A 57,671-nucleotide genomic window follows, 5' to 3' on the forward strand; every position below is an offset into this window, starting at 1 on the left:
AAAGGCCAAGCAAGGTTGTTTTTCCACTACCTGAAGGGCCTACTATAGCATTTGTTGAACCAATGGCTACTGAAAAATTTATCTGATCAAGCACGGTAAGCGTACGACCGGCGCTTTGGTATGTTTTACTTAAATTGGAGATATTGAGGATATTGTCCACAGGTGTTTTTTTATGGTATAGATACAAAAAAGCCGGGGTTGTTACCGTGCCCGGCTATCGAATATTCAAGTATTATGCCATCTTTACTTTTAGCTGACATTGGGGGCATCATAAAAAAAGAGTTATACCTTATCGGCCATTACCTGCTCATACATCTGGTCGAAAGGCTTATTTTTTAGTTCGATTGCGATGGAAGAATTTCGCTGTTCACAGTATTTGAGCATTTCATAACAATCAGTTAAAATTTCATCGTTGATACCTTTAAAGGTCATTTCAACTACTTTGCCTGATATTTTGTAATATTCATCAAGCGCAGCATGCCCTTTAGTGTTTACTTTAATAAGCTTAGCTCGTTTGTCATCCGGCGAAGCGCGCTCGTCGATTTTCTCTTCCCTGATAAGCCGGTTTATAACCTCCATGCCAGTAGTTGTCTCCGCAAACATATAGTTGATCAGATCACTTTTCCTAACTTCGCCAAGATGAAGTAAACCATTCAGGTAATAAAAGCTTTCGGCAGGAGGGATGCCAATATAATTTACTGCCGAACGGAAGTAGAGCGAGTAAGCACTTAAGATACGACCAATAGTTTTAAGAAGATAAGCACCGTTCATAATCCGTTCGCCTTTTTTACCAGCCTGTTTTGGCTTTGGGCGTTGCTTTTGCAGGTAGTACCGACAAAACGCTTCTACACTGGGTTGATCATTTACTTGTTCAAAAGCGGTCCATTCTTCAACTAATTGTACTATAGGCTTCATTTTATTCCCGTTTAGGTGTAAAATTATAAAATTATTTCTAAAGTGTTTTAATTATTCCCAAATAGAAATATATTTGTAAAACTATGTCGAAATGGAAGTATTTAAAAAATCGAGATGCCGCCTCATGTGTTCTTATTTATTTCGATAATTTTAAATGAAATAAAAAATGTTTTCAAAAGCCAATCGTCAACCCTAATACGGAGCAATTGATATCCACAAAAAGCGAATTATAAATCAAGATCATCATGCAACCTGATCATACAAAAAAAACAAATACTAAACCTCCCGGTGTGTTTAGTTTGCTAAAGCCATATAAAGGACTCGTGGCATTGTTGCTGCTATTTGCTTTATTGGGTAATGCAATGAACCTATGGTTGCCTAAAATTGTAGCAAATGGTATAGATGCTTATTCCAATCACCATTTTGTTATTAACGAGGTTATGGCCAAATTCCTTACTGCAACACTAATTGTGTTTTTGTTTGCAGGCTTACAGGCCATTGTACAGATATACGCGTCTGAAAAAGTGGCGCGTGACCTTCGGCAACAACTGGCAAATAAAATATCACGGCAAACGCATGCTTTTATAGAGCAGGCCAATCCTTCAAAACTGTTAACCAACTTAACTTCTGATATTGATTCAATTAAATTGTTTGTTTCACAGGCCCTGGTTTCTATTGTATCATCGCTTTTTATCATTATTGGTTGCAGCGTAATGTTGCTTACAATCAACTGGAAGCTTGCGCTGGTTGTAATTACCATTATCCCTATTATCGGGGGCACCTTTTTTTATGTTTTAAAAAATGTGCGTGCCCTTTTTATGAAAAGCCGTGGAGTTATCGATCAGCTTAATAAAGTAATTAATGAAAGTATTCTTGGGGCAGCGCTAATAAGGGTTATTAACTCACAGCAGTTGGAGTACAATAAGTTTTTAGTTGCAAACACCGAGGCGAAAGATTATGGCTTACGGATTCTTGGCTTTTTTGCAGGGCTCATTCCCATTGTAACGTTTACAGCCAACATGGCTGCATTTACTATTTTAGTAATGGGCGGCCATTTTGTTATCAGTGGCAGCATGACCTTAGGCAGCTTTGCTGCTTTTAACAGCTACCTGTCGCTACTGATATTCCCGATATTTATTTTAGGGTTTATGAGCAACTTGATTGCCCAGGCCACAGCCTCCTTTACGCGGATAAGTGTTGTTTTGAACGCACCGGATGTTACCGATGGCGGGCCACTTAAAGATACCCTGCGCGGCGATGTTGAGCTCAGAAATGTTACGATAACCTACGGGCAAAAATCGGCTTTAAAAAATGTTACGTTTGATGTTAAAGCAGGCTCAAAAATTGCTATCATCGGGCCAACATCTGCAGGTAAAACACAATTGTTGTATTTACTCACGGGCCTGATCAATGCTACAGAAGGTGAGGTGCTGTTTGACGGTAAGCCGCTTGCCGAATACGATAGTGAAACCTTTCACCGGCAGGTTGGCTTCGTTTTTCAGGATAGTATCATTTTTAACATGAGCATCCGTGAAAATATCGCGTTCAGCGATACGGTAACCGATGAGTCGCTTCAAAAAGCTATTGAAACGGCAGAGCTAAGCACGTTTATTGATAGCCTGCCCGATAAATTGAGTACCATAGTTTCCGAACGGGGATCAAGTCTTTCGGGCGGTCAAAAGCAGCGCATTATGCTGGCCCGGGCGCTCGCGGTTAATCCAAAAATTTTGTTGCTCGATGATTTCACGGCCAGGGTGGATAATAACACTGAACGGAAGATCTTAGCAAATATCCAAAAAAACTATCCTGGTTTAACCCTGATATCGGTAACCCAAAAAATCGCCTCGGTTGAACATTATGACCAGATCATTTTACTGATGCAGGGTGAAATTGTAGCCAGTGGCGTACATGATACACTAATGAAAACCAGCCCGGATTACGTGCAGATCTTCAATTCGCAGCAAAGTACCAGCAATTACGAACAGGGCGTTAACCATTAATCATTGCGTTAGCAAAGAAAAATATTCGTTACCATGAACTACGATCTAAATTATTTAGGTAAAAATCAGCACAAAAGTTCGACACTGGCCGGGTTAAAAAAGCTGCTCCAGCTTATAGCCCACGAAAAGCGTACGTTAACAATCGCTTTTTTTGCCATTCTCGTTAACTCAACGCTTAACCTGCTTGGGCCACTTATTATTGGTCATACCATTGATAAGTATGTGCAGCACAAGGACTTTAACGGCGTTTTACACAATGCGGCCATTTTGTTTTGCATGTACCTGGTGGCTTTATTTACCAGTTATAAGCAAACTACGTTGATGGGCGGGGTGGGACAAAGAATGTTGTTTACCCTGCGTAATTCTATCTTTAATAAATTACAGCAATTGCCGGTTGCTTTCTTTAACCAAAATAAAGCAGGCGACCTGATATCCAGGGTAAATAATGATACGGATAAGCTTAATCAGTTCTTCTCCCAGTCGCTGATGCAATTTATCGGCAATATCTCCATTATGATAGGGGCCGGTATTTTTTTGCTGGCTATTAATATTGAATTGGGAGCAGCTGCGTTGTGCCCGGCTTTGGTCATTCTGTTTTTAACGTTGGTATTGTCATCGTGGATAAAAAAGAAAAATGCTGCTAATTTGAAAAGTACCGGGGCATTGAGCGGTGAGATCCAGGAGAGCCTTAACAATTTTAAAGTAATTATTGCCTTTAACAGACGCGATTATTTTCGTAAGCGCTTTGATATCGCCAATAATCAAAACTATAAAACAGCCATTGGGTCGGGTATGGCCAATAACATATTTGTGCCGGTTTACGGTTTATTTGCGAGCGTTGCGCAGTTAATCGTGCTATGTTTTGGCATTTATCTGATCAGCAAAGGCATGTTCTCTGTGGGGTTGCTGGTGAGCTACCTGTCATATGCAACCAACTTTTATAACCCTTTAAGGCAACTGGCAGCGTTATGGACAAACTTTCAACTGGCAATGGCTGGCTGGGACAGGATCTCGCAGATCTTATCCCTTGAAACTGATTTGCCAGTACTTGAGGCGGGTATTAACGAACCTGACGCCGCTTTACTGGAGTTCAGGCATGTGCATTTCAGTTATGACGAAAGCCGGGAGATCCTCCATAATATTTGCTTTAAATTGGAGCGCGGTAAAACTTATGCATTAGTTGGCCCAACAGGCGGTGGCAAAACAACAACTGCTTCATTAATAGCTCGTTTATATGATCCAACTAAAGGTTTAGTGTTGTTAAACGGAATGGACATTCGTAGCCTGACAGCCGAAGAACGGAGCCAAAAAATAGGATTTATTTTGCAGGAGCCGTTCCTGTTTACGGGTACAGTAAAGGATAATATCCTGTACGGAAATGAACTGTTTAAAAATCATACTAATGAAGAAATGGAGCAGGTGATCAGGGACGCCAACCTGGGGAGCCTGCTGGCTATTTTTGAAGAAGGCTTGGAAACCAAAGTTTTGTCAGGTGGAGACAGCATCAGTTTAGGGCAAAAGCAATTAATTGCATTTATGAGGGCCGTATTGCGCAATCCCGAAATCCTTATACTTGACGAAGCCACAGCCAACATTGACACCATTACCGAAAAACTATTGAGCGACATTTTAGATAACCTACCAAAAACTACTACAAGAGTGATCATTGCGCACCGTTTAAATACAATTGAAAATGCTGATGAGATCTTTTTTGTGAACTCGGGAGAAGTGATCAGGGCAGGATCGTTTGATGATGCTATGGATTTATTGCTTCAGGGGAAAAGAGTTAGTTGATTTTTTTAACCGCGTATTCAATATATTATAAACTTGTCTTGCTTTTTATCACAACATGATAAATCATTTAATTTGGGTTAATAAATTGCTGAACCATAAAATAGTTGTCCGATTAACACTAAATAATTGCTAAATTATTTTTACCATTGCATATAAACTTAACCTAAGTTATGCATAAGTACAGCGGCGAAACGCGCATATTAGTAGCTACAGATTGTATCATATTCGGATTTGACGGAGCAAATATCAAGTTATTGCTCGTTCAGCGTGGCATTGAGCCCGAAATACATAAATGGAGCCTGATAGGTGGGTTTATAAAACCAACCGAATCGCCTGAAGATGCAGCAAACCGTGTACTTGAATTACGTACCGGGCTTAAGAATGTTTACATGGAGCAGTTTCAGGTATTTGGCAGGCCAGAGCGTGATCCGGTGGAAAGGACCCTTTCTGTGGCTTATTTTGCGCTTATCGATATTCACCAGTATGAGGCACAGTTAAGTGATGAATATCATCCCGAATGGTTTTTACTGGATGAAATGCCCGATCTAATATTTGATCACAATGAAATGGTGCGGCTGGCTAAAAGACAGCTGCGTTATAAAGCTGCGCTTCACCCGATATTATTCCAGCTGTTGCCCGAAAAATTTACCATCCCGCAGTTGCAGGCGCTTTATGAAGGTGTTTATCAAACCAAATTTGACGACAGAAACTTTAGCCGTAAACTGCTTTCAACAGGACTGCTTGTAAAGCTTCCGGAAAAAGATAAACTTTCATCCAAAAAAGGTGCGTTTTACTACAAGCTTGATCAGTCACATTACGAAGAAAACTTTGAAAAGTTCCTGAACCTGGTACCCAATCCAGATAAGTTTTTTTAGGCGGCTTGTTTGTTTTTGAACTGGCAGCCCAAACTAATTCTCGTACAATCAAGACCTCATAAACAGGATTTCGATAGTAATTTTATAGTAGGCAAAACAATTGCTAAGCCCGAGCACGCGGTGACCTGAAAACGTTGTTCAAACTGCTCCCGAACATGTGGCTAACGAAAACGCTACGTAGAGAGATAACATAAAATTGAGCGCAGCTAATTTTTATACAATTATCCTGTTTTATCAATTATGCTTTTTGTACTTTTAAGGGGGAGTTTAAATACTACAAAATCAAACCCAACTGAAAACCTTTGAGCAATATATTTTTTTGGCGGTGGATAAGTCTCGCATTTATTTTCTTATGCTTCACTATTTGCACTTTCGCTCAAGGTTCATCAAACCAAGGTACAGAGTTTTATACCGCATATATTGATCATGTAGACGGCGCTGCCGGTAACCCTGATGCCCTTGGTAATGGCAGCCAGATGGAACTTTATATAACAGCTGATATAAACACCTCCGTAACTGTTGAGGTTGCCGATGGCAGCTTTTCAAATAGTTACCAGGTTAAGGCAAAGGATATATTAACAGTTGATATCCCCTCGGGGGCTTTTGTAGGCAAACAAGGGCAATTTTTAAAGGGGATTCATATTACCTCGTTGAAACCCATCGCAGTTTACGCACATATTTTTGCGCAGAACGTATCCGGGGCAACACTTTTGCTGCCGGTGAATACATTGGGTAAAGATTATCTTTCCATCAATTATAAACAAATATCAAACTCAAACAACGGTACAAGAGGTAATGAAGGCGTACCATCATATTCAACCTTTGCGGTAATAGCTACCGAGGATAATACCACCGTCGAGATAACACCTTCGCAGCCATTATTGAACGGCATCCTCGCAAACCAGCCTTTTACACTGAATTTAAAAAAAGGCGAAGTATACCAGGGGTTATCAGCCACAGATCTTACCGGCACGCGCATAAGATCAATTGCAAGTACCGCCGGAACCTGCAAAAAAATAGCCGTTTTTTCAGGTAGTTCAAAGATAAGTATTGGGTGCCAGGGGGATAAAGGATCCTCAGATAACCTCTTTCAGCAGGTTTATCCTATGGCAGTTTGGGGTAAAAACTATATAACTGCGCCTTTAAAAGGACGTAATTACGATATTTTAAGAATAGTACTTAGTTCGTCAGATACAAAGGTTACGGTGAATGGGGCAGCGCCACAGGGAGGTTTAGTTAATGGTTTATATTACGAGTTTACCTCAACCACACCAAACGTTATCACTGCCGATAAGCCAATTCAGGTGGCACAATACGCGGTAACCCAGGGCGAAGGTTTAAATTGTCAGCTTATTGCTTCGGATATAGGTGATCCTGAAATGATATACCTGACACCTATTGAGCAAACCCTTGATCATGTTACGCTGAATTCAACCAGTAATTATCTGATACAGAATAATTCTATCAATGTTATTATTAAAACGGCCGCGGTTCCAACTTTTTCACTCGATGGGCTACCATATACCCAGTTTTCACAAGTGCCCAACAGCATTTATTCATATGCGCAAATAAGTGTAAACGCAGGTGTGCATAACATTAAGGCATCAGATGGTTTTAATGCAATAGCTTATGGATTTGGCGGAAAAGAGTCATATGGTTATGCTGCCGGCACTAACCTCAAAAACCTGAATGAGTTTATTTCACTGCTAAATCCGGCCGATAGATCTTTGCAGGCAAATGGCTGCGCAGGTACACATTACAAACTGCAGCTTACATTGCCGTTTCAAACAAACAAAATTACATGGAATTTTAAAGATGGCACAGCACCTGTTATTATGAACAACCCTGCGCCAACGGGTTCAATTATAAAAGATTCGAAAGTGCTTTACACTTACGAATATCCGGTGGCTGAGGTTTACAATGACGGCGATTATACCGTAGTGGCTACTGTATTTAACCCTATTGCGGATGAATGCGGGTCAAATGAGGATGTTCAGTTTGATTTCAATATTTCAGCGCCGCCAATTGTGAAATTTAATTATGCCCATGGCTGTTTGGGTGAAAACGTTCAATTTACCGATCAATCAACATCAGGTACCCGGCAGATTAAGACGTGGAAGTGGGATTTTGGCGATGGAGCAAGTGATATTATTCAAAACCCCGTACACGAATATTCCCAGCCGGGCGATTATCTGGTAACACTATTTGTGACCAATGAAAATGGATGCGGAGCTGCCACTGACCCATTAAAAATACATATTTCAAAACCACCTGTTGCATCATTTAATTATTCGTTGCCGGGCTGTGCCGGGCAGGATGTTACTTTTACTGATAACTCAACATCAGCAGAAGGAAATATAATTAGCTGGCAATGGGACTTTGGCGATGGGACACCTGTTGAAACCCTGACAAGCAAAAATCCGTTTAACCATACATATAGCAGCCCGGGAGATTATTTGGTTAAACTAACTGTGACGAATAGTAACGGTTGTACAAGCAAAATAGTACCGCTGCCTGTTAACGTTTATCCTGTGCCAGTAGTTGATTTTTTATTACCCGATGCCTGCGAGGATGACTTTGCTCAATTTACTGATCAAAGCACAATTGCTGATGCAACAGAAGCTGATTTTACCTATGAATGGAATTTTGGCGACCCTAATGCCACTGCGGGCAACCTCAATATTTCTCACGAAAAAAATCCCCGACACCATTTTCTGGCTGGCAACTACCAGGTTACACTTCAGGTTATTTCAAAAAACGGATGCTCATTTACATCAGCGTCAAAATTATTAACAGTTAACGGGAGCAAGCCAAAGGCTGTAGTATATGTTCAAAACCCCATGTCGTTGTGCAGCGCCCAGGAGGTTTTTTTTGAAAACAGATCGTCAGTTAATTTTGGCGAGATTACGCGGCTCGAGGTTACATATGACAACAGTGATCCATCCACTACAGTAGTTTATGACCATCCTGCACAGGGCTTGCAGTTAAGGCATAAATATCCTTCGTTTACTACAGGCACTCGCTCCGTTACGCTGCGGGCTATAGCATATTCAGGCACGTCATGTTCTGATATTGCAGAAATCCCTATCATTTTAAAAGCGTCGCCTAAGATTGCCTTTGATCAGACACCCGTTTTTTGCGTCGAATCGCCACCATATCAATTGCAGCCAAAACTTGATGGGCCTGCCGGCTTGGGTGTGTTTTCAGGAATAGGGGTCACTGCCGATGGCCTGTTCAATCCGGCCGTTTCAGGCCCCGGGGTATTTGACATCAGGTACATTTATACAACCGCCAATACATGCGCTGATACAGTTCTTCAACAGGTTAAAGTAGATGCATCGCCTATTGTTTCGCTTGGTCAGGATTTTACCATGCTTGAGGGAACAAAGCATGTTTTAAAACCCATTGTAAACGATAACAACCTAAGCTATAAGTGGACGCCTGCTACAGGCCTTGATCATGATGATATAGCTAATCCGGTTGCAAGTCCTGCACAGGATGTTACCTACCAGGTAGTTGTTACATCTCAACACGGATGCGAAGCAATGGCAACCGTATCGGTAAAGGTTTTGAAGTTTTTAGTTGTGCCTAATGTATTTACTCCTAACGGCGATGGAGTGAACGACATTTGGAATGTTAAATATTTAGAAAGTTATCCAAATAATAAAGTTGACGTATACAACCGATACGGAGAAAAGGTATATTCGTCGATTGGTTATAGTGTACCGTGGGATGGGAAATACAATGGTTCATATTTACCTCCCGGAACTTATTATTATATTATTGACCCCAAAAATGGCCGCGAGGTTATTGCAGGTAATGTGACCATTATCAGATAAAAATGAAGCGAATTTTATATACTCTAATCGTTATTGCTGTATCAACCCAATTGCTAAAAGCGCAGCAGCGACCGCAGTACACCCAATACGTGTTCAATAATTACCTCTTAAACCCTGCTTTAAGCGGTATTGAAAATTACACCGATGTAAAATTGGGTTATCGCAGCCAGTGGACCGGGCTTGATGGTGCACCGGTGACATCTTATCTTTCGGTAAATGCACCTATAGGCAACAGGTTTTTACAAGGAGATGCCACTGCTTTTCCTGCAGGTGGTGGTTTGAATCCGTCGAGCAGGTCATATACGCAAAACTATATGGCTGCAGAGCCTCACCATGGCATTGGTTTAATGGTGGTATCAGATAAAACCGGCCCGATAACACAAACAAATATTGATGCTACTTACGCTTATCACCTTGGGCTTACCGAAAAGCTAAATTTAGCGGTCGGGGTATCGGCCGGGGTTAGCCATAATGTTATTGATGTAAGTAAACTTACTTACGTTGATCAAAACGACCCAACCATCAATAACATCACAGGCTCACAGTGGAAACCTGATTTAGGGGTAGGTGTATGGGCATACTCATCTAATTATTTCCTCGGTGTGTCGGTACAGCAAATTCTTCCTCAAAATTTATATGTAACCACCTCAACAACCGCTGTGCAAAATAAAACGGTGCCGCATTATTTTGTTACAGGTGGCGTTAAGTTGTTTGTATCTGATGACATTACATTAATGCCTTCGGCCTTATTGAAATTTATAGCACCGGTTCCTGTTACTTTTGATGTGAATATGAAAATGTCGTTCAGAGATAAATTCTGGATAGGAGGCTCATATCGTCGAAATGACTCATACGCTGCATTGGTAGGGTTTAACCTGAGCTCGCTTATCAATGTTGGCTACTCTTACGATTTTACAACATCTGCATTAAACACTGTTAGTCATGGTTCGCATGAAATCGTGTTAGGTATCCTGCTTAATAATCGCTACAAAGTAACCTGTCCGCAACATACGTTTTAATCAAGGCGGGTTGGGTGCCGTGAAAGGCCATATGTCTTTTAAAGAGAGATACAGAATTACGATTGTGTATCTCTTTTTTATTTTCTCATCATTTTCTTAGTGATTATTTATTAGTCATAATAATTCATTGAATTGAAATTTAATTTCTTAAAAAGAAAAAAATTAAAACAATATAATTGTTTCATGGGTTTGTTTAATAACAACTAAAATAAAACCTATGAATACCAATAACGAAAACTGGGGAAACCAGGATAACAATCGCGATGATTTTGAAAACAATACCAATTCATTTTCTTTAAATGGGGATGAAGCTTATTCAAGTGGCGAGCTTGAAAGCGACGATGATGACCTTGATGAGACAGATGACATAACAAACTATGATGAAAAGCCTGAAGTAGAAAAAACTGAGGAAGAACATGTTGGAACCCATAGCCAACCGGAAATAAATCAGCCCGACAGGAGCGCCGATACTTCATTTAGTGAACAAACAGACGTAACCCCGCCGAATAAAAAAGAATTTCCTTCAGTTGGCCCCGCTAAAACCGACTTCGAGAGCCGTCCGCAAGGCCGTACTACAGGTAGAATGGTAGGTCATGAGCCAGGTACGGAAGGAATTTAATTAATGATAGGAGGAAAAGAATCATGAATGATTATAAAGATGATCATACAGCCTCGAGGCAGGAGAATATCAAAGAGGTAAAAAACAGTTCAATGTATTAAATGAAGATGGTAGCCTGGCCGATCTTCCGGATCAGGATGTTGAAGGAGCCGGTGCCGGAGATGGCACAATAGGGGCTCATTAATACCAAAATAAAGCCGCTTCATCAATAGATTATGGGGCGGCTTTATGTTAGATTGGGTAATGTTACAGGTATTGCTGGCTTTGCACGCTAAAAACAAAAAGCGCCGTAAGTAATTTACAGCGCTTTTGATTGATAATACTTAGCGGAGAGTTAGGGATTTGTTTACGTACCTATTTTTCGCTCTAAATTGATATTTTAAGGGTTTTCAATTTCGAACTCACCGATTTACTCACCACTTTTATTTTCGTGAAATTAGCTGCAAATGCTATATTCAAATTTACAATAATCGACGCTGAGTATCAAATCTAAATGGATTAAATGAATAGTAATAGGGTTAAAACAACAGGTGTTTTCAACAAAATGGTTTGCTTAAATAGTCATTGGTGCTGATTGGTGCAAAGTATATTGAGTTATATAATTTCCGCAGGGGGCATGAAAAATCATATAACCGGCTAACCTTCAATATCAATATTTGGGCTTTTGACACTGCTCACTGTGTACTTATCAAATTGGCACTAATTGACCTTATTATGCTATTAATATAATTATTAGGTTTTTTTAGATGTGTTAAGCAGCTATTCTAATGAGAATGTTAGACAAAGCAATGGTATGCTATCAGGTAGCAATGAGATATTTTAAATGCTGAGCTAGGTTAGTTAAAGAAGATAATCAGTTTAATCTCCGTTATAAATCAATGCTTTGTGTTTTCATTCTATTTAGAGGTTCCCAAATAGATCACCGCTATTTGTGTAGGTAATAGACTGGTGTAAAACAGGGTTGAGACATGAACAACACTAAAATCAAATATTATTGCTTTAATAAAAATTGCAGTGTTTCATTTATCAACACGATACTGCGCATACGAGGTAAATGTTTTGCAGGAGGACACCTTTGAAATCATGCAGGACCGCTCAAGTATGTGGGTTAGCTTTTATTTCATGGCTGGACCTGAAGTAAATGCCTTACTCTTTAAATCATCCTGTATATTGCCCGCTTCTTACTAGCAGAAATACCCGTGTAGTCCCCCAATTAGCGAACGAACTAAGCGTAAACGACAATTATCTTAAATGGAATTAGATTGTGCTTAAGAGATAGATAGTCTTTATAATCGATATTTTAATGCCTACAGAAGCTGTAATTAATTTTCGGGGCAAGGGTAAAAGGCTTAAAATGTATCCAAAATATCAAGAAAATCATAAATGGAAATCGGTGTAAAGTTAAGAACAGGTTAAAAGTGCTCATTTCTTTTTTATTTTAAGTTGAATGAAAAAAAAATAATTAGAAGTGAAACTATTTTTAAAAATAAACATTAACTACTTACAGCTCAAGCGATCTACCATATTTTCAAGCACTTCTCTTTACCAACATTGCTGTCATTACCTTAAGTGTGATTGCCATGGAAAAATTCCCTGAAGTGCCGACAATTAGTCAGCAGAGATTAACGAGGTCTGAAAAAACAGATTTATTTATTACTATTCTTTCCGACGTTCACAATTCAAAAGTCGCGTTGATCAATCATCTCCCTTTTTTCGTATCCAGAGCTTACGCTAAAGACGTTAAGTTGCTTCTTCTCGAATCCGCAACTATTATTAATGGCCAACTGATCAGGGTTTGTTTAACGAAGAATCTGTTAGGTTTAACTTTGACTACCCAAGCACCGATGTTAAACGGATGCCTTAATCTGGAACAATTCCTGAAAGAAAACATAAATAGCAAATCCCCCAAAACGGATGTCATTATCCTAACCCATCTCATCATAGCCGAAGGGATCGAGATAGACGCCTTCAGGGTACTTCTCAGTTTGGCAAAAAACATCAAGCCGAAAAGTATCGTCAAACTTATGTCTGTTTGTTGCAAGGAGGCTCATCAAAGTAAAAAAGCGCTGAAAGCCATGCTTGCTTTACACTAATCATACAACAAATTAAAATAAATTAATCTACATGGTTCCTATCTATTTTACCTTAAGTCCTCAGCTGTCTTTAATAATAATACCGGACACGCAGGCTCATCTCGACGGGCACACGATCATTACGCGTACCTACCACATCCATAAAAAGGACGAATCTCTCTCGAGAGAATTTTACCGTAACCTGGAGATACTGGGGATAAATCATAATGACGAACCAAGTTACATGGGCTATCTAACTTCGATGTACCAGGACGTATATACAGCTACACAAGAGATGGTGATTTGACCCTATCCTCTGACGAAATAGAGGAACTGATCGAACAATTAAACGAGGTCAGGGAAAACCCAGGCATGTGGCCGCGTCAGGAAGAATAACCTTACCTGCCGTAAGCGTAACCTGATTATGCCCGCCAATATCATAAACGCTTATCCAGCATTTTTAGAAATTACAAAAAGCTGGAAAGATCTTGCTCGAAAAATACCAAATTTTGGTTTAACAATGCGAAAGATATTCCTTCGCATTTGCATTTTGGGATTTATACCAGCGGCGGTGCGATAGACCCACTTTTATTTGTTAAGCCTCAAAATGAAACTCCGCCAGCTGTTACTGCACCCGTAGTAAAGCTGGCGACTATGGCAAGTTACAGTGCTATCCCGGTCACCATCAGCGCCGCAACAAAAAATTACTATATAGTAATCTATCCTGATAACACATCAGCAATTGTTAAGGCCTCGCAGATAAAGCCGCTTCCTGAGCGTACTGAAACTATCCGGTACCGGCGATCAATATATGACGCACCCGACAGCAATGCAGAAGAGATCACTGTGCTTAATGCTAAAGATAACGTTAAAATTAGAGGAATATTCAAAAGCTACCAGCTTATAGTTTTAGGAGATAAAACGGGCTGGACGAAAATATCCTCATCAAAAAAAACAGCGTCGAAATAAGTTCCGGCGCTGTGTTGAAATGCTTTTTCGAAAGTGCAATAACTATTGCGTACTTTTTAACGCCCAGGTGATAAGAACCGGTTGAAAAAATAACCGCGCTAACCTTTTGTTGGATGTGTTAAGCCCGAAAGCGTCCCGGTTATGCGTGTATTGCGCTATATTTCCTGGAAAAACAGCGGTGAAGAAACCCGCGGCAATTTTTCCCATAGTTTTTTCAGTATGTTTAGGACTGAGCGCCAAAGCCGCACCTAGTGCAATTTCAGCGAAGCCGGAGTAAATAACGGTATCATCTTTTTTCAATGGAACCCATTTGGGAACCTGTGCCCTGAAATCTTTTCGTGCAAAAGTAAGATGGCTGATACCGGCCAATACCAGGCTTGCACCTAACAACACACGCGCGGCGGTTTTAATATTTTCGTCTTTCATAATCATTTACTTTGCTACCTGATCCTTTATTCTTCCATCGAGCACCTTTATGGCAGACAGGTGCGCTTTAAGCGCAGGGAGTTGCTGTTGCGCAAACGCCTTGACCGCCGGATCTTTACCATTCACGGCATAATTTTCAAAAGTTTGTACCGTATTATTATGCCCTGCTAACATCCCGTGTACATACAACCTGTCAAAATCCGGACCTGCATTTTTCAGGTTGAGATCGGGTTGAATACTTCCTGTTGCCGCTGCGGGCAAGTTGTAACCCCTGCTTTTAGCGAGCTGTAACAATTGCTGCTCGGCCTGGGTATGATCTTTAACCATCATCTGGCCAAAAGAACGAACGTCGGCGAGGTTTGCTTTTTGTACAGCAAGTTGGCCTGCACTTGCTTCCTGCAGATTACCGATGCTGGCAACGATCAGAAAATGCCGGGCCGTGGTATCGGGATCGGGCTGCGGGATCTGTGCATGGACGGTGAAACCGCCAATGCACAGGAGTGAAATAAAAATCGCTTTTTTCATGCTCATCTGGATTAAGGTTGACCAACACCACCCGATGCACCATAAATCTGCCCGGAAGCAAAGCTGGCATCGGATGCTGCTAATTGTACATAAATAGAAGCCAGCTCTGCAGGTTGCCCCGGCCGGCCCAGCATGGTCCAGCTCCCAAACATTTGTTGTTTTTCGGGCTGCGCGCCACCACTGATCTGCAGGGCGGTCCAGATTGGCCCTGGCGCGACGCCATTAACCCTGATACCTTTCGGGCCTAATTGTTTGGCAAGGGATTTCACATAATTCATGGTAGCAGCCTTGGTTTGCGCGTAAGCATATAGGTCTGGCGACGGATCATATGCCTGCTCTGAAGTAGTGCCGATAATAGCTGAACCCGGCGGCAAATGAGGTAAAGCCTCACGGATGATCCAAAATGGCGCATAAATGTTGGTTTTCATGGTAGAATCAAACTCCTCGGTGGTCACATCTGCAATAGAATTGATAGACTGCTGCCTGCCGGCATTGTTAACTATAATGTCCAGACCGCCGAGGCCGCTGATGGCTTTTTGCACCAGTTGCTTACAGAAATCTTCGCTGCGCAGATCGCCGGGGATAGCGATAGCTTTACGCCCTTCTTTTTTAATCAGGGTGATCACCTCCTGTGCGTCCTGTTCTTCGGTAGGATAGTAATTGATCGCTACATCCGCACCCTCACGGGCGTAAGCAATAGCTGCCGCACGGCCCATGCCCGAGTCTCCACCAGTAATGAGGGCTTTTCGTCCCATTAACCTGCCCGACCCTTTATAGCTGGTTTCACCACAATCAGGTACCGGGTCCATTTTGCTTTGCAGGCCCGGCCATGGCTGGGGCTGACTCTTATATGGTGGTTTGGGATAAAGTTTAGTTGGATCGCTTATCTTTGCAGGGCCATCAACCGGTTTATTTAATGTTCCTGTGGCTGCCAATGCAGGCGAAACAGTGGCCGCTGCAATTGCAGCTCCCAAGCCGGCAACTACCTGTCGCCGGCTCATTTTATTTTCTTCGTTCATGTTAGTTTTCGGTTTATCTGTTATTTTTCCAGGCCTGCAGGTGTATTATCCATGATTAGGCCTGATGGCTAATTTTTATTTGCTGTTCCTGATCAACCGGCTGCTGCTGCTCATACATGGTATGTGCAACCGAACTGTCGGGCATTAGGTTACTCATGTTGACCTGAACTTTATTTTTAAAACCCGAGATCACGCGGTCATCGCCGGCCATCAATGCGTCGTAGCCATCCTTAGCTACACCCGCCGGATCGGCCAGGGCTTCTTTATCCTGTGCTATTTTGCTATCGAGCATGCCTGCTTTGTTAAAGAAGTCGGTATCAGTAGCACCTGGCATCAGGGCTGTTAACGTAATGCCTGAGTCTTTTAATTCCTCGCGAATTGCTGTAGTGAACGAAAGCACAAAAGCCTTAGTGGCGTGATAAACCGCCTGCCATGGTCCAGGCAGTTTGCCGGCAACAGACCCAAGGTTCAGGATTTTGCCCTCGCCGCGCCCAAGCATTTGTTTTACAAAATGTTTGGTCAGGATCACAGTTGCACAAACGTTCAGGTGGATGATATCCAGCTCACGTTCGATGTCATTATCCTGAAATAAGCCATATACGCCCTGGCCAGCATCATTAACCAGCACATCAACGGGCTGATCAATTTCCAGACATAAAGCTTTCGCTTCTTCCATTTTGGACAGGTCTTTAGATATGATCCTCACATCAACTCCGTAATTAAATTTGAATTCCTGTTGTTTTATTTCGAGTTCATCCTGATTGCGTGCCACGATGATCAAGTTATAATGATTTTGTGCGAAGAGTTTGGCCAGTTCATAGCCGATCCCGCTTGTCGCGCCTGTAATAAGCGCTGTTTTTTGTTGATTTTCCATAGGTAGATGAAGTGCTAATGCTTAATTTTCAATTTTTATAGGTTCGGTATTATCCGTTGGTTTCCTCCGTTCCCAGGGTTTCAAAACGACTTTCACGCAATCCTCTTCTTTTTTATCGAAGATCTCGTAACCATATGTCACTTCGCTTAGGGGTAGGGTGTGGGTGATTATATCGTCCAGTACTACTTTTTCTTCTTTTACCAGTTCAATTAAATGGTCGATGTAATTCAAAACCGGTGCTTGGCCCATTTTAAGGGTTATACCTTTATCGAACAAACGGTGCAGCGGGAAATTATCGTAAGTTGATCCGTAAACACCCATAATAGAAACTGTGCCCATCCGACGAACAGCCTTAAAAGCCATATCAAGTACTTTCATGCTGCCTACCTCGAAATTGATCAGGGCTTTTGCCTTATCTATAATGTTTCGTTCCGGTTCAAAGCCTACAGCATCCACGCAAACATCGGCACCGCGGCCGCCGGTCATTGCGCGGATGGCTTCAACAACGTCGACATCATTGGGATTAAGCGTTTCCACTTTATTTACCGCTTTAGCTTTCTCCAGGCGATAATTTAGTGGGTCTATTGCAATGACGCGGCTTGCGCCGTTGATCCAGGCTGCTTTCTGTGCCATCAACCCAACCGGGCCGGAACCAAATATGGCCACAACCTCGCCGCCTTTTAACTGCGCCCAATCGATTGCCGACCAGCCGGTAGGGAAGATGTCTGTCAGGAACAAAACCTGTTCATCGGTCATATTATCTGGTACAATTCTCGGGCTGATATCCGCATAAGGCACACGTACATATTCCGCCTGTCCGCCGGAATATCCTCCATACAGGTCTGTGTAGCCAAATAGTGCAGCGCCTTTCTGATCGGCCATGTCACCGCCAGGCCCATAATGTTTATAATTGGAATTTTCGCAGGCCGGAGAAGCATCATGTTGGCAGAAAAAGCAATGGCCGCAGGATATTGGGAATGGTACTACCACGCGGTCGCCTTTTTTTAATTTGGTCACGCCCTTACCAACTTCTTCAACAATGCCCATAAACTCGTGTCCCATTATCATGGGTTTTGGTTGCGGTACGCCGCCGCTCAGGATATGCAGGTCGGAACCGCAGATGGCTGTAGAAGTAACTTTTAAAATGACATCGTTATCCTGCTCCAATCGGGGATCTTTAACGGTATCGTAGCGAATATCGCCGGGTTTGTGAAATACTGCTGCTTTCATAGGAGAATTTAAGTTTTAATGTATTGATTTAACTTTAGGTAAAAATATTTGTTTTTTAATTTATCACGTAAATAAAATGATATGGCACACTTGAACCATTTTTAAGGTTTTCGGCCTTATTATAACTTAAGAAGATGATGATTGACTTCTTTGCTTCTTCTTACCGAGATCAGGAAAAGTAGGTTACTCAAAACCATCTCTTAAGGATGATACTAAGAAAATCGGTGAAAAGTAAGTTCGGTTTAAGTTTACCAACTTGAGTCAAGTAGCACTTTAACCATCGGCTTTGCTAAATCGTTAGGATAAAATAAATCCGTTTTTCGGATGGAGAAAATCGGAACTCAATTTATTTCAGCCGATTATTATAAATGAAATAACAAATAACGAAGGCCACCTTTCGGCAGCCTTCGTCAATCTTAAAAAATTATTCTGTTTCTGCAGCGGCAGCTTCGTTTACATAGTTTTCAGCTACCTGGGTAAGCAGAGAATCCGCATTTTTCTCCTCGGCGAGGGTTTCGTCGAGCAGGCTTTGTGCTTCGCTGAAGCCAAGGGTGCCAGCCAGCGTGCGCAAAGTTCCGTAGGACGCAATTTCATAATGTTCAACTTTTTGGGCTGCCGAAATGATCGCTACGTCGCGTACCTCGGTTCCTTTTTCGGTATCGCTTAACAGTTCTGTAGCCTCGGCCAAAAGCCCTTCCATTGCAAGGCATTTTTTCGCAGCCGCTTTTTCACCTACCGATTCGAATACACTTTCCAACCTGGTGATCTGGTTCTTTGTCTCTTCAAGGTGAGTGGTGATGGTCTGTTTCAGATCTTCAGATGTTGCGCCTTTAATCAGTTTAGGCAGGGCGGTAGCCAAATGCTTTTCGGCCCAATAAATATCTTTTAATTCGTCAACGAATAATTCCTTCAAAGCACTTTCGGCTTTGGGTGTGCGGCTTGCAGCTGCTGCAGTCGCTTTTTTGTTTGTTTTTGTAGGCATAATGTAGTTTTATAAATGTCAATTGATTTGATTTTGACTGCGGTAATCAATCGTTTTATATAAGTGCAATTACTATTCCATAAAGTTGTGTTGCTGCATCGATCCTAAGGATTAAGGTTTGCTCTTCCGGCGCAAACAGTCGCCTTCTTCTTTTTTGGTTGCTCATCTTTTTTTATGGACCAAGTGTGAGCGGATAGGAGAGCGATAGGGAGTGCAAAAGCAACGATAAGCGCAACGGCGATCTTTCGTTTTGATGTTTTTTTCATAGTGATAGGTATTTAATGTAGCGTAGTTTATGTTCTGGTGCTGCGAGTAACATCTTCCCGCGTTTTCATTAAATTATAGCGCATGGCATATTTAACCAATGCGGGAGTATTGCGAACACCGGTTTTATTGATCATGGATTGCCGGTGGCCCTCAACCGTTCGTTTACTCGTAAATAGTTGATTGGCTATTTCCTGGTTGGTACAACCGTCGGCAATCAATTGCAGTACCTCCATTTCACGTCCCGAAAATTCGATGTTAGGCTCAACAATAAGTGACGTCATTTCGGTACCCTTTAAAAATAGGAGGGTAAGCCTTGATGCGAGTTGCGTGCACATATAGTATTTACCCTGATTAACCTGACCGATGGCAAAAATCAGTTCGTCCCGCGCAACCGATTTGGTTAAATAACTTTTTATCCCCGATTTAAACGCGTCAATCAGATAGTGTTCCTGGTCTTCCATGGTAAACATGATAGTTTTGATGAAAGGGAAATTCCGGCTGATATGCCCGGCCAACAAAATCCCGTTAATGCGTGGCAAGTGCACATCGGTAAGAACTACATCAGGCACAACACCCGCACTTATTAAATCGATTACACTTTCACCGTCTGACGCCTGGGCAAGCACTTCAAATCCAGGTTCATTATTCAACAAGTTTTTTACACCGGCCAAAGTATGTTCATTACCATCTGCTATCAGCACACGTATCATATTATTTTTTTGAGAAAAAAAATTGAATTTTTATTCGGCAAATTAATCACCGGTTAGCCGGTAGGTATCGGAATGGTATTAATTTAATAATGATTTTTTTTCTTAAATGTTTCATAATTTAAAAATTTAGAAATATTGAAACAGATTTTATTAGCGAGTGCGGTCAGAGTTACGAGTCAATTTTATATTATTGTCTCTCTTAATTATTACCGACTTTCAGTAGCATCTAACTAAAAACATACAACAGGTAGTTTACACGAACTTTTCACGTATATACCGTACAAACAGCATTCACTTCTGTCATGTTGTCATTGAAGCGTTTAAACAAAAGAAACGCTTCTTACATTGACAACATGAAGATATTTACCTGGCACATACACGGAAGTTACCTGTTCTATTTATCGCAGGGTAATTATGAAATTTACATACCGACGAGCGCTGAAAAAGCAGAGGGCTATTACGGACGCGGAGAAACCTTCCCTTTTGGCCCGAACGTGATTGAAATACCTCATGATGAGGTAAAGAACCGGGAATTCGATTGCATCCTTTTTCAAACCAATCAAAATTACCTGGCAGACCAATACGAGATCTTATCTGAAGAACAACGCGCGCTGCCAAAAATCTACCTTGAGCACGACCCTCCGCGCCAGCACCCAACCGATACCAGGCACTTAATTAACAACCCGGACATTACTCTCGTGCATGTAACGCATTTTAACCGTTTGATGTGGGATTGTGGCGATACGCCTACGATGGTCATAGAGCACGGCGTTACAGATTATGGTGCGATTTATAGCGGTGAACTCGCCAAAGGGATAGTTATTATCAATAATCTGCCCTCCCGCGGCCGCTTATTAGGTTTTGACGTTTTTAAAACCGTAAAGGAAAAAATTGCTGTGGACCTGGTGGGTATGGGTACGGGCGAATGGGGACTCGGCGAGGTGCTGCACCCGCAACTCCCGGCGTTTCAATCGAAATATCGCTTCTTTTTTAACCCTATCAGGTATACCAGCCTGGGCTTGGCCATATGTGAGGCTATGATGATGGGAATCCCGGTTGTAGGACTTGCCACCACCGAATTATCTGCTGTAATTGATAACGGTGTGAATGGCTATATCCATACCGATGTTGATTACCTGATTGAAAAAATGCAGCAATTGCTTCACGATCCTGGACTGGCCGCTGAAATTGGAGCAAGGGGACGGGAAACAGCGATTGCGCGCTTCAATATCAACCGTTTCGCTACCGATTGGAAGCAATTATTTGAAAAGGTAAGCAATCCTTTAAGACTTATTGATACCGAAACAAAATTGATGTACCATGAATAACCTTCCACTAAAAATTGCCTTTATCAGCGAACATGCCTCACCATTGGCTTGTCTTGGCGGCGTAGATACCGGGGGCCAGAATGTTTACGTGGCACAACTGGCAAAACACCTGGCAGACCAGGGGCACATTATTGATATATATACCCGGCGTGAAGATAACAGGGCGCAAACTGTAGTGGAGTGGGTACCTAACGTTCGGGTTATCCATGTGCTTGCAGGCCCGTCAAGGATCATCCCGAAAGAAGAAATCCTGACCATCATGCCCGAGTTTGCCCGTTGGATGCAAAATTTTATAAGTAGAGAAAAACTGAATTACGATCTGGTACATGCAAATTTCTTCATGTCAGGCCTGGTTGCTATGAAACTAAAGCTAAAAATGAGGATCCCTTTTGTTATCACCTTCCACGCACTTGGGCATGTAAGACGTTTGCATCAAAAAGAAAAAGATCTGTTTCCGGAAGAGCGCTTAGCGATAGAAACGGTGCTTTGTAAAGAAGCAGACCAGATCATCGCGGAGTGCCCGCAGGACAGGGAAGACCTTATGGAATTTTACCAGGCCGACCCCGATAAAATCGCAATTGTGCCCTGCGGATTTAGCCTGGCAGAGTTTTACCCTATTAGTAAAAACATAGCGCGTAAAATGCTGCAGATAAAACCTGACGAGAAAGTGTTGCTGCAACTTGGCCGTATGGTGCCGCGCAAAGGCATCGACAACGTGATCCGCTCCATAGCATCACTCAGCAAGAAAAGCGCTGAAAAAGTCAGATTGCTGATTGTTGGCGGAGATCAGGATAATATGACCGAATCGTCATGCCCCGAATTTAAACGGCTATCAGATTTGGCCACCTCTTTAAGGGTTGCAGATAAGGTGCATTTTGCAGGTAAGAAAAACAGGGAATACTTGAAATTTTATTACGCTGCTGCGGACGTTTTTATTACTACGCCCTGGTACGAACCGTTTGGCATTACACCGCTTGAGGCTATGGCTTGCGGTACTCCGGTTATCGGTTCCAACGTAGGCGGCATCAAATATAGTGTGGTTGATGGTATTACAGGCGCGCTCGTGCCACCTAAAGATGCAATTGCGCTTGCTCGAAAAATAGATGAACTTATGGCCGATGATAGTGTGTTAAGCGAGATGGGGCAAAATGCCTTAAAACATGTGAATGCTAATTTTACCTGGAAAAAGGTGGCCGAAGAAATTGAATTGGTTTATAAAGTGGCATTAAGGCAAACTGCCAATCCGTTCGCCCGTAAAAATACTACACGTATTAAAGCTGCCTGATATGAATAAAGCAATTTTCTTAGACAAAGACGGCACACTGATACCGGATATCCCTTATAATGTCGACCCTGATAAGATAACCCTAACTGGGCATTGTATAGAGGGCTTGCGAATATTGGCCGCAACAGGCTACAAGCTAATCCTTGTTTCCAATCAATCCGGTATTGCAAGGGGATATTTCAGCGAAGCTCAGCTCTTGTGGGCGATAAAACGCTTGTATGAATTGTTTGAAGCGGAGGACATCAGGCTTGATGCCTTTTATTACTGTCCCCATCACCCGCAAGGAACCGCTGACGGTTACAACATCAGCTGCGATTGCCGCAAGCCAATGCCAGGGATGCTGCAAAGCGCCGCCATGGAGCATCAACTTGATCTTGGCCGGTGCTGGATGATAGGAGATATCCTTAACGACGTGGAAGCCGGGAACCGTGCAGGATGTAATAGTATTTTAATTGATAACGGAAATGAAACCGAATGGCTTGACGGGCCATACCGGCAGCCGGAATTTAGTTGCAGCAATATCAATGAAGCTGCAACGTACATTTATAATTATAATTTATCAGATGTCGGGCTGGAACAGCGTTAGAAATATTTTATGTATCCGCCCTGATAATATGGGCGACCTGATCATGAGCGGTCCTGCATTGCGCAAACTTAAGCAAGGGTTAGACGCCCGAATCACGGTATTAACATCATCTATGGCAGCGGGCGTGGCACCATTTATGCCCGAGATCGATGATACTATAATTTTTGATCTGCCATGGGTCAAAACTGCTAATGCTGAAGGACCAGAGACCTTGTTGAAGTTAATTGGGGGGCTTAAAGAATATAATTTTGATGCCGCAGTGATTTTTACGGTTTACAGTCAAAATCCGCTGCCTTCGGCGATGATCGCTTACCAGGCAGGAATATCCAGAGTACTGGCCTATTGCCGCGAAAACCCGTATGGTTTGATAAGTGATTGGGTGCCGGACGAAGAACCTTTTCAATATATTACCCACCAGGTTGAACGGGATTTAAAACTGGCTAACTATGTTTGTGATGCAAACATCGACAAGCGTTTGAAACTAACAGTCAACGATGCCGACTGGCCCTCAATTGCAGATCAGTTGAAACAAACAGGATTAGACCCTGATAAACCATGGTTGACCCTTCATGCCGGGGTGAGTGAAATAAAAAGACAATTTCCAGAAAGACTTTGGATTGAAACTGCGGTGCAATTAATATCACAAGGCTACCAGGTATTACTCACCGGTTCGGTCGGGGAAAAAGAACTCATAAACCGTTTGCAGCGCAAAATAGGTCTGGGTGCGTATAATGTAGCGGGATTATTCTCAATCAAACAATTGATCATCCTTGTTTGTCATACTCCTTTATTGTTATCAGTCAATACAGGCGTAACTCATATAGCCGCGGCGGTTGGCACACCGGTAGTTGTTTTATATGCGCAAACCAATCCGCAACACACTCCTTGGATGGTGCCCAGCGCGGTAATGGAGTTTCCTGTACCTGATGGATTGAAAAGTAAAAATGGCGTCATCCGTCAGGTCGATGATATCGTTTACAGCGATCCGGCACCGATGCCCCAACCTGCGATTATTGTAGATCGCGTGATCGGCCTGATCAGGCCACCTGTTGTATCAGGTCGACAGTTTCACGATATACAACGTGAAAATCCGGAGCTTTCAGCCAATCGATAGTGCGGTGACGGTAGGTATCTAATGGTCCCCAGCGGTGTGGTTCACCATCCATACTGATCACTACACTTGGTGTCTTAAACGCAGCCGCTAAGTGTGATACACCGGTGCAATTTGAAATAAGCAAGGCAGCATCCCTGATCAATGCACCAACCGCACCCAGCGATGTTTTTCCGGTGGTGTCGATAGCGGTGTTTTTCATCTGACTGATCACAGCATTGGTAATGTCCGTTTCATCATTTGTACCGGTAATTACCGCATGGTAACTTTGGTCGATACAAAAATCGGCAAGTGCTGCGAAATAGTTAACCGGCCATTGCCGCCATGATCCTCGTGAGCCGGGGTGGATACAAACGTATCGCTGCGGTTCTATCAGTAGGTTTAATTGGCCCAACTCCACCAGGTCTGCTTCTGATAGGGGGAACTCAAGCTCATTACCCAGGTTGGCGATGCCCAAATGCTCCATCAAAGCGATATGTCGGTCTATTTCAGAGCCGTAGTTTGGATAATCTAAAAAGAGCCCGTTATCCGGCGCGTAGTGTCCATCGGTTTTAAATCCTGCGACATGCCGTGCGCCAAATAATTCCATCATGGGGTTCACAACAGAGCCACTGCCTTGCATCTGCAACAACAGATCAAATTGTTCTGCCTGCATGCGATCAATGAAAGCGGGAAATATCTTTACGTCGAAATCCTGTTCCGGCAACCCGGGATAACCGGGAAAATGGAAAAAGCGATCAAAATAGTGATCGAAGCGTTTGGTAAAGCCTTTTGCCCATGGCAAACCTAATAAAATAATTTCAGCATGCGGATAAGCGCGTCGCAGCGCGCGGATAGCAGGGATGGTACATAACAGATCGCCCAATTGGAGCGCCCTGAAAATGCCAATTTTTTTTATTTCCTGAACAGGTAATTTCATGTTTAAATAAATAATACGCGGTATTTAAAAGCCCCATACCATTGCCAATAAATGGAATAAATAGGTATGAGTAACGATGTAAAGATCATTTCAGCCACATGCCTGAGCGAACGGCTGGTACGGTACAATCGCCTGGCGATGAAATAAGTAGTGAGTATTAACCAACCCATGCCCCCAAATGCTATAAGCAGAGAAGCATTTGAGAATAACCCGATGATAAAAACCATAAAACAGGCAATGATCAGGTAATATAAAATAGGGGGCTTGGATTGGATTTTAACACGGTAAAGTGCCGGGAATTTTTGATAAAGTAATGCATTAAATAAGGTTTTCTTTTGCTCTTTCAGGCTGACACCCCAACTTGCCTGGCGTACAGGATGAACTACAGTTGCCTGATTGATCTTTTTGATATCAATATGATGGAAGATCAGTTTGAATTCCAGGTCACTGTCTTCACGCCATGCCATGCTAAACCGTTCGTCAAAACCGCCGGTAATAAACAGGGCGAGTTTTGTACAGGCACAGTTAGCGGTAACAAAATCGGCGGTTTCCAGGCCAGCTGTGTTAAGTTCGTAGTCGGTAGGGCGCTTGCCCCTCGGTACAATAACACGACCGGTAAATGCCTGCTCTCTGGTGGGATCAGCTTCTGCAAGTATGGCGTTAAGCCATGTACTATTGGGCTGACAATCATCATCGGTAAATGCCACAACAGCAGCTTTGGCGGTAAGCCAGCCGAGGTTTCGGGCAGCGGCCGGTCCTTTTTTATCCGGCAGGCAGAAATAACGGATATTCAGTAGTCCGTTAAATTCACTCACGGCTGCTTCGGTCTCCTGATCGGGGCCATCGCTTATTACCAATACCTCAAATTCCTGTTTATTCAGCAACTGCAACTGAAGCGCTTTCAGGCATTTTCCGAGTAATTGTGGTCGCTTGTATGTTGGGATTACTACTGATATCTGCATTTTTTTCAATTATAAATGAACCAATGATCAAAGCATCAAAGGGGGAACTCCAAAAACATTCAATGGCATCGCGTGGTGTACAAACTATAGGTTTACCAAGCGTATTGAACGAAGTATTAATCAGTACAGGAACGCCGGTTTTACGATAGAAGGCCTTTAGCAGATTATAGTATTTTTTGTTTTGCTGTTCGTTCACTGTTTGTATCCGTGCTGTGCCATCGGTATGTCGCACAGCAGGGATCCGGTCGGCTTTATCCGCTTTTACATCGTATATAAATAACATAAAAGGCGAATAATCGGCACCTTCAAACCAGTTGCCGGCTTCCTCTTCAAGCACAACCGGTGCTACAGGCCGGAAATCTTCCCGATCCTTAACTTCGTTCAAGCGTGCCTGCATATCGGGATTGATAGGCGAGGCCAGTATGGAGCGGCTACCCAAAGCCCTTGGGCCAAATTCCATCCTGTTTTGATACCAGCCTATAATTTTATCCTGTGCAAGCACCTCAGCCGTTTCTTCGGCAACATTTTCCATGCGGCGGTATGGCAATTTGCACCATTTCATGAATTTTTCAATTTCATCGTCGCTGTATTCCGGCCCCCAATAGGCATGGTCCATCACAAACTCACGTTGATTGCTTTTTCGCTGCTGTGCGTCTATCCATAATGCGGCACCTAAAGCGGTACCATCATCCCCGGATGCCGGCTGCACCCAGATATTGTTAAATACTTTGGCATCTCTTATACGCGCATTGGCCACACAGTTAAGCGCCACGCCGCCTGCCATGCATAAATTTCCGGAGCCGGTTTCTTTTTGCAGCCAACTGCTGATGTCCAGCAAAGTCTCCTCTACTACCAATTGCAGTGAATGCGCGATATTGAAATGATGGGATGTAAATTCATGATGGCTCAAGCGTTGCGGTCCAAATCGTTCTGTGAAATTTTGATTGGTAATAGTGTATTGACCATTAGCGCTCAAGGTGATCATCTCCCGAAAATCCTTTACAAAATCGGTATTGCCGTAGGAGGCCAAAGCCATTACCTTGTATTCGTCAGAGGAGTGCAAGAAGCCCAAGTGGTTTGTAACCTGTTCGTAAAGCAAGCCCAAAGAGTGCGGCATATTCACCTGGCCTATGCGCGTTAGCTGTTGCCCGCTGCCAAAATTATAAGTTGTTGTAGCCAGTTCGCCACGCCCGTCAACGGTCATTACCGCGGCCTCATTAAAGGGCGAGCAGTTAAAGGCACTGGCGGCGTGGGCCACATGGTGCTCTACATAATGCCATTGCTCCGGTTTTATATTTGCGCCTATAAAGCGTTTTTGAAGATGATGAGGATAACCATCATTAAGCTGCGCGCGCGCGTTCATAATGGAAGATAAAAACAGCGGGTCCCATACGTTCAACCAATCATTGTTATCAATTTTTCCGCCGTTTTCAAATGGTATCTCTATGGTTGATTTACCACGGTATTGTTCGCCAACCAATAGATAAGGATCGAATGAATAAGCTACATGATTTATATCGTTGATATGAATGTCGGCTACGCGCAGGCAGTAATCAATGGCATGAAAGGGCAATTCCCAGGTTGAAAATGGTACCGGCCTTTTGCCATGTTTAAAGTGGGTGAACCTTTCCTCCTCCGCAGCTGCGATTAGTTGTCCATCTTTTAATAAACATGCCGCCGAGTCGTGAAAAACGGCATTTATTCCTAATGTGTACATACTTTGTAGTTTCTAACCTGTTTGCTTTCAGCTTAAATAACATGGACACTGTTCATGCAGTTTTTAGCATCTCCCGAGCAGATGGTAAAATAGGTATGCGGATATAAAGGTTTATTTATTAAGTATTTGAAAATCAATACTCTGTTATATTATTCTTGCTGTAGTTAGTTTGAAATTCAGTAGTTATCACGATCATTTAACGTAGTTTACGCAATTACAGGAAGAGATGATTTTGTTAGTCAATGATAATCGAAACGGCTATTTTGAAAAAATATCGAGTACTTATCCGGGTTGATATGTGTTTTTATACATCGATGTAAAAATCCCTAAGCCGAACTTTGGCAAAAGCGGGAAACTGTGTTTTTTTTTCGTTTACCTAAAAAGCAAAATGCCATTCTTAGATCATGTATTGCAAATTCCATCGTATGGTTGGAAAGATCCTGCCGGGGTCCTGGTTAAACCAACCTCCGGACAAATTTTAAAAGAGTTTTTTTCCAGGTTAAATCTTTTTAGGACCCGTAGAAACTGGCTTCCGGCATTCAGCTGGATAAAAGTGATTTGCTTATCGGTTTTTTTTGTGATGTTCTTGGCATATTATCTAAGTTGGTGGACACTGTTGGCGGCGTTTGTATACGGCATGATCATTATGGGCACACACGGTACCATCTGGCATCACCGGTATTGTACCCATGGAGCCTATAAATTTCGTAACGGTTTCTGGCGCTTTGTTACCCAAAATCTCACCATTAATGTGATCCCCGAAGAAATTTATGTGATCTCCCACCATGTTCACCATTCTAAATCAGATCAACCCGGCGACCCTTATAATGCGCAGGCCGGTTTTCTTTATTGCTTTTTGGCCGATGTTAACCATCAGCCGATCGCTAAAGATCTGAGCGAAGGCGATTATAACAGGGTGCGGTCTCTCATGAAACATACAGGAGTAAAAGCCAACACCTATGCACAATACCAGCAATGGGGCTCGTACGTTAATCCTTACAGGGCTGTATTATCCTGGATTCTGAACTGGGGTTTCTGGTATGGGGCATTTTACCTGGTGGGTGGAAATGCACTTGCGTTTTGCCTGTTTGGAGCTGCTGGCTTCTGGGCGGTTGGGGTGCGCACTTTTAATTATGACGGCCACGCCAAAGGGAAGGATAAACAACGCGAGGGGACGGATTATAATCAAAACGATAAATCAATCAACCAGTTATGGCCAGGTCTGGTAGCAGGCGAGTGGCACAACAACCATCATTTATATCCAAAAAGTGCCCGTAGTGGTTTTAAACCACACCAGGTTGATCTGGCCTGGTATTATATCAGGATGATGAATTGGCTGGGTGCGGTCACCGAGTACCGCGATAACAAGAAGCAGTTTTATGAACGTTACTTTCTGCCACATAAAAATGCCAACCTAAATCAATAACCACAGTAACTTAATTATCCAAATCAACAGCCTGTAATGAATGATCCCACAAACGATAAAAAAACATCCGGCCCTGTATTAAATCAGGATCAGCTTCGCATCTTTTTCATTAATCATTTGAACCGGATTTTCTGTGCTAAATCGCATTTGTTTGAGCGATTGCCCGAACTTACGGAACATGTGCATTTCCAGGATCTGAAACATGCTATTTTAGAGACCTGGGAAGATATTGGCAAACAGGTTGCCCGTATTGAAGAGATTTTTACGCTCCTTGACGAAGTGCCTTCTTTAAAAAACTGCGAAGAACTGATAGGCTTTATGGAATCAGGTTTTTCAGGTATCTATCATAAAAAGGAAGAAGCTGAACTACGTGATCTATCGCTATTATTTTACCTGTCTCTTATTGAAAGTGTAGAACTTGCTTCCTTTCAACTGTTACAAATGGCTTCTATAAAAATGCCTAATAAGCAGATCCAGCAGTTGTTGAAAGAAAATTTCGACGAATCAAAAGCAGACCGGAGCTTATTCGTCCAGATAGCTGCACGGTACATCAATTAATTTCATCGAAACAATGGGAGGGATCAACAAAGTTATGCTGGTAGGGAACGTTGGAGAAGAGCCGGCACTTCGTTATATCAACAACGATATTGCTATTACAAGTTTCCAATTGGTTACTGCAGAGCGTATAATAAAAAACGGAGTCAAAACCGAGCATACTGAGTGCCATAATATTGTGATGTTGCGCGGTGTTGCGGAGCATGCGTTTAAGGTGTTAAAAAAAGGCAAATTGATTTGTGTGGAAGGCAAACTTCAAACCCGCTTTTTAGATGATCCTTCAGGCATGATAAAAATTACCGAGGTTGTAGCTATGTATTTCAGGTTGTTGGGCAGAACCAGCGATTTTGAAGAAGTGCCGGATAGAAAAGGCGTATGATAGCGTATTTGGAAAAAACCAGGATCTCCGATGCAGAACTTTGTCTATTGATACAACGCGGTGAAAAAAATGCTGCGGAAATACTATATGATACTTATGCGGGTTTTCTTTTCCTGAGTATTATTCGCATAGTACGAAACAAGGAGCTGGCAAAGCGGGTTCTCGAAGAAACGTTTAAAAAAATTTGGCATTCGATACCTGATTACGAAATAGACAAAGAGCGAATTTATACCTGGATGAAAGCGATAGCCTACGACTCAGCTAAAGAAGCTTTATCTCAACTCAATAAATGAAAATAATATCAAAGATATTCAGACCGGAAAGTGGTAAAATAGTCGTGATTGGTACATCTGCCGGTGGCATGAGCGCTTCCATAAAATTATTGCAACAATTCCCGATAGATTTTCCGGCACCTATACTCATTGTACAACATATATCCGGCGACGCTTCCGGCGATGCCCTCTTGCAGGCATTAAATGAAAGTATTGAGCTTAAATGCGTTCATGCAACGCAAGATGCTCCCCTTGAAAACGGAAAGGTGTACCTGGCGCCATCCGATCATCACCTGATGGTATCTAAAAGCGGGCAGGTGCAGATAACAAAAGGGGCGCAGGAAAACCGATCAAGGCCGGCCATCGACCCCTTGTTCCGTTCTGCAGCGGTTGCTTTTGGCAACCGTGTAACCGGCATCGTACTTACCGGATATCTGGACGACGGCACAGCTGGCCTTATTGCCATTAAACGATGTGGAGGTACCTGTATCATACAGGACCCTAACGACGCGGAATACCCGGATATGCCGCAAAACGCATTGAACCAGGTAAAAACTATCTACCGGTTGCCGATAGCAAAAATGGGATCTGCGCTCACAAAAATATTGGCAGCCCCGGCAAAAAAGCAAGTGAAGATTCCGAAGGATATTGAACTGGAAGTTAGGATAGCCGAGCGTGTTCTTAGCGACCTTGCCGCAGTAAATGAACTGGGCCATCAGGTACCCTTTAACTGCCCAGGTTGTGGCGGCGTGCTGTGGAAAATAAAAGAAGGCTCATTTTTACGGTACCGCTGCCATACCGGTCATGCTTACACCGCGGCAAGTTTGGTAGCCGAGCAAACTAATAAAATTGAGGAAACGATGTGGGTGGCGTTACGGATGTTTGAGGAGCGGCGAAATTTGCTCACCACGCTCGCCAAAGGACAAACAGGAGCCGCCGCACGTTCTGCCGAAGAACGCGCCGCTTTGTCGCAGGTTCATATTGAAAGGATCAGGGCAATTTTACTCGCTGATGATAAGGCTACTAAAAGCGACCTGCCTTCATAGCTTGCTTTAAACAGCATGGATAGCAGATTGCTGTCGAATTTAATTACCTTTAACCTTACAAATCAAACCAGGCGGAAACCAGATGGTCAAATCAAGAAAAGCTGTCGTACCGGAAATAGCTCAAAAAAAAAAGCGGGTAAAGGCCGGCGGTAAAAAGTCAAAATCGTTTCCGGTTATTGCCATCGGCGGTTCAGCGGGTTCTTTTTCAGCCTACGAAAAGTTTTTTGCAAACATGCCTGCTGATAGCGGTATGGCCGTTGTAATCATTATGCACCTTGATCCGCTGCACAAAAGCCAGCTTTCTGAAGTGATGCAGCGTTATACCGCCATCCCGGTAATTGAAGCCACCGATGGCATGGCAATCGGGCCGGATCACATTTATATCATCCCATCCAATAAAGATATGGGTATCCATAATGGTAAACTCCTGCTGTTAGCCGCGTCAAAACCGGAGGGAGTGAGGCAACCAATCGATTATTTTTTTCAAAGCCTGGCTAATGATCAGTGGAACAGATCGGTAGCTGTAATTTTATCAGGAATGGGTGCTGACGGGGAAACCGGCATCCGGATGATCAAGGAAAATCTGGGCATGACGATAGCCCAGGACCCGCAAACCGCGGACTACGACAGCATGCCCCTGGCAGCGATAGGCACCAACCTGATTGATTATGTGCTTGCCCCTGAAGAAATGCCGTTAAAGATCATTCAATACCTGAACCATCCCGTAATAGCGGAAGAAGTGGATGACGACCTGAAGATGTCATTAAAAAACAATAATGCCATTAACAAAATATTGATGTTGCTGCGTTCTCAAACGGGTAATGATTTTGCGCTGTATAAAAAATCTACCGTTACACGCCGGATAGAACGCAGGATAGCCTATTACCAGTTTACAGATTACGCGCATTATGCGGCATACCTTAAGGATAACCCGGAAGAGATTGATAATCTGTTCAATGAACTTCTGATAGGGGTTACCAAGTTTTTTAGGGACGCCGAGGCTTTTGAATCCTTAAAACAGTTGCTGAAAGAACTGATAGGGCGAAAAAAAGTGGATGAGCCCGTTCGCGTTTGGATAGCGGGCTGTTCTACCGGCGAAGAGGCGTATTCTGTTGCTATGCTGCTGGTGGAATGCTTTGAAGAACTCAAACGGATAATTATGCCGAAGGTTCAGGTTTACGCTACAGATCTTGATCCGGCCGCCTTGGAGCATGCACGAGCCGGCCTTTATCACGAAAACATTGTAGCCGAAGTTTCGGCCGCTCGCCTGAAGAATTTTTTCACCCGCGAGGACGACCGTTATCGTGTAAAAAAAGAACTGAGAGACCTTGTGGTATTTGCGCAGCAGAACCTGATCAAAGATCCGCCATTCATCAAACTCGACCTGCTTTGCTGTCGAAATATGCTCATCTACTTTACACCGGAGCTTCAAAAAAAGATCATCCCCTTGTTTCACTATTCCCTTAATCCAGGCGGAATTATGTTCATGGGACCGGCCGAAACGATAGGCGGCTTTACTGACCTGTTTCGTTCGCTCGATCCTAAATGGAAATTATTTGGGCGGCAGGAAGGTAACATCGCGCTGCGTGATATGATCGACTTTCCCTACCAGGCATCCAAACAACCTTTACACACAGTAAAACCTCATGAAGTGAGTACCACCAAGCAAAAACGTTCTTTTACAGATATTTTTAATAAAGTACTGATCGACAAATTTCTGCCGCCTTCGGTGCTGGTTAACGAAAAGGGTGATATCCTATATAATAACGGCAATACCGGCAAATACCTGGAACTGCCCCGCGGCGAAACAGTAGCGAATAATATTTTAAAACTGGCCCGCGAGGAACTAAAATACGCTTTATCCAGTAGCTTACAGCAGGCGCTTAAAAGCGGCGATACACAGGTAAGAGAACATATCACCTTAAAAGATGGCAAATATAGCCACTTGGTAAGCATACGGGCTACAGCTGTACGGGAGCATGAAATGCCTGCGCTGGTAATATTTGTATTTGAAGATCATGGACTGATAGAAGTAAGTAAAAAAGCGCAACATCTGTCGTCATCGGACGGAGATGCAATGGCTGAGGCGTTAAAAAAAGAATTGGTTTATACCAAGCAGCAGCTAAACACTACTGTTGAGGAAATGGAAAGCTCGATGGAAAAACTCAGGCTAAGTAATGAAGAATTACAAAGCACTAACGAAGAATTGCAGAGCACCAATGAGGAATCGCTGACCACGAAAGAAGAAATGCAGTCGTTAAACGAGGAACTCATGACCGTGAATAGCCAGTACCAGTTAAAAGCGGAAGAACTGACCAGGCTGAACAACGATATGAAAAACCTGCTGGACGCAACGGAAGTTTGTACGCTGTTTCTTGATAATGATTTGAATATCCTCCGCTACACCCCGCAGGTGCGCCATTTATTCAACCTCATCGCAAGCGATGTTGGGCGGCCTATCAGTCATGTGGTATCTAACTTCGAAAAACCTATAAATGAGGATGAAATCCGTGAGGTGATTGATAAGTTGACCATTAAGGTTACAGACTTGCGTACCAGGGATAACGAATGGTACCGCGTGCGGATCATGCCTTATCGTACCCTCGATAACTACATTTCGGGTGCTGTATTAACCCTTACTCAAATAACAGACTTTAAGCTTATGGAATCAAACCTTGAAGTTTTGAAAGATTATGCCGCATCCATCTTAAATGATCTTCCGGAGGCTACCATTCAAATGAACAAGAATTTTGTTATTATAAGTGCGAACGGAACAGCGCTGAAGTTGTTTAAAATAACCCAACATGATCTTCAGGGAAAAAACGCGGCGGAGCTTTTAAAGAAACTATGGAAAACAGAAGAGGCCGAACTGTTGTTAAGCCAGTGTTTAAATGAACGGAAGGAAGTATCAGCAGCCGTAACTACCAAAACCAGGCAGCCTAAAATATACCAGCTGAACGCCCGCCCATTTTTCGAGCAAACGGAAACAACGCCTTTAATCGTATTAAGGATCAATGAAAGTCAAAGCAGCGCATAATGATCTGTTAACAGAAGTAAGCGGGAAATCGCTTAATGAAATGCGCCTGCAAAAAGTGCTGGAAGAACTGCATTTGCACCAGGCCGAACTGGAAATGCAGAACGATGAGCTTCGCGTAGCCAATGAAAAACTGGAGATGCAACATCTCAAATTTTCCGGAATTTACGACCTCGCACCAATTGGCTATTATATCCTTAATAAAGACGGCCTGGTTAGTGAAGTGAACAATGCGGGCATCTCGCTATTGGAAACCAGTAAGGGTAATATTATCGGCAACAGGCTGCAAAGTTTCGTGGCCCCCGAATACCGGGATACTTATCACCTTTTTTTTCGTGAAATTTTGAACAGCGGAAGAAAGCAAAGTCGCCAGTTAAAAATGTTGTCCAGAAGAGGTTGTGTGTTTTACGTGCAGATGGAAGGCATAATGGTTAACACCGTACGGAATTTACCGCTTCAATGCGATATCGCGGTTATGGATATTACCGAAAGGGTTGAGGCGGAAAAGGTATTGGCCAAAACAAAAGAGCGGTTGGAGTTGGCCCTGGAAGCTTCATCATCAGGTACCTGGGAATTGGAACTGGATACCATGAAGTTTTACCTGGATGAGTTTAATTATCAAACCTGTGCCATACCCGGAGGTAAATTTGACGGCCGGTATCAAACATTTATTGGGCTCATCCACCCGGACGATCGCCTTGCTGTCGATCAGCAGTTTCGCACCGCGCTTAATAATCAGAAGTCTATTGATCTGGTTTGCCGCTTTGATAACCAGAGCGGTAATACGCGCTTTGCCAGCATCCGCGGACATGTGATCACCGAACCCGGACAACCAAACAGGTTTGTGGGGATCATGATGGACATTACTGCAAAAAAAGACCTTGAACAGGAAGCTGTCCGCGTTAAACACGAGCAGCAGAGGAATATAGCGCTGGCAACTATTCACGCGGAAGAAAATGAGCGTTTGCGGATCAGCGAGGCTTTGCATGATAGTGTGAGCCAGCTGTTATACGGCATTAGGATAAAGCTTGGCACTTTATTGGATTCGGACAATGCGGCAGAAGCACTGAAGGGCGTTTATAAACTGCTTGATATGGCCGTTTTAGAAACGCGGAATATCTCTTTCGAACTGGCACCGGCTATCCTGAGTGATTTTGGGCTCCGGGCGACTATAGAGGAAATGGCCAGTCGCTTAACCACGCCGAAGATGATCATCAAAACCAAGCTTATGAGGCTAAACGAGCGGATGGATTTACCTGTGGAATCTAATATTTTCAGAATCTTGCAGGAACTGGTCAATAATGCCATGAAGCACTCGGGAGCAAGTTTGATCATTATTGAAGTGAAAAAAAACAAAAATGTTGAATTAACAGTTTCCGACAATGGAAAGGGTTTCGAGATCGGCAAGCCGGGAGATATTACCTCAGGATCGGGGCTTAGCAGCATCCGGAACAGGCTAAGCCTCTATAACGGATCCATTGATATTAACTCTAAACCCGGAACTGGTACGATGGTGAAAATTACGCTCGAAATAAGACCAGAATAATTAACAATGGCAAACGCTCCCATAAACATCATATTAGCCGACGACCACCTTATTGTTAGGGGTGGCATTAAATCTATGCTGGAAAAAGAAAAATCGTTTCAGATAACCGGGGAGGCCAATAATGGTGTTGAGGTACTTCGATTGCTTGAACGAGGCACTAAAGCCGACATTGTACTGGTGGATATGAATATGCCTGCTATGGGGGGGATAGAACTAACTGAAAACTTAAAGCAGAATTATTCCGAACTGAAAGTAATTATTTTGAGTGCTCTGGATACAGAAAAATATGTGATCAAAGCATTTAAGTCCGGGGCCAGCGGTTACCTGCTAAAAAACATCAGCACAGCCGAACTGATTTTTGCCATTTGCCATACCCACCAGTTCGGGCAATATATTTGCGCTGAACTTTCCGGGCGCTTCCTGAACCGCCTGCTGACCATCCCAGATCCGATAACCAACGAAAATATTGAAAATATTGAATTCTCAACGCTTGACGTAGAAATTCTGACTCTTATCTCCGAGGGATTCACCAATCAGGAAGTTGCCGATAAACTTTTCACCAGCAAACGTACTATCGAAAATCACCGGCAGCAACTGATAGACAAAACCGGTTCGCGCAATACGGTCGCCCTGATCCGCTTTGCCATGCTTAATGGCGTCATATAAAGCCATTTATAGCAAAAAGGAGTATTAACCACATCAGCAAATGGTATTATAACCATCATAGGAAAAATCTGGCCGGGTACCTTTGATAAAAATCTACGGCTATGCAAAAAATTTTAACTACCGAACTCCTGGAAACCCTGATAGGACAGGGTTACCGCTACTGTTTATCGCGTACCACCAGCATTTTTGGCGAAGACGCCGACATTTGCATCACTTTATTACCCGTAAAACAGGCCCCTTCATTAAAGAAACTTCCCGAAAGATTTGATACTTATTTCAATATAGGTGAGGAGCCGAGGCAAATGGCCATGGGAATTGATGAAACTATTGTGTTGGTAGATTTAACCGAGATCAATGTCAATGCGGAGGTGAACTGATGGGAAAGCGCATATTGATATTTGACGATGACGTAGCCGTACTGGAAGTTTTACAGATGGTCTTGGATTACGAGGGTTTTGAAGCGGATATCATAGAAGAGACCGGTGATTTTTTGAGTTTGGTGCGGTTTTACCAACCTTCGCTGATCCTGCTGGATTTTTCTTTAAAGGGCTTATCCGGGGGCGACTGGTGCACCCTGTTAAAAAAAAGCACGGAATTTAAAGCTATTCCGGTTATTCTCCTTACAGCGTATTCCAATAAGGGCCTTGAAAAAGGGACGTATGGATGCGACGATTTTATAGCCAAGCCATTTAACGTGGTTGACCTTATATTCCGGATCAATTTACTAACCGATAGCACACATGAGTTGCTTTTAATAAAAGAACATAACGAAAGAGGTACAAAGGTTTATTAAAACACTAACCGTTATGATCTTCATCAGCGTTAAGGATCCTGAATCCGGCTTGACCAGGGAATTAAGAATACAACCAGTAAATAATTTCGCTTTTCCGGGTTGGGTGGTTTTGATTCCAGGAGGCAAAAATGTATTGCTTTACCGGAAAGACGAACGTTGGGAGATCATTCCCCAAAACATCAGTGCTTCTTATGCTGAAAAGATCGGTGAAAAACTTACCGAATTGTCCACTATGTAGTACTGTATTTCCTTTTATCCCCACCATTTTTACCCCATTTATATTTTAATTGAATTTTATGCTGATCATTTTTTCATTTTTTATTGCCCACTGGTTTCTGTCGTTGTTTTTTCAAACTTTTTTTCAGCACCGGTATGCTTCTCATCGTATGTTTACTACAAGTAAGGTATGGGAGCGGGTATTTTACCTGATGGCTTACTTTTTTGAGGGCGCCTCTTTTCTTAACCCGCGTGCCTACGCAACTATGCACCGTGAGCATCATGCTTATAGTGATACAGAGCTGGACCCGCACTCGCCGCATTTTTTTACAGATATCTTCCAAATGGTAAAAGCAACGGTGAATACGTTTAAAGACCATTTAAAGAGGACTAAAGAACCAGACACACGCTTTTCCGGCTATTACCCGGAATGGCCGCTTATTGACCGCATGGGTTCATCCTTGTTATCGAGAGTGATTTTCGCCCTGGCTTATACCTGCTTTTATATTGCTTTCGCCACTCATTGGTGGCTGTTTCTTTTACTGCCTGTTCATTACCTCATGGGCCCGGTTCATGGCGCTATTGTTAACTGGTGCGGCCATAAATATGGCTACACTAATTATGATAATAAGGACAAGTCCAAAAACACCACGCCGTTTGATTTCCTGATGCTTGGCGAATTATTTCAAAACAACCATCACCGTCATCCTAACAGTGCAAATTTTGGTAAACGCTGGTTCGAGATCGATCCTGTTTACCCTGTGATGAAAATGATGCATTGGCTAAAAATTATCAAACTAAGAAAGGCATATTGAAGCGATATATATTTTATGATCACGAAATTCAAAGCGTTCTACACGCTTACATGTACATTGTTTTAAATTAATTTTTATTTAATTTATTTAATTTAAAATAAAAGGCATTGTAATTGCACACGTATATAAAATACCCCTATTATAAATCTAACGCACGCCACAAAAATTTAAAGCATGACACACATGAAAGGACAACGGGTGACTACACCAGGTGGAAATGGAGAAGTTTTGGATACCATCGGAGACAAAGTAGAAGTAAAGCTGGATAACGGAGAGGTAAAAACTTATCCCAGCAATGATGTTTCTGACAATAGCAGTGCCGGTTAAAAGAAGTGATATGAAATCGTTAATGGTTGACAATTCAAGCCAAAAACTTATACCAGAATATTTTAAAGAGAAATGGAAAAAACAACTACACCTGAAACTATCATTAAACAGGTTGAACGTTACCTGGAAACAAAATTTAAATTATTAAAATATGAAGGAGTACACAAAGCAAGTGGCATCATTGCCGAGATGATCACCGACTTGGTTGTTGTTGTGCTTTTATTATTAACCTTCCTCTTCGTAAGCATAACGCTTGGCCTTTTTGCCGCACATTTTCTCCATTCCGGTTGGAAAGGGTTTGGATGCGTTGCTCTATTATATTTTATCATGTCCTTGTTTGCAAAAACGCTAAAGTTAAGCCTGCAAAATACCTTCATCCGCATTTCTATCAGCAAAGTATTTAAACACAAATAATCATACTATCAACAAAAACAAACATGGAAGACAACAAATCAACCAATGAAGGACCGGTGGCTAAGGCTATCGAAAAACAAACAGCGAAACTACCATCAGATATTTTTCTTTGGGCAGCTTTGGCGGCAATGGGCGCGTCGCTCACTTTAAAAATTTTGCAGAAGAAACATACTGCATTGTTTGTGGGACAATGGGCTGCGCCGTTTCTTTTACTCGGCGTATACAATAAGCTGGTAAAACTGGAAGGTCACGATAAAGAATCCTGATCAATTAAACAAACACATAAGCCGAATAACCTATCGTAGGGCTTAATCAGATTGTAAAGGGCCATCACTAATTCTTTTACCAATTTTTCTTTAAGGTTTATTATCCTAATCTCAATTTGTTTACAACTACAAAACCAACCATAGGGATCCTTATTTCCTTAGGATAACTGCGCGTTGGTTTTGTTTTAAAGACCTTTTGAGCACCGCAAAATCAGGTGCCTTTCAATTATAATAACACCCAAAACAATCATCAAATTAAAATCAATCAAATGAAAAAAATATTATTAGGATTAATCGTATTGGCTGTTACCGGCTTTAAAGCAAACGCGCAAATTCAGCAGGGTAACGTGCTGGTAGGCGGCAATTTTGCAAACATCAACCTTGGTTTAAACGACCCGAAAATATTCAGCCTGGATATTACGCCAAAAGCAGCCTGGTTTGTGAGGGATAACGTGGCCTTAGGTGGATATGTCAACCTGGGGATAGAAACTGCAAAGGGATCAAATACAACGGTAAGTTATGGGGTAGGTGCCTTAGGTCGTTACTACACAGGGTCTGACGTGGAGATCCTTCGTCATGGCCGTATCTTTGGTGAGGCCACAGTAGGTCTGGGTGGTGTTAATGTCAGTAATGGTGGCGGTAATACCAACGGCTTAAACTTTAGTTTCGGGCCGGGTTTCGCTTACTTTATTACACCAAGTATCGGCTTAGAAACTTTACTGAAATACAATGGCTTAGGTGGTTTTGGTAGTCAGGGCTACCAAAGCAACCTCAATTTATCGTTCGGTTTCCAGATCTATTTACCGGGACAACGTACCGCAAACAAAGTAAAATCTGACGCGAGATAGTAGAATATTAAAGTATTAATCAATGTGAAAGTACCTATATGCAGTATATTTGAAAAATATTCTGCAGATCATTATCGTACAAGCCACAACCAAAGCCCCGTAAGGGGCTTTTTATTTGAAAAATTTAAATCATTGCGATTTAAATAATAAGTTATATTTTTTACTTTTAAAACAATTTAAGTTGCTAATGCTTGTGTTATTAAACAAACACATGATATGCAACTAATTAGCAAGCCTCTCGGGCGGTATCCTAAACCTACATCTAACTACCTGCCTGGCAACCTGGTGTGTTTTTCTCACTTACGCTGGGATTTTGTTTTTCAAAGGCCTCAGCACTTGCTAACCCGGTTAGCTAAAATCATGAATGTTTTTTATGTAGAAGAGCCGGTTATCTCAGATACTGAAATTCCTTATTATGCCTACATATCCCGTGGCACGCAATTAACTGTAGTTACTCCGCAGCTTCCAAAAGGATTAAGCATCACAGCTTCGCTCAAAATTCAAAAACGGTTGTTTGATGAGTTTATGACCGGGCACGTTGTAAATGATTACGGGTTTTGGTACTACACACCGATGGCTTTGGAGTTTAGCAGGGGATATAGGCCGGAAATTACTGTTTTTGATTGTATGGATGAATTATCCGCCTTCAAATTTGCGCCTGAGTCTATTAAAACATTAGAGAAAGAACTATTGCAAACAGCAGACGTTGTTTTCACGGGGGGATATTCTTTATTTGAAGCAAAGAAGAACCAACACAACAATATTCACGCGTTCCCGAGCAGTATTGACAAGCCACATTTTTTAAAAGCCAGGGAGTTAAAAAACGCCAAGGCTAACAAGCCTGCCAGGCTTGGATTTTATGGCGTGATTGATGAACGGTTTGATATTGAGCTTATCCGAAACATAGCCGAACTAAGGCCCGATTGGGATATCATACTTGTAGGGCCGGTGGTTAAAATAGACCCGGCTACATTGCCGGTAAACAAAAACATCAAATACCTCGGTTCCCGGACTTACGCAAAGCTCCCTGAACTTATTGCGGATTGGGACATTGCATTGATACCATTCCTGCTTAATGAATCTACCAGATTTATTAGTCCTACCAAAACGCCTGAGTATCTCGCAGCTGGTCTACCGGTAATCTCAACGGCTATTCAGGATGTAATTAACCCTTATGGTAAATACGGATTGGTATCGATTGGTAATAACGCAAAGGATTTTGTATCACTTGCCGAACAGGAACTTCAACGCGACGACCGTAAAGAGTGGTTGCAAAAGGTGGATTTTTTCCTGGCGCATAATTCATGGGATGATACATGCGCAGGGATGATGGCGGTAATGAATAACATGATCAAATCAACCCAGATTGTTTACAATACCATAGCCCATTCATAATGTTTGATTACCTTATTGTAGGCGCTGGCTTTGCAGGCAGCATACTCGCCGAGAGGCTCGCATCGGTAGAAAATAAAAAAGTGCTGCTTATTGATAAGAGAAGCCATATTGGCGGAAACGCCTACGATCATTATGACAACGAGGGCATTCTTGTACATAAGTATGGGCCTCATATTTTTCACACCAACAGTAAGGAGGTGTTTGATCATTTATCGAGGTTTACGGAATGGCGGCATTATCAACACAAGGTACTGGCTGATCTGGACGGGCAACAGGTACCTGTTCCAATCAACCTTACAACAATTAACACGCTTTATAATATGCAGTTGAGCAGTGCGGAGCTGGAAGGTTTCTTTGCCACAAGGGCAGAAGATGTCGGTCTGGTTCGCACTTCCGAAGATGTGGTAGTTAAAGCGGTTGGCCGTGATCTTTACAACAAATTTTTTAAAGGCTATACACAAAAGCAATGGGATCTTGACCCGTCAGAACTTGATGCATCAGTAACGGCACGTGTACCTACCCGCCTTAATAAAGACGACCGTTATTTTACAGATACTTATCAGTCAATGCCTTTGAACGGCTATACCAGGATGTTCGAAAAAATGCTCGATCATCCCAATATTAAGGTAATGCTCAATACAGATTATAGCGAAATAATGGAAATTATCGCTTTCAATAAAATGATTTTCACCGGTCCGGTAGATGAATATTTCGATTACTGTTATGGCAAGCTACCATACCGGTCGATCAATTTTAAATTTGAAACGCTTGATAAAGAACAATTTCAACGTACCGGCACCATAAACTATCCGAATGATTATGCTTTCACCCGTATTACGGAATTTAAGTATTTAACCGGGCAAAAGCATCATAAAACCAGTGTTGTATATGAATTTCCTACAGCGGAGGGCGATCCTTATTATCCAATTCCACGGCCTCAAAACGCGGAAATTTACAGGAAGTATAAGCTTTTGGCCGACCAGTCTGATACCTATTTTGTAGGCAGGCTGGCAACCTACAAGTACTACAATATGGATCAGGTAGTTGCCCAGGCACTTAGCACCTTTAAAAAAATACAGGCTGAGACAGTTGAACGCCCGATTGGCAGCGATGTGGTTGCCATGGTATCTCACTGAGAATGGCCTTGAGGAGCATTTTTATATAATGTTAACGGACTTGCACGATAATTTAAGTTATGAATCAAATATTTGATATGGCCTTGCCCAATAATGGTATGGGGATATTAATCTTCCAGGCATCCAGTATTCATGGTTTGGGCCTTTTTACAAATGACGATCTGCCTGCAAGCACCATCCTTTGCAGAAGGTTAGGGCTGCGAACGGCATTGTCCCTCAGAGATAAAAGGGCGATTATTGGAATTGATGGGATAGACCCTGCTGTACCCGAAGATTTTATTTTTAAAAAGATAAACCACTCCTGCCAGCCGAATGCCACTATCACGGATACAGGATGTTTGGTAAACATAGAAAGAGTTTTTGGCGATACAGAAATAACTGTTGACTACGGTCAGCTTTTAACTGGCTCATCCTGGTCAGCGGCCTGTTTATGCAGATCGCCCAATTGCCGTCACATTATTTGTTCAATATATAATTGATAATCTGCCTTGAACGACCTTTAAACCAAAATAAATTATTAACCCTACAATAAAGTAATATGCTCAGGATCTCAATAACGTTTATTGCACTTTCGATAGTATTCTTCGGATGCAACGGATCGCCTAAAGACAGTAAAGCCAAAGCCGATAGTACAAACAATTTTTATGATTCACTGAACAATAAAAAAGGTGGACGTGGCACCAGAGCATTAAGTGGCCCGGATGCCGATTTTGCTGTAGAGGCTGCGAATGGCAGCCTGTTAGAGGTTGAATTGGGAAAACTCGCACAACGCAAATCTGGTAATGCCGAAATAAAGGCTTTTGGGGCAATGATGGAGAAAGATCACATGCAGGCAGGAAATGAACTTGAGGCGATAGCTAAGCAAAAGCGGATGGCATTACCGTCTTCTCCGGGAGGAGAGGAGCATAAAACAATGGAAGAACTTAATGCAAAATCCGTTTCGGAGTTTGACAAAAGCTACGTGAATGCCATGGTAAAAGACCATGAAAGCGATATGAAAAAATTCACGAACGGCAGGAAGCTTGTGCATTATCCGGAAATGACCAAATTTATAGATAAGACATTGCCAATTTTAAAAATGCATTACGAAGCGGCGCTTCGGTTACAGCAAAAGTTTCGTTAACGGTTTAAGATTACAGGAGAGCATAGAGAGGAGATATAATTCATTAATCATGACAAATAAAAGTAAAATTAAACAACCTGAAATAAGTCCAGGTAAAAACCCCAACAACGTAGCCGATCAGGACGATCTCCACGAAATCCAGGTATCAGACGATTTAAATGAACCCGATCCTGAAGCGCAGTATCCTCCAACCGTGCTAAGTCAAAAAGAAACTCAATCTGAAAGCTAAAGGTCCATCGCACAGGTTATAAATCTTATAAAATAAAAACTTTGGAAGTTAATATCAACGATACAATAGCCCGCAGCGATGGAAATCCCTTTTGGTCATTTTGGATGGGTGGTTTTGAATGCTCTGACCAGCTTAACTCATTTGGTGACCGTGTTGACCTGCTCAGGACGACCAAGCACCTGGAGAGAATTGATGAAGATTATTTCAATTTAGCCCGATTCGGGATCAGAACGGTGCGCGAAGGAATTCGTTGGAGCAAGGTAGAAAAAAATCCTTTCAGTTACGATTTTAGTGAAGTGGCTGTTATGTTAGATGCCGGCAAGCATTGTGGAATTCAGCAGATCTGGGATATTTGCCATTTTGGCTTTCCGAATGACCTGAGTCCATTGCATCCGCATTTTACAAGGCGATTTTCAGCGCTCTGTGTTGCCTTTGTAGTTTTTTATCGGGAACGGGAACCGCTCGAAACTTTGATCATAACGCCTATCAACGAGGTTAGCTTTATATCCTGGTTGGGCGGAGAAGCCGGAGGTACATCCCCATTTTGTAATGGTCAGGGCTGGCAGGTGAAGTATGCATTAATGCGTGCTTATATACAGGGTATTAAACAGATGAAGGCCATTGACCCAAACATTCTTATAATGACAACGGAGCCTCTCGTTAATATGGTTCCCCCGCTTGATGCAACCGATCTTGAAAAGCAGCAGGCCGCTGCTGCCAACTTAGAACAGTTTCAATCGCTCGATATATTGGCTGGTAAAGTATGCCCGGAACTCGGCGGATCTCCCGAACTTTTAGATTTATTGGGTTTTAATTATTACTATAACAATCAGTGGGTATTAGGTTTTGGTGAGTTTTTGCCTTGGGTGAATGATCAGGACGATGATCGCTGGAAGCCGCTGAGCGAATTGCTGATAATGGCTTATGCTCGTTACAGAAAGCCTGTATTGGTTTCAGAAACAAGTCATCCGGGAGAAGACAGGCCATTATGGATTGAGTTTATCGGCCGGCAATGCCGGGAGGTTATAGACCTTGGCATTCCATTATTAGGGGTTTGCTTATATCCGATAATAGACCGGCCAGACTGGGACGACCTGCAGAACTGGCATCACAGCGGCCTTTGGGACGAAGAATTTTTGTTAAACGGGGAATCTGTAAGACAACTCAATAAGCCTTATGCCACAGCTTTGCTTGACGCACAACGTCACTTACAGTTTTCAATAATTGAAAAGCATGGACCTCAAAATAAAACGAGGTCGCGGGACATTATTCAATCAATATGAAAAACTTAACTAACAGTCTTATAGGCGGGATTGCCGGGGCCATAGCGCTCAACATCCTTCATCAAACAGTAAAGCAATTTGTTCATGAAGCACCGCGTGTGGATCTGATTGGAGAGGAAGGCATTGCCAGGGGAATGGAGAGAGCAGGCTTTAAACCATTAACCGGGGATGCATTGTTCTCGGTAACACTTGTTACTGATTTGATAAGTAATTCAGCTTATTATATGATGATCGGTATGGGTAAAAAGAAGTATCTTCTATACCATGGCGCAGCGCACGGCTTGTGTGCCGGAATTGGCGCGCTAACCCTTACCAGGCCAATGGGGCTTAGTGACGCCCCGGTTGCACGCACAAATGCAACCCGGCTGATGACAGTGGCCTGGTATACTTTCGGTGGTATAATCGCGGGCTGGACAACGAAAGCATTGCGGAAATAGTTCGTCGGGATTTTTAATGGAAATTAAAATATAGGATAATATTTCAATTTAAAGTTGAAACATAAAATACTTCTTGTGGTTGTATTATTATACGATCCTTCTATTATCAAGCTTCTGCTCAATCATCTCATTTATCATCTACTAAAATTATATTTATGTTTCACCACGTTAAATCACTACAATTTAATGCCAGGGTTTCGCGCCCCGACCCTCGCTTCGCTAATCTTTTACTGGAGCAATTTGGCGGCGAAAATGGCGAGTTGGCCGCGGCCATGCAATATTTTACCCAAGCCTTTGGTGCCAAGGTACCACACCCCGACAAGTATGATATGCTGATGGATATCGCTACGGAAGAATTTAGCCACCTGGAAATTGTTGGCGCCACTATCCAAATGCTACTAAAAGGCGTTAACGGAGAGTTAAAGAACGCCGCCGATAGTTCTGAAATTATGCAGGTGATGAATGGCAAAGCTGCTAAAGAAAACATCATCCACGAGGCATTGACCGCTAATCCGCAGTTTGTTGTGATCACGGGTGGTGGAGTAACCCCACGCAACAGCCAGGGCATCCCATGGTGCGCTTCGTACATCCACTCTAACGGCGATCTGACTGTCGATCTGCGTAGCAACCTTGCTTCCGAATCAAGGGCGAAGCTGGTTTACGAGCACCTGATGAAGTTTACGGATGATCCGTATATCCACGAAACACTTTCATTTTTAATGACCCGCGAAGTAGCGCATTATAAAATGTTTGAGGCGGCGCTTGATAGTATCCCTAATAATTTCCCCCCGGGTGTGCTTGCCGCCGATCCGCGTTATACTCAGGAGGTTTATAACCTTTCGGATGGTGCTCTACGCGGCCCGTGGAACGAAGGTGAAATGCCGGGGATGGGTAAGGAATGGATCTTTGTTGAACACCCTTTACAGCAGGTACAGGAAACAGAAGGCCAAACTAATTTGCCCCAGGATTTCAGCGAGGAGTTAAACGCTGCTGAAAGGCAAAATCAAAACATGAGCGCTGTAAAAAGTGCCGAGGTAAAAAATGCAGAACCTAAAGGTGTTGCCCAGTGGAGTACATATGATGTCGTTACTAAACAAACCGAATTGAAATGAAAAGAGTGATTTGGCATATTGGCACATTATGTATGTTATTCATTTCTTTATTCGCCTGTAATTCCGGCGATAGTCAGAAACAGATTGGTAATAGCCAGGATACCACAAGTGTAAATAAAGCCGGCGGCCCAGCCATACGTGATACAACTACTATTGACAAAGATCGAAAGGATTCTGCTAAACAACCTGCAGCCGATTCAATGAGTAAAGGTAATGCCGATCCGTCAGGTCACATGTCTGCTAAACCGGTAAAACAATAATTATTATGCAAAACATTAATAAGGTCAAACAGATCCATACAGACTTTAAACAAAGCATCTGGCTTGATTTTATTGACCGGGAGATCATGTGGTCAGGGAAGTTGCAACAGATGATTGATCAAGATGGTGTGCGGGGGGTAACCTCCAATCCGGCCATTTTTGAGCAGGCAATCAGTTCAAGTGCCGACTACGACGCGGATATCCTGGAACTTGCTAAATCCAGTTCCGATCCTGAGCATATTTTTTTTAGCCTTGCCATTTCCGACATCCGGCAGGCTGCCGATCTGTTCGCATCGGTTTATAATGAAGAGATAAGCGGGGCCGACGGCTATGTAAGCTTGGAAGTATCCCCCTTGCTTGCACTCGATGAATCTGCAACAATTACGCAGGCCAGAGAACTTTGGCAAAAGGTTGACCGCAAAAATGTGATGATCAAGATTCCCGGTACCTTGCCCGGCTTGCCCGCTATCCGTATCGCGATCAGCGAGGGAATCAATATTAACGTTACTTTACTATTTGGGCTGGAACGTTACGAGGCTGTGGTGAACGCTTACATAGCAGGGTTGGAGGAACGCTTGGCTACCGGACAAAGTGTTAGTCAAATAGCCTCCGTAGCAAGTTTTTTCCTGAGCCGTATAGATCTTTTGGTCGACCCGATGCTTGATGAAAAAGATTTATCAGAAATGAAAGGAGAGGCCGCTATTGCAGCTGCACGGGCTGCCTATGCCTTATATAGAAGACTTTTCAGCGGTGAACGCTGGCAAAAGTTAGCAGAGGCCGGAGCAAAACCGCAGCGATTATTATGGGCCAGTACAGGAAATAAGAATCCGGCTTACCGGGATACCCGGTACATCGAGGAGTTGATAGGACCAGAGACAGTTAATACCGCTCCATTGGGCACGATCGAAGCCTTTCGCGATCATGGCGTAGCGTCAGCAAAGTTGGAGAGCGGAACCGAGCAAGCTTTATACATGCTTGAGATGCTGGGCACAGCCGGGATCAATATGCAGGATGTCGCAGAACAACTGGAAAAAGAAGGCATTGAAAAATTTGAGGTTCCTTATCGAAAACTACTGGGGGCTATCCGGGAGAAAGTCAAATTATAGAATAATCAATTAACTGCCGCCACCGGTATATACCGGCAGCATCAAATGAAAATGGGGTTGTGTACATAGATGGGGAGGTCGCTTGTTTTCAGGCGGCCTTTTTTGTTTTTCAAATCTATGAATTTTACTACGGTATCCCTTTTTACATTAAATACGGTTATTTTTGAGTTAGTCACCCATCTATGAGCGTAACATATTTTAAACCACGTGATCGTTTCGATATTGCAAAAGATACTTTGGATATCGGTAATCCATTACAATGGGACAGGTCACATTTTTTAAAGCACTTTTTTAAAAGAGTGTTCGCCATTCCAGAGGACCGCATAAAAGAATTTTATCAACGCCACCTAGCCTATTATTTATCTCAACATACCGATGGTACAGAGGAGATTTTCTTTAAATATTTCTGGTCGCTCATTGAAAGGCAATTAAAAGTGTTGTTGGGCAAAGATGTCTATGACAAAGACCATTTGAAGAATGAGCGGGAAATAGCTAGGTTACAAATGTTTACAGCGCTACTAATCTCGCTTGACCGTTGGAATATTCACAAATCCAATGATGCGGTAATAGCACAGCAGGAGTCAGAAATAATCCTACTAAAACAAGTGGTGAGCCAATTGAAAGCTGATCTCAGGAAAGCCACTGCGCTTGAAACCGAAGGTTATATCAATATTCCTGAGGGTTACCGAAATGCCGTTTTGCACCTGCATTTGCAAATGCAGGAACTTAAAACACCTGAAGGGAGGGAACTCATGTTTTCTCAAACGCAAAGCGTCTGGATGAAAATGATCTGCAAGTATTTCCGTGAAGGAGATAAAGAGATCAATTACGAAACCATACGCAGGTATTTTCCAAGTGACAAGCGCGTGCCGGGAGATAAGCACGCCGATATTCCTGCAAAAGCAAAGCTTTTTAAGATCAATCCTACGAAAAAGAGGAGTTAACTTTTTCTTTTGCTGACAATGTAATTAGCTATTCGTCAATACAGCATCAATTTGTTAACCAGTTCCTTATGAGCTTCTATTGCTTTCTCCAAACTACTCCATTTTAACCATGCAATTCTGCATGGTCAAGAAATTTGTTCTGTACAGCACACATTTGTTCCAAAACAAATGCTATGCAGATAATCAATCAAGAAGCTCTTAGCCTGTGCATACGCCAGGCAGTGAGGGCAGAACTACAGGAACATTTTAAAACGGGCGGCAGCCAGCTGCCTAACTCGGAAAAACTTTTAACCAAGCAAGAACTCGCCGCCGAACTCGGCGTGTCTCTCGTTACGCTTACTGACTGGATGAAAAAAGGCTTACCCTATTTGCGCCTGCATAAAAGGGTGTACTTCAGAAAAAGCGAAGTACTTAATGCCATGCAACAAACCATTAACGATTAAAACAAGGAGGAAAAGATGAATGTGGAACTAATCACCAAAGGGGATTTACTGGAATTCAAAAGCGATCTGTTAAATGAGATCAAACGGATTATACAGCCGGGGCAAGCAAGCACAAAGAAATGGCTGAAGAGTGTGGAGGTAAGAAAACTGTTGGGGATATCGCCCGGTACGCTTCAAAACTTGCGGATCAACGGCACGCTGCGATTTACCAAAGTAGGCAGTATCATGTATTACAAGCTGGAAGACATTAACAAGATCCTGGAAGGAGAAGATAAATGAAGCTGCAAAAGGAAATCGTTAAAGGGCTGGCAGCTTATGCCAGCTTGCTTAAACGCATGGAAAAGGATAACCGCTTGCTGCCAACCCATCTTAGCTTGTTTACCGGTTTGTTTGTCTGCTGGCAGCGGAATTGTTTTATCAGCCCGTTCAGTGTGACCCGGAAAACGCTCATGGCGTTTTCCAAAATCGCTTCTGTTGCCACTTATCATAAGTGCATTAAAGAGCTGGATGAGTACGGTTATATCCGGTATCAGCCATCCTATCACCCAAAGCTGGGCAGTTTGGTTTACTGGCCGGAAGCACGAGCAGTAGCGAAAAAGGATGCTGTCTGAATCTGCGCAAAACTTCGTTTTGCAACATAGGAAAAGCATACCGCAAGCGGTATTCAGCACCTATACAGATAGCAGGATATATGGTGAAGAAATCTACGACCCGAAGGGAGCGAGTTAATGTTTTTGCTTCACAAAAACCCGGATACACCCTGTTGGGGTGATCCGGTAACTCGCTCCCGTTGGTCGGTTTGGGAAGAAGTTTTAAGAACGTGATTTTATGACAGGATTAACTGAAAAAGATAACGCACAGAAAAAGCGGTTGCCCGGCAGACCGAAGAAAACGGTCAGCCGGAGCGATTTCCTGATGGTACGATTAACGCCGACGGAACGTGTTCTTATCGAGGGGTGGGCAAAGAAAGCCGGGTTGAGATCCAGCGAATGGTTCCGCAGGGCTGCCAAGAGCGCGAAAGTTTTCCCGCGATTTACAGTAGAGGAAACCGGTTGGTTCAGGATGCTTGCCGGGCTTGCCAATAACCTTAATCAGCTGACGCACCTCGCCCATGTGGCCGGGCTTTTCTCACTTGCCCTGAAATGCCAGGCTTTGCTTAAACAGATCGAGGAATTATTAAGTAAGATCAGTCATGATAGGTAAACCAATAACTGGTCGAAGCTTTGGCGGCTGTGTCACGTATGTGGTGAATAAGCAGGATGCGAAGATTATTGCTGCCGAAGGCGTGCGGATACAAAATGCCGGTACAATCACCCATGATTTTAACCTGCAACGAAAGATGAGGCCGGAATTAGGGAAAGCCGTAGGGCACCTGGTTTTAAGCTGGAGCAGGGAAGATTTTTCTAAGCTAAGTGATGAAATTATGGTAGAACGGGCAAAAGAATACATGGATAAAGTGGGTATCCGTAATACCCAGTTCGTTGTAGTTCGTCACCATGACAGGGAGCATCCGCATTTACATGTAATCTATAACAGGGTAGATAATAACGGGAACACTATTACCGATAAAAACAACTTTGCGAAAAATGTGAAAGCCTGCAAAGAGATCACGCTGAAATACGGCTATCATATAGGGGAAGGCAAAGAACAGGTGAACAGGCAGACTTTGAAAGGTAAAGAGAAAATCCGATACGAACTTTTTGATGCCATTAAAGTAGCGCTTAAGCAATCGGGAAACTGGAAACAGCTGGAAGCGAATTTGCAAAACCAGGGTATTGGTATCGCTTATAAATATCGGAGAGGTAGCAATGACCTGCAGGGCATTTCTTTTGAAAAGGGCGATATCAAAATGAAAGGATCTGCTATTGACCGGAGTTTGAGCTATGCCGGGATTAATACGCAGCTAAACCGGAATCTACAGGCGCAGCAGGAACATGTAGTAAGAAAAGTGGATTCACCTTCATTAGCCGATCAGTTACGGGATGCGATCAGGCAGCGTTCCCAGGGTGATCAGACACATATTTCAAGTGGCGATAAAGGTATATTGGAAACCTTGCTGGAACCGCAATTTGTTGCTGGTCCGCCCGATCCGATGGGGGATGCGGATATAGCCAAAAGGAAACGAAAGAAACATGAAGCAGAACATTCCCAGTCACAAGGGATAAGCAGGTAGCGTGATCACAAAAGGATTATTTAAACTATTAAAACTTAGGTTTATGCAACAGGAAGAACTGGAAGAAAAAGTAACGATGCTGGAGGAACTGATACAAGGGTTTATTCAAAGGATAACCATAGTAGAAACCGAAATGCCGGAATTTCTAAAGAGTTTTTTACAGCAATACAAGGAAACATTAGACAGGATAGCCAGCAGGATTGAAACGGCTAATAAGCGTTATGATGAAAGGAAGATTCAGCAGCAGATGGATGAATTGAAAGATGTGGTTTCAAGGGTGCCTAAAGTTATCGGCGTCAAAAATAGCCATCATTTCGGGGCATGGTCAAAAAGCCTGATTATCGGAGTGGTGGTAGCTTTTGTTGTTACTGCCGGATCGTTTGGTGCAGCTCTATATCTTAATCATCAAAATGACCGGCTAAACGAGGAGGCTTATAATTTCTGGCTGGTCAGGGCGATGTATCCTAAAACTGCGGATGCAATCATTACAGAATTAAATAATGATCCGAAAGCTTTTATCGCTAAGGCAGAAAAGGCGATTGAAAAGCAACAGGCAATTGCTGCCGCTAAAGCTATTGCGGATCAGGCGGACAAGGATCAGAAAGCGGCGAGGGATAACCTGAAGAAAGTAAGTTCAGCCAAGTGAGTACACTTTGACCTGTTTTATTTTTGGATAGGAGTGGACGGCCATTCGGCTGCAGCAGTCAGCTCCATTATACCACGTGCTTCGCTCCGGGTTCCATTACGCCGCCAGCCTTGCCGCCGCGAGTGCAGGAGTTGTAGTTAGTCACAGCACCGCAGTCACAAAGATAGCTACGCAGGAAAACCGTCAAGGGTATATAAACCACGGCTATCGCCGTGGCCCTTGACAGTTTTCCTGCTAACAGCTTCGGTTGTTTAAGCGGTGATATGACTGGGTGTGTGCAGTTAAATATCGGTACATGGCGCATTATGGCGCCTTCTGATTACCCTCGCCACTTAACGCTTCATTCCACCGCTACCCAATGAACGCCCAATATTCTGATCCTGTTGGGGCTTTAATATACGTTTTTGCTCTTGCGTTTTCTCTAAGGATATTCCCATATCCAGAGCGATGCGGTTAACCCACTGCGGTAAATTAGGAGCCTGTTCGACAAGTTTACCGTCCGTGTATTTCAGATATACTGAAATATTTTGTCCCTTTTCCTGAGATGCGGCTTTCATCAGGATAACTTGGTCAAAAGCACGGTAATATTTTTGTAGGTTAATTAAAGACTGCTCATAATTGGCTTTGATGTTATCTGGCGATACATCATGCCCTCCTTTAGCTAATCTTAAACGTACTCGCTCAAAAGATATAGCAATTTCATCCAGACCCAAAAAAAATAATCGGGAACTATAGCCTTTAAGCTTAAATTCATTGACTGATTTCATGATATCTTCTGTTCGAAAGTTTGTTTCGAAAGCACAAGTAGCATTTCTGCCCTGCATTGTCTCCTTCCAATCTGAAAAAACATGCCCGTTAACTGCGTCATATAAATTACCGCTGTCTAAACCTGGAAACTGCTTTTTAAGCAGCATAAATTCTTTATCGCCATCAAAAATAGGGGTACCAAGTGGTACCATAGAGGATGACAGCGTGCTTTTACCGGCGCCATTTGGCCCGGCAAAAACAAACAGTTCCGGCTGTTCCATTAAAATCTGCTGCTAACTATTTGGCTTTCACCTGTGGTGGCGTTTACTTTAACCAACTCGCGATGATCGCGGTATTCACGGATAACGTGATTTCCATGCTCCTGATTTCCGGCTGACTCGTAAACGTTATATAGACCCACACGAATATTTTCGGCTTCTACGTTTTGGATTTCAGGACGCAACCGTTCCTCAAGCTCTTTTAAAGAACATTCAAAAACTGGTATATAAGTTAGTTGCTCCATTAAATTTTGTAATTCCGCTGCCTTTGCTGAGTGCCAATGTCTCACAGGAATAAGAACAGCGGTTGCTTTCTGTTGTTCGTCGTAAAGAATATTAAATGTATCCTGGCTGACGAACTCTTTCAAATTTAGTGCTTTATACATGATTTTACAAATTATTGCTTTACAAAAGTGTGATGCTGACGCGCTCTTTTGTGTCCAATCGACCTAACGGCGGGCCGGAGATTATGGGATTGAGATTGAATAGGAGTTGGTTTACTTATATTTCTTGGTTCTTCATGGAGTAAGCCTACCAACGCATTTACCTGTAATTTTAAAGCTAATGCAAATCCGAAGGAAATTGCTGTTGCGATAACCAAGCTGAAATAAACAAATAGCATTTTTAGTTTTATTTGTTCAGGAGAGGATTTAAGCGCTTTATCAAGTTTTTTCTCCAAACGGTCTATGGCAAGTTCTAATTTGTTATCCGGTTGACCGTTAACCAGCATATCCACTTGTACGCCAATCCGGTCAAGTTGTGAAGTATAATCCGGGAAATAAACTTTTGGATAATTATTAATGTTCTTCTCCATGTTGGCTATGCGATCATAAAAGGTTTTGCTATGTTCTGTTGACCTGTCGTTAACTTCCCCCAGTGTATCAATTATATCATTGTTGTGATTGCTCATTTCTGTTAAGTGTTTGATTCTGTAAGAAGCTGTCGGCCAAAGAAACACGATTGACTTTATTTTTCCTTTTTGTATTGGTTAAGAATATAATGAATAACCATGAAGACGCTTAGGGCTTCATGGTTATTGAGTAGGCAGCTTTAATATAGCTGTCTAATTTTTGACATATCCTGACCGACCTTAAGGTCAAGGATTTTAGCATAATGCTGGGTCGTTTTGATATTAGTATGGCCCAGCATTTTACTGACACTTTCAATAGGTACACCATTGGAAAGCGTGACAGTTGTGGCGAAAGTGTGTCTTGCAATATGAAAAGTCAGCTTTTTAGAAATACCACAAATATCAGCTATCTCTTTTAAATAAGCATTCATCTTTTGATTGGTTGAAACCGGAAACGCTTTACCTGAATGTTCGCAAACCGGGGAATCGCTATACTTATTGAGTATTGCAACGGCAGGAGGGAGTAGGGGAACCCGTGTAGAGATAGCCGTCTTTTGTCTTTTGGTATTGATCCATTTCTCTCCATCAGGTCCTGCGATAATCTCAGTCCCTCTAAGCTTGTACACGTCAGCATAGGCCAATCCAGTAAAACAGCTAAAAAGAAAAATATCCCTGATCTGCCCTAAACGCTCAGTTACGAATTCTTTAACAGCCATCCGCTTTAATTCCTCGTTATTCAAAAATACCCTATCAACAACTTTTACCTTGGCTTTGTAATTTATAAAGGGATCGCTTTTCAACCAACCGCTTGCAATACAGATCCGCACTATCTTTTTAAAGTTTTTAAGGTACTTAACAGCCGAATTATTGCCGCATTTCCTTACCGAACGAAGGTAAAAGTCATAGCTTACAACGAAATCATGATCGATGTCCCGAATGTCAATATCATTTACATTATATTTCCATTTGATAAAATCGGCGGTATGCTTTAAAGAAGTCCGGTAACGTTCTAAAGTTCCTTTTGCAAAGTCGGTACCGACCAACGTTGAAACCTGCCTGTTGTGCTCCCTAAATACATCCAGGATCATTTTGATATTTTCCGTTTTTCCGGTAAGCTTGTTTTTCAGTCGATCTGCTGTGATAGTCGTTTTTTGCTCGGTGAGGCTTTGATGAGCCGCATATACCATTGCTTGTAACTGGTCGAGATAGGCATTAAAAGTCCGAGCGGATTCCTTTGTTCCTTTTAACCGTCCTGTTTTACTGCTCCATTGCAAAGGATCGCAACTGCGGGCTGTTGTAGTTTCTGCGCGTTTACCATTAACGGTAATACGAAGATAGATTGGCACAGTGCCATCAATGTAGTTTTTGGGTTTCTTTAAATAGAAGAGCAAGCTGAAATTAGTTTTCATGTTAATTAACATTAAAAAGTGAAACAAAATTAAGCTTGCAGCTAATCATTATCAAGATGTTTAAGTATTGAACAACTTGATAGTCAAAAAGATATGACTAACTCGGTGAGTTGGGGTTTCTCAAAAATAACTCACCATATCACGCACCACTTATATGGGAGTTGACGGATATTTTGAGCGTTTGATATAAAAACAAAAGCCTGCAATCATTTGATTTGCAGGCTTTTGAATAATTTGATATCAAATTTAGCGGAGAGTTAGGGTTCAGAACCATGTGCCTCTACGCTTTACTGACGCTGTTTTTGGCTATTTTTTCAAAACTACGCTACGAATGACGCAGTTTCTATTGTTTTGCCTTATGGCGGAGAGCTAGGGTTCGGAACTATCGCTCTTGTATGCTTATTATCAGTGATTTACATTTAAAAAAGTTTCTTACTCTACGAATGACGCAAAAAGCAAGTTTACTCTAATTGTTAAGTCAAATATAAGAATATTAAAGTGCAATAGATAGTCTAACATATTTTCTTTTATATTCTCTTTGAAAATCTTCAATGTCATTTTTTCTGTAATCCACGAAGAATTTTTATTAAAGCTTTCAATTTTATAGCGGAACTTAGTTTTGAAGATTTCAGAATTGCTAGTAGGGTCAGTGATCCTGGCTGAAATATTTTTCGAGGTCTTCGTTTGATTCGCTAGTTTTTAAAGTTGGACGTGTACGTGCAGTTTGCCGCATGGATTTAGTGCGCATGGTTTTTTTTGTCCATTTAGTGCGTTCTGTGTAGCGGATTCGTGGATAAGTGTCTTTTGTGTACCCGACCCGATAGCCTTCAATATCATAGAAGATGCCATTCAATAACCAACCCAGGTGTTTGCCCCGCCAACCGTATATTTTTTCATCGACTAAGTAACAAACGGCATAGCCTTCCCAAGTGTACAAGGTTTCGCCGTCATCTGCGATATACATATTGGCACGTCCGTCGGTGCCATAAATTGATGTTTCCATTTGAGATCAGTTTTCTTTAGGATAGCCAAAAGTTTTTTTAATTGTCGTAAAAATAAAAGCACTCAGTCCTTTCTTTAAACCCCATAGTATGCTGACGCCAAAGCCAGATATACTGAGTATAAAGAAAAGGACTTTGGAAAATAGGGGATAAGCTTCCGGCTTGTTATACAATAGCCAAAGTAAATAGAACGACCAAACTGTTATCACCGTGATTAGTACCCACGAAGCAACCATGGAAATACGCTCGGCACGCTGTTTAAAAACAGGTACAAAACTGTTCATTAGCTCAAACTGATGGGGGCTGAGCATTGCTTTTTTACCGAAAGCAATTTCTATCGCTTTTAGCGATACGACATTCAAGAAGTTGTCGTCGGCAAAAGGGAAGGGCGATTCCCAAAGTTCTACATACATTTCATTCAGCCGCGTTTCATTTGGTCTTTCTTCCTTGGCT

65 protein-coding genes (2 of these 65 only partly in view) are annotated in these 57,671 nt (G+C 42.6%); 46 read left to right on the top strand and 19 right to left on the bottom strand.

Features of this window, described 5'->3' with window-relative positions; genetic code table 11:
- A protein-coding gene (locus tag MTO98_RS15085; protein ID WP_243487449.1) for an ABC transporter ATP-binding protein crosses the window boundary here: on the bottom strand, positions 1-160 show its 5' end (the start). The gene continues 530 nt to the left of window position 1, outside the view; the window shows 160 of its 690 coding nt (coding positions 1-160); the start codon lies at positions 158-160; its stop codon lies off the left edge, out of view.
- 122 nt (positions 161-282) lie between these two features.
- Positions 283-915 (bottom strand): MarR family winged helix-turn-helix transcriptional regulator, encoded by a 633-nt coding sequence (locus MTO98_RS15090; RefSeq protein ID WP_243487450.1) that lies wholly within the window; start codon positions 913-915, stop codon positions 283-285.
- A 245-nt stretch (positions 916-1,160) separates the two neighbouring features.
- Here MTO98_RS15090 and MTO98_RS15095 point away from each other — a divergent pair, with 245 nt between their 5' ends.
- The 9 genes from MTO98_RS15095 to MTO98_RS15135 all read left to right on the top strand — a co-directional run bounded on the left by MTO98_RS15095 (position 1,161) and on the right by MTO98_RS15135 (position 14,102).
- Positions 1,161-2,915 carry an ABC transporter ATP-binding protein gene (locus MTO98_RS15095; protein WP_243487451.1) on the top strand — a complete coding sequence of 585 codons (1,755 nt, stop codon included), beginning with the start codon at positions 1,161-1,163 and terminating at the stop codon, positions 2,913-2,915.
- A 33-nt stretch (positions 2,916-2,948) separates the two neighbouring features.
- Positions 2,949-4,709, top strand: a complete 1,761-nt coding sequence (locus MTO98_RS15100) for an ABC transporter ATP-binding protein (RefSeq protein WP_243487452.1) — start codon at positions 2,949-2,951, stop codon at positions 4,707-4,709.
- A 170-nt stretch (positions 4,710-4,879) separates the two neighbouring features.
- Entirely contained in the window at positions 4,880-5,584 is a 705-nt protein-coding gene (locus tag MTO98_RS15105) for an NUDIX domain-containing protein (RefSeq protein WP_243487453.1), read from the top strand.
- 302 nt (positions 5,585-5,886) lie between these two features.
- A complete protein-coding gene (locus MTO98_RS15110; protein WP_243487454.1) occupies positions 5,887-9,423 on the top strand; it encodes a PKD domain-containing protein in 3,537 nt (1,178 codons plus the stop codon).
- A gap of 2 nt (positions 9,424-9,425) precedes the next feature.
- Positions 9,426-10,442 (top strand): type IX secretion system membrane protein PorP/SprF, encoded by a 1,017-nt coding sequence (locus MTO98_RS15115; RefSeq protein ID WP_243487455.1) that lies wholly within the window; start codon positions 9,426-9,428, stop codon positions 10,440-10,442.
- Positions 10,443-10,659: 217 nt separating this feature from the next.
- The gene (locus MTO98_RS15120) at positions 10,660-11,061 is read left to right on the top strand and encodes a hypothetical protein (RefSeq protein ID WP_243487456.1); all 402 of its coding nucleotides are present in this window, start codon (positions 10,660-10,662) and stop codon (positions 11,059-11,061) included.
- Positions 11,062-12,641: 1,580 nt separating this feature from the next.
- Positions 12,642-13,154, top strand: a complete 513-nt coding sequence (locus MTO98_RS15125; RefSeq protein ID WP_243487457.1) for a DUF892 family protein — start codon at positions 12,642-12,644, stop codon at positions 13,152-13,154.
- Between the two features lie 31 nt (positions 13,155-13,185).
- A complete protein-coding gene (locus MTO98_RS15130) occupies positions 13,186-13,440 on the top strand; it encodes a hypothetical protein (RefSeq protein WP_243487458.1) in 255 nt (84 codons plus the stop codon).
- 347 nt (positions 13,441-13,787) lie between these two features.
- On the top strand, positions 13,788-14,102 hold the full coding sequence (locus MTO98_RS15135) for a hypothetical protein (RefSeq protein WP_243487459.1): 315 nt from the start codon (positions 13,788-13,790) through the stop codon (positions 14,100-14,102).
- Positions 14,103-14,144: 42 nt separating this feature from the next.
- Here MTO98_RS15135 and MTO98_RS15140 read toward each other — a convergent pair whose 3' ends face one another.
- The 8 genes from MTO98_RS15140 to MTO98_RS15175 form a co-directional block, all read right to left on the bottom strand.
- Positions 14,145-14,528 carry a hypothetical protein gene (locus MTO98_RS15140; protein WP_243487460.1) on the bottom strand — a complete coding sequence of 128 codons (384 nt, stop codon included), beginning with the start codon at positions 14,526-14,528 and terminating at the stop codon, positions 14,145-14,147.
- A gap of 6 nt (positions 14,529-14,534) precedes the next feature.
- A complete protein-coding gene (locus MTO98_RS15145; RefSeq protein ID WP_243487461.1) occupies positions 14,535-15,053 on the bottom strand; it encodes a DUF4142 domain-containing protein in 519 nt (172 codons plus the stop codon).
- Between the two features lie 11 nt (positions 15,054-15,064).
- Positions 15,065-16,072 carry an SDR family oxidoreductase gene (locus MTO98_RS15150; RefSeq protein ID WP_243487462.1) on the bottom strand — a complete coding sequence of 336 codons (1,008 nt, stop codon included), beginning with the start codon at positions 16,070-16,072 and terminating at the stop codon, positions 15,065-15,067.
- 55 nt (positions 16,073-16,127) lie between these two features.
- Complete coding sequence (locus tag MTO98_RS15155) at positions 16,128-16,946, bottom strand: SDR family oxidoreductase (protein ID WP_243487463.1); 819 nt, start codon at positions 16,944-16,946, stop codon at positions 16,128-16,130.
- Positions 16,947-16,967: 21 nt separating this feature from the next.
- Positions 16,968-18,176 (bottom strand): zinc-dependent alcohol dehydrogenase, encoded by a 1,209-nt coding sequence (locus tag MTO98_RS15160; RefSeq protein WP_243487464.1) that lies wholly within the window; start codon positions 18,174-18,176, stop codon positions 16,968-16,970.
- 424 nt (positions 18,177-18,600) lie between these two features.
- Positions 18,601-19,158, bottom strand: a complete 558-nt coding sequence (locus tag MTO98_RS15165) for a ferritin-like domain-containing protein (protein WP_243487465.1) — start codon at positions 19,156-19,158, stop codon at positions 18,601-18,603.
- Positions 19,159-19,262: 104 nt separating this feature from the next.
- A complete protein-coding gene (locus MTO98_RS15170; protein WP_243487466.1) occupies positions 19,263-19,424 on the bottom strand; it encodes a hypothetical protein in 162 nt (53 codons plus the stop codon).
- A 27-nt stretch (positions 19,425-19,451) separates the two neighbouring features.
- Positions 19,452-20,135: a response regulator transcription factor gene (locus MTO98_RS15175; RefSeq protein WP_243487467.1), complete on the bottom strand. Its 684-nt coding sequence runs from the start codon at positions 20,133-20,135 to the stop codon at positions 19,452-19,454.
- Between the two features lie 353 nt (positions 20,136-20,488).
- Here MTO98_RS15175 and MTO98_RS15180 point away from each other — a divergent pair, with 353 nt between their 5' ends.
- Genes MTO98_RS15180 through MTO98_RS15195 form a run of 4 tightly spaced genes read left to right on the top strand, consistent with a single transcriptional unit; the run spans position 20,489 to position 24,448 of the window.
- Entirely contained in the window at positions 20,489-21,463 is a 975-nt protein-coding gene (locus tag MTO98_RS15180) for a glycosyltransferase (protein ID WP_243487468.1), read from the top strand.
- Complete coding sequence (locus MTO98_RS15185) at positions 21,456-22,748, top strand: glycosyltransferase family 1 protein (protein ID WP_243487469.1); 1,293 nt, start codon at positions 21,456-21,458, stop codon at positions 22,746-22,748. Before MTO98_RS15180 ends, MTO98_RS15185 begins: the two co-directional genes overlap by 8 nt.
- Position 22,749: 1 nt before the next feature.
- Positions 22,750-23,334, top strand: coding sequence for an HAD-IIIA family hydrolase (locus MTO98_RS15190; protein WP_243487470.1), 585 nt, complete (start codon positions 22,750-22,752; stop codon positions 23,332-23,334).
- Positions 23,312-24,448 (top strand): glycosyltransferase family 9 protein, encoded by a 1,137-nt coding sequence (locus MTO98_RS15195; protein WP_243487471.1) that lies wholly within the window; start codon positions 23,312-23,314, stop codon positions 24,446-24,448. The genes MTO98_RS15190 and MTO98_RS15195 overlap by 23 nt, the downstream gene beginning before the upstream one ends.
- Here the strand turns inward: MTO98_RS15195 and MTO98_RS15200 are convergent.
- The 3 genes from MTO98_RS15200 to MTO98_RS15210 are packed head-to-tail and all read right to left on the bottom strand — an operon-like array spanning position 24,372 to position 28,043.
- Positions 24,372-25,364: a glycosyltransferase family 9 protein gene (locus MTO98_RS15200; RefSeq protein WP_243487472.1), complete on the bottom strand. Its 993-nt coding sequence runs from the start codon at positions 25,362-25,364 to the stop codon at positions 24,372-24,374. The two genes, MTO98_RS15195 and MTO98_RS15200, sit on opposite strands and share 77 nt — an antisense overlap.
- 2 nt (positions 25,365-25,366) lie before the next feature.
- Complete coding sequence (locus tag MTO98_RS15205; RefSeq protein ID WP_243487473.1) at positions 25,367-26,326, bottom strand: glycosyltransferase family 2 protein; 960 nt, start codon at positions 26,324-26,326, stop codon at positions 25,367-25,369.
- Positions 26,238-28,043, bottom strand: coding sequence for a carbamoyltransferase C-terminal domain-containing protein (locus MTO98_RS15210; protein WP_243487474.1), 1,806 nt, complete (start codon positions 28,041-28,043; stop codon positions 26,238-26,240). The genes MTO98_RS15205 and MTO98_RS15210 overlap by 89 nt, the downstream gene beginning before the upstream one ends.
- Before the next feature lie 388 nt (positions 28,044-28,431).
- Here MTO98_RS15210 and MTO98_RS15215 point away from each other — a divergent pair, with 388 nt between their 5' ends.
- From MTO98_RS15215 to MTO98_RS15375, 33 genes are all read left to right on the top strand, one after another.
- Complete coding sequence (locus MTO98_RS15215) at positions 28,432-29,469, top strand: fatty acid desaturase (RefSeq protein WP_243487475.1); 1,038 nt, start codon at positions 28,432-28,434, stop codon at positions 29,467-29,469.
- 36 nt (positions 29,470-29,505) lie between these two features.
- Positions 29,506-30,027: a DUF892 family protein gene (locus tag MTO98_RS15220; protein ID WP_243487476.1), complete on the top strand. Its 522-nt coding sequence runs from the start codon at positions 29,506-29,508 to the stop codon at positions 30,025-30,027.
- 13 nt (positions 30,028-30,040) lie between these two features.
- Positions 30,041-30,403: a single-stranded DNA-binding protein gene (locus MTO98_RS15225; protein ID WP_243487477.1), complete on the top strand. Its 363-nt coding sequence runs from the start codon at positions 30,041-30,043 to the stop codon at positions 30,401-30,403.
- A complete protein-coding gene (locus MTO98_RS15230; RefSeq protein ID WP_243487478.1) occupies positions 30,400-30,696 on the top strand; it encodes an RNA polymerase sigma factor in 297 nt (98 codons plus the stop codon). The genes MTO98_RS15225 and MTO98_RS15230 overlap by 4 nt, the downstream gene beginning before the upstream one ends.
- A complete protein-coding gene (locus tag MTO98_RS15235; RefSeq protein WP_243487479.1) occupies positions 30,693-31,721 on the top strand; it encodes a chemotaxis protein CheB in 1,029 nt (342 codons plus the stop codon). The genes MTO98_RS15230 and MTO98_RS15235 overlap by 4 nt, the downstream gene beginning before the upstream one ends.
- A gap of 82 nt (positions 31,722-31,803) precedes the next feature.
- Positions 31,804-34,758 carry a CheR family methyltransferase gene (locus tag MTO98_RS15240; RefSeq protein WP_243487480.1) on the top strand — a complete coding sequence of 985 codons (2,955 nt, stop codon included), beginning with the start codon at positions 31,804-31,806 and terminating at the stop codon, positions 34,756-34,758.
- Positions 34,736-36,301, top strand: coding sequence for a PAS domain S-box protein (locus MTO98_RS15245; RefSeq protein ID WP_243487481.1), 1,566 nt, complete (start codon positions 34,736-34,738; stop codon positions 36,299-36,301). The genes MTO98_RS15240 and MTO98_RS15245 overlap by 23 nt, the downstream gene beginning before the upstream one ends.
- A 6-nt stretch (positions 36,302-36,307) precedes the next feature.
- On the top strand, positions 36,308-36,967 hold the full coding sequence (locus MTO98_RS15250; protein ID WP_243487482.1) for a response regulator transcription factor: 660 nt from the start codon (positions 36,308-36,310) through the stop codon (positions 36,965-36,967).
- A gap of 101 nt (positions 36,968-37,068) precedes the next feature.
- Positions 37,069-37,344 (top strand): hypothetical protein, encoded by a 276-nt coding sequence (locus MTO98_RS15255; protein WP_243487483.1) that lies wholly within the window; start codon positions 37,069-37,071, stop codon positions 37,342-37,344.
- The gene (locus MTO98_RS15260; protein WP_243487484.1) at positions 37,344-37,760 is read left to right on the top strand and encodes a PleD family two-component system response regulator; all 417 of its coding nucleotides are present in this window, start codon (positions 37,344-37,346) and stop codon (positions 37,758-37,760) included. The genes MTO98_RS15255 and MTO98_RS15260 overlap by 1 nt, the downstream gene beginning before the upstream one ends.
- Positions 37,761-37,773: 13 nt before the next feature.
- Positions 37,774-37,998, top strand: a complete 225-nt coding sequence (locus tag MTO98_RS15265; protein WP_243487485.1) for a hypothetical protein — start codon at positions 37,774-37,776, stop codon at positions 37,996-37,998.
- A 61-nt stretch (positions 37,999-38,059) separates the two neighbouring features.
- Positions 38,060-38,791 (top strand): acyl-CoA desaturase, encoded by a 732-nt coding sequence (locus tag MTO98_RS15270; protein ID WP_243487935.1) that lies wholly within the window; start codon positions 38,060-38,062, stop codon positions 38,789-38,791.
- A gap of 183 nt (positions 38,792-38,974) precedes the next feature.
- Positions 38,975-39,118 carry a hypothetical protein gene (locus MTO98_RS15275; RefSeq protein WP_243487486.1) on the top strand — a complete coding sequence of 48 codons (144 nt, stop codon included), beginning with the start codon at positions 38,975-38,977 and terminating at the stop codon, positions 39,116-39,118.
- Between the two features lie 72 nt (positions 39,119-39,190).
- A complete protein-coding gene (locus MTO98_RS15280; protein ID WP_243487487.1) occupies positions 39,191-39,532 on the top strand; it encodes a hypothetical protein in 342 nt (113 codons plus the stop codon).
- A gap of 23 nt (positions 39,533-39,555) precedes the next feature.
- Positions 39,556-39,798 (top strand): hypothetical protein, encoded by a 243-nt coding sequence (locus MTO98_RS15285; RefSeq protein WP_243487488.1) that lies wholly within the window; start codon positions 39,556-39,558, stop codon positions 39,796-39,798.
- A 269-nt stretch (positions 39,799-40,067) separates the two neighbouring features.
- A complete protein-coding gene (locus MTO98_RS15290) occupies positions 40,068-40,646 on the top strand; it encodes a hypothetical protein (RefSeq protein WP_243487489.1) in 579 nt (192 codons plus the stop codon).
- Positions 40,647-41,006: 360 nt separating this feature from the next.
- Complete coding sequence (locus MTO98_RS15295) at positions 41,007-42,041, top strand: glycosyltransferase (protein WP_243487490.1); 1,035 nt, start codon at positions 41,007-41,009, stop codon at positions 42,039-42,041.
- A complete protein-coding gene (glf, locus tag MTO98_RS15300) occupies positions 42,041-43,177 on the top strand; it encodes a UDP-galactopyranose mutase (protein ID WP_243487491.1) in 1,137 nt (378 codons plus the stop codon). The genes MTO98_RS15295 and glf overlap by 1 nt, the downstream gene beginning before the upstream one ends.
- A 59-nt stretch (positions 43,178-43,236) precedes the next feature.
- A complete protein-coding gene (locus MTO98_RS15305) occupies positions 43,237-43,656 on the top strand; it encodes an SET domain-containing protein-lysine N-methyltransferase (protein WP_243487492.1) in 420 nt (139 codons plus the stop codon).
- A 59-nt stretch (positions 43,657-43,715) separates the two neighbouring features.
- Positions 43,716-44,300, top strand: coding sequence for a DUF4142 domain-containing protein (locus tag MTO98_RS15310; protein ID WP_243487493.1), 585 nt, complete (start codon positions 43,716-43,718; stop codon positions 44,298-44,300).
- A gap of 49 nt (positions 44,301-44,349) precedes the next feature.
- Positions 44,350-44,529 carry a hypothetical protein gene (locus MTO98_RS15315; RefSeq protein ID WP_243487494.1) on the top strand — a complete coding sequence of 60 codons (180 nt, stop codon included), beginning with the start codon at positions 44,350-44,352 and terminating at the stop codon, positions 44,527-44,529.
- A gap of 41 nt (positions 44,530-44,570) precedes the next feature.
- Positions 44,571-45,812, top strand: a complete 1,242-nt coding sequence (locus tag MTO98_RS15320; RefSeq protein ID WP_243487495.1) for an amine oxidase — start codon at positions 44,571-44,573, stop codon at positions 45,810-45,812.
- Positions 45,809-46,249 (top strand): hypothetical protein, encoded by a 441-nt coding sequence (locus MTO98_RS15325; protein ID WP_243487496.1) that lies wholly within the window; start codon positions 45,809-45,811, stop codon positions 46,247-46,249. Before MTO98_RS15320 ends, MTO98_RS15325 begins: the two co-directional genes overlap by 4 nt.
- A 155-nt stretch (positions 46,250-46,404) precedes the next feature.
- The gene (locus MTO98_RS15330) at positions 46,405-47,361 is read left to right on the top strand and encodes a manganese catalase family protein (protein WP_243487497.1); all 957 of its coding nucleotides are present in this window, start codon (positions 46,405-46,407) and stop codon (positions 47,359-47,361) included.
- Positions 47,358-47,621 carry a hypothetical protein gene (locus tag MTO98_RS15335; protein WP_243487498.1) on the top strand — a complete coding sequence of 88 codons (264 nt, stop codon included), beginning with the start codon at positions 47,358-47,360 and terminating at the stop codon, positions 47,619-47,621. Before MTO98_RS15330 ends, MTO98_RS15335 begins: the two co-directional genes overlap by 4 nt.
- A 5-nt stretch (positions 47,622-47,626) precedes the next feature.
- A complete protein-coding gene (gene tal, locus MTO98_RS15340; protein WP_243487499.1) occupies positions 47,627-48,727 on the top strand; it encodes a transaldolase in 1,101 nt (366 codons plus the stop codon).
- Positions 48,728-48,909: 182 nt separating this feature from the next.
- A complete protein-coding gene (locus MTO98_RS15345; RefSeq protein ID WP_243487500.1) occupies positions 48,910-49,671 on the top strand; it encodes a hypothetical protein in 762 nt (253 codons plus the stop codon).
- A 173-nt stretch (positions 49,672-49,844) separates the two neighbouring features.
- The gene (locus MTO98_RS15350) at positions 49,845-50,114 is read left to right on the top strand and encodes an AlpA family transcriptional regulator (RefSeq protein ID WP_243487501.1); all 270 of its coding nucleotides are present in this window, start codon (positions 49,845-49,847) and stop codon (positions 50,112-50,114) included.
- 15 nt (positions 50,115-50,129) lie between these two features.
- Positions 50,130-50,393, top strand: coding sequence for a helix-turn-helix domain-containing protein (locus MTO98_RS15355; protein ID WP_243487502.1), 264 nt, complete (start codon positions 50,130-50,132; stop codon positions 50,391-50,393).
- Positions 50,390-50,725 carry a hypothetical protein gene (locus tag MTO98_RS15360; protein ID WP_243487503.1) on the top strand — a complete coding sequence of 112 codons (336 nt, stop codon included), beginning with the start codon at positions 50,390-50,392 and terminating at the stop codon, positions 50,723-50,725. Before MTO98_RS15355 ends, MTO98_RS15360 begins: the two co-directional genes overlap by 4 nt.
- Positions 50,726-50,942: 217 nt before the next feature.
- Positions 50,943-51,317, top strand: coding sequence for a MobC family plasmid mobilization relaxosome protein (locus MTO98_RS15365; RefSeq protein WP_243487504.1), 375 nt, complete (start codon positions 50,943-50,945; stop codon positions 51,315-51,317).
- Complete coding sequence (locus tag MTO98_RS15370; protein ID WP_243487505.1) at positions 51,307-52,287, top strand: relaxase/mobilization nuclease domain-containing protein; 981 nt, start codon at positions 51,307-51,309, stop codon at positions 52,285-52,287. The genes MTO98_RS15365 and MTO98_RS15370 overlap by 11 nt, the downstream gene beginning before the upstream one ends.
- 43 nt (positions 52,288-52,330) lie before the next feature.
- A complete protein-coding gene (locus MTO98_RS15375) occupies positions 52,331-52,933 on the top strand; it encodes a hypothetical protein (RefSeq protein ID WP_243487506.1) in 603 nt (200 codons plus the stop codon).
- 332 nt (positions 52,934-53,265) lie between these two features.
- Here the strand turns inward: MTO98_RS15375 and MTO98_RS15380 are convergent, their stop codons facing one another.
- From MTO98_RS15380 to MTO98_RS15405, 6 genes are all read right to left on the bottom strand, one after another.
- Positions 53,266-53,961 (bottom strand): hypothetical protein, encoded by a 696-nt coding sequence (locus MTO98_RS15380; protein WP_243487507.1) that lies wholly within the window; start codon positions 53,959-53,961, stop codon positions 53,266-53,268.
- Positions 53,961-54,344 (bottom strand): hypothetical protein, encoded by a 384-nt coding sequence (locus MTO98_RS15385; RefSeq protein ID WP_243487508.1) that lies wholly within the window; start codon positions 54,342-54,344, stop codon positions 53,961-53,963. The genes MTO98_RS15380 and MTO98_RS15385 overlap by 1 nt, the downstream gene beginning before the upstream one ends.
- A gap of 11 nt (positions 54,345-54,355) precedes the next feature.
- Positions 54,356-54,772, bottom strand: coding sequence for a hypothetical protein (locus tag MTO98_RS15390; RefSeq protein ID WP_243487509.1), 417 nt, complete (start codon positions 54,770-54,772; stop codon positions 54,356-54,358).
- Between the two features lie 236 nt (positions 54,773-55,008).
- On the bottom strand, positions 55,009-56,217 hold the full coding sequence (locus MTO98_RS15395; RefSeq protein ID WP_243487510.1) for a site-specific integrase: 1,209 nt from the start codon (positions 56,215-56,217) through the stop codon (positions 55,009-55,011).
- Between the two features lie 646 nt (positions 56,218-56,863).
- Positions 56,864-57,220 carry a 4-fold beta flower protein gene (locus tag MTO98_RS15400; RefSeq protein ID WP_243487511.1) on the bottom strand — a complete coding sequence of 119 codons (357 nt, stop codon included), beginning with the start codon at positions 57,218-57,220 and terminating at the stop codon, positions 56,864-56,866.
- A gap of 6 nt (positions 57,221-57,226) precedes the next feature.
- On the bottom strand, positions 57,227-57,671 hold the 3' portion of the coding sequence (locus MTO98_RS15405; protein ID WP_243487512.1) for a hypothetical protein. Its footprint extends 443 nt past the window's final position; the window shows 445 of its 888 coding nt (coding positions 444-888); its start codon lies off the right edge, out of view; its stop codon occupies positions 57,227-57,229.

This window comes from Mucilaginibacter sp. SMC90, assembly GCF_022811725.1.
GTDB lineage: Bacteria > Bacteroidota > Bacteroidia > Sphingobacteriales > Sphingobacteriaceae > Mucilaginibacter.

Coding starts and splice junctions, on each gene's coding strand:
- MTO98_RS15090 (WP_243487450.1), bottom strand. CDS start 915: ATGAAGCCTATAGTACAATTAGTTGAAGAATGGACCGCTTTTGAACAA.
- MTO98_RS15095 (WP_243487451.1), top strand. CDS start 1,161: ATGCAACCTGATCATACAAAAAAAACAAATACTAAACCTCCCGGTGTG.
- MTO98_RS15100 (WP_243487452.1), top strand. CDS start 2,949: ATGAACTACGATCTAAATTATTTAGGTAAAAATCAGCACAAAAGTTCG.
- MTO98_RS15105 (WP_243487453.1), top strand. CDS start 4,880: ATGCATAAGTACAGCGGCGAAACGCGCATATTAGTAGCTACAGATTGT.
- MTO98_RS15115 (WP_243487455.1), top strand. CDS start 9,426: ATGAAGCGAATTTTATATACTCTAATCGTTATTGCTGTATCAACCCAA.
- MTO98_RS15120 (WP_243487456.1), top strand. CDS start 10,660: ATGAATACCAATAACGAAAACTGGGGAAACCAGGATAACAATCGCGAT.
- MTO98_RS15125 (WP_243487457.1), top strand. CDS start 12,642: ATGGAAAAATTCCCTGAAGTGCCGACAATTAGTCAGCAGAGATTAACG.
- MTO98_RS15130 (WP_243487458.1), top strand. CDS start 13,186: ATGGTTCCTATCTATTTTACCTTAAGTCCTCAGCTGTCTTTAATAATA.
- MTO98_RS15135 (WP_243487459.1), top strand. CDS start 13,788: ATGGCAAGTTACAGTGCTATCCCGGTCACCATCAGCGCCGCAACAAAA.
- MTO98_RS15140 (WP_243487460.1), bottom strand. CDS start 14,528: ATGAAAGACGAAAATATTAAAACCGCCGCGCGTGTGTTGTTAGGTGCA.
- MTO98_RS15145 (WP_243487461.1), bottom strand. CDS start 15,053: ATGAAAAAAGCGATTTTTATTTCACTCCTGTGCATTGGCGGTTTCACC.
- MTO98_RS15150 (WP_243487462.1), bottom strand. CDS start 16,072: ATGAACGAAGAAAATAAAATGAGCCGGCGACAGGTAGTTGCCGGCTTG.
- MTO98_RS15155 (WP_243487463.1), bottom strand. CDS start 16,946: ATGGAAAATCAACAAAAAACAGCGCTTATTACAGGCGCGACAAGCGGG.
- MTO98_RS15160 (WP_243487464.1), bottom strand. CDS start 18,176: ATGAAAGCAGCAGTATTTCACAAACCCGGCGATATTCGCTACGATACC.
- MTO98_RS15165 (WP_243487465.1), bottom strand. CDS start 19,158: ATGCCTACAAAAACAAACAAAAAAGCGACTGCAGCAGCTGCAAGCCGC.
- MTO98_RS15170 (WP_243487466.1), bottom strand. CDS start 19,424: ATGAAAAAAACATCAAAACGAAAGATCGCCGTTGCGCTTATCGTTGCT.
- MTO98_RS15175 (WP_243487467.1), bottom strand. CDS start 20,135: ATGATACGTGTGCTGATAGCAGATGGTAATGAACATACTTTGGCCGGT.
- MTO98_RS15180 (WP_243487468.1), top strand. CDS start 20,489: ATGAAGATATTTACCTGGCACATACACGGAAGTTACCTGTTCTATTTA.
- MTO98_RS15185 (WP_243487469.1), top strand. CDS start 21,456: ATGAATAACCTTCCACTAAAAATTGCCTTTATCAGCGAACATGCCTCA.
- MTO98_RS15190 (WP_243487470.1), top strand. CDS start 22,750: ATGAATAAAGCAATTTTCTTAGACAAAGACGGCACACTGATACCGGAT.
- MTO98_RS15195 (WP_243487471.1), top strand. CDS start 23,312: ATGTCGGGCTGGAACAGCGTTAGAAATATTTTATGTATCCGCCCTGAT.
- MTO98_RS15200 (WP_243487472.1), bottom strand. CDS start 25,364: ATGAAATTACCTGTTCAGGAAATAAAAAAAATTGGCATTTTCAGGGCG.
- MTO98_RS15205 (WP_243487473.1), bottom strand. CDS start 26,326: ATGCAGATATCAGTAGTAATCCCAACATACAAGCGACCACAATTACTC.
- MTO98_RS15210 (WP_243487474.1), bottom strand. CDS start 28,043: ATGTACACATTAGGAATAAATGCCGTTTTTCACGACTCGGCGGCATGT.
- MTO98_RS15215 (WP_243487475.1), top strand. CDS start 28,432: ATGCCATTCTTAGATCATGTATTGCAAATTCCATCGTATGGTTGGAAA.
- MTO98_RS15220 (WP_243487476.1), top strand. CDS start 29,506: ATGAATGATCCCACAAACGATAAAAAAACATCCGGCCCTGTATTAAAT.
- MTO98_RS15225 (WP_243487477.1), top strand. CDS start 30,041: ATGGGAGGGATCAACAAAGTTATGCTGGTAGGGAACGTTGGAGAAGAG.
- MTO98_RS15230 (WP_243487478.1), top strand. CDS start 30,400: ATGATAGCGTATTTGGAAAAAACCAGGATCTCCGATGCAGAACTTTGT.
- MTO98_RS15235 (WP_243487479.1), top strand. CDS start 30,693: ATGAAAATAATATCAAAGATATTCAGACCGGAAAGTGGTAAAATAGTC.
- MTO98_RS15240 (WP_243487480.1), top strand. CDS start 31,804: ATGGTCAAATCAAGAAAAGCTGTCGTACCGGAAATAGCTCAAAAAAAA.
- MTO98_RS15245 (WP_243487481.1), top strand. CDS start 34,736: ATGAAAGTCAAAGCAGCGCATAATGATCTGTTAACAGAAGTAAGCGGG.
- MTO98_RS15250 (WP_243487482.1), top strand. CDS start 36,308: ATGGCAAACGCTCCCATAAACATCATATTAGCCGACGACCACCTTATT.
- MTO98_RS15255 (WP_243487483.1), top strand. CDS start 37,069: ATGCAAAAAATTTTAACTACCGAACTCCTGGAAACCCTGATAGGACAG.
- MTO98_RS15260 (WP_243487484.1), top strand. CDS start 37,344: ATGGGAAAGCGCATATTGATATTTGACGATGACGTAGCCGTACTGGAA.
- MTO98_RS15265 (WP_243487485.1), top strand. CDS start 37,774: ATGATCTTCATCAGCGTTAAGGATCCTGAATCCGGCTTGACCAGGGAA.
- MTO98_RS15275 (WP_243487486.1), top strand. CDS start 38,975: ATGAAAGGACAACGGGTGACTACACCAGGTGGAAATGGAGAAGTTTTG.
- MTO98_RS15280 (WP_243487487.1), top strand. CDS start 39,191: ATGGAAAAAACAACTACACCTGAAACTATCATTAAACAGGTTGAACGT.
- MTO98_RS15285 (WP_243487488.1), top strand. CDS start 39,556: ATGGAAGACAACAAATCAACCAATGAAGGACCGGTGGCTAAGGCTATC.
- MTO98_RS15290 (WP_243487489.1), top strand. CDS start 40,068: ATGAAAAAAATATTATTAGGATTAATCGTATTGGCTGTTACCGGCTTT.
- MTO98_RS15295 (WP_243487490.1), top strand. CDS start 41,007: ATGAATGTTTTTTATGTAGAAGAGCCGGTTATCTCAGATACTGAAATT.
- glf (WP_243487491.1), top strand. CDS start 42,041: ATGTTTGATTACCTTATTGTAGGCGCTGGCTTTGCAGGCAGCATACTC.
- MTO98_RS15305 (WP_243487492.1), top strand. CDS start 43,237: ATGAATCAAATATTTGATATGGCCTTGCCCAATAATGGTATGGGGATA.
- MTO98_RS15310 (WP_243487493.1), top strand. CDS start 43,716: ATGCTCAGGATCTCAATAACGTTTATTGCACTTTCGATAGTATTCTTC.
- MTO98_RS15315 (WP_243487494.1), top strand. CDS start 44,350: ATGACAAATAAAAGTAAAATTAAACAACCTGAAATAAGTCCAGGTAAA.
- MTO98_RS15325 (WP_243487496.1), top strand. CDS start 45,809: ATGAAAAACTTAACTAACAGTCTTATAGGCGGGATTGCCGGGGCCATA.
- MTO98_RS15330 (WP_243487497.1), top strand. CDS start 46,405: ATGTTTCACCACGTTAAATCACTACAATTTAATGCCAGGGTTTCGCGC.
- MTO98_RS15335 (WP_243487498.1), top strand. CDS start 47,358: ATGAAAAGAGTGATTTGGCATATTGGCACATTATGTATGTTATTCATT.
- tal (WP_243487499.1), top strand. CDS start 47,627: ATGCAAAACATTAATAAGGTCAAACAGATCCATACAGACTTTAAACAA.
- MTO98_RS15345 (WP_243487500.1), top strand. CDS start 48,910: ATGAGCGTAACATATTTTAAACCACGTGATCGTTTCGATATTGCAAAA.
- MTO98_RS15350 (WP_243487501.1), top strand. CDS start 49,845: ATGCAGATAATCAATCAAGAAGCTCTTAGCCTGTGCATACGCCAGGCA.
- MTO98_RS15355 (WP_243487502.1), top strand. CDS start 50,130: ATGAATGTGGAACTAATCACCAAAGGGGATTTACTGGAATTCAAAAGC.
- MTO98_RS15360 (WP_243487503.1), top strand. CDS start 50,390: ATGAAGCTGCAAAAGGAAATCGTTAAAGGGCTGGCAGCTTATGCCAGC.
- MTO98_RS15365 (WP_243487504.1), top strand. CDS start 50,943: ATGACAGGATTAACTGAAAAAGATAACGCACAGAAAAAGCGGTTGCCC.
- MTO98_RS15370 (WP_243487505.1), top strand. CDS start 51,307: ATGATAGGTAAACCAATAACTGGTCGAAGCTTTGGCGGCTGTGTCACG.
- MTO98_RS15375 (WP_243487506.1), top strand. CDS start 52,331: ATGCAACAGGAAGAACTGGAAGAAAAAGTAACGATGCTGGAGGAACTG.
- MTO98_RS15380 (WP_243487507.1), bottom strand. CDS start 53,961: ATGGAACAGCCGGAACTGTTTGTTTTTGCCGGGCCAAATGGCGCCGGT.
- MTO98_RS15385 (WP_243487508.1), bottom strand. CDS start 54,344: ATGTATAAAGCACTAAATTTGAAAGAGTTCGTCAGCCAGGATACATTT.
- MTO98_RS15390 (WP_243487509.1), bottom strand. CDS start 54,772: ATGGAGAAGAACATTAATAATTATCCAAAAGTTTATTTCCCGGATTAT.
- MTO98_RS15395 (WP_243487510.1), bottom strand. CDS start 56,217: ATGAAAACTAATTTCAGCTTGCTCTTCTATTTAAAGAAACCCAAAAAC.
- MTO98_RS15400 (WP_243487511.1), bottom strand. CDS start 57,220: ATGGAAACATCAATTTATGGCACCGACGGACGTGCCAATATGTATATC.